This is a genomic window from Pontibacillus chungwhensis BH030062, assembly GCF_000770675.1.
GTDB lineage: Bacteria > Bacillota > Bacilli > Bacillales > BH030062 > Pontibacillus > Pontibacillus chungwhensis.
The window spans coordinates 1-41,340 of sequence record NZ_AVBG01000022.1 but is presented as its reverse complement, the minus strand read 5'-3'; the positions used below and the strand labels follow the sequence as shown (position 1 = coordinate 41,340).

At 39.8% G+C, this 41,340-nt stretch carries 43 protein-coding genes, 1 riboswitch and 2 other annotated features; of the genes, 14 read left to right on the top strand and 29 right to left on the bottom strand.

Annotated elements, in window-relative coordinates; all coding sequences use genetic code 11:
• Nucleotides 1–433 precede the first annotated feature (433 nt).
• From N780_RS18400 to N780_RS18370, 6 genes are all read right to left on the bottom strand, one after another.
• A complete protein-coding gene (locus tag N780_RS18400; RefSeq protein ID WP_036787572.1) occupies nt 434–772 on the bottom strand; it encodes a rhodanese-like domain-containing protein in 339 nt (112 codons plus the stop codon).
• Nucleotides 773–794: 22 nt separating this feature from the next.
• Complete coding sequence (locus N780_RS18395; protein WP_036787569.1) at nt 795–1,100, bottom strand: rhodanese-like domain-containing protein; 306 nt, start codon at nt 1,098–1,100, stop codon at nt 795–797.
• Between the two features lie 171 nt (nt 1,101–1,271).
• Nucleotides 1,272–3,689 carry a leucine--tRNA ligase gene (gene leuS / locus N780_RS18390; RefSeq protein WP_036787567.1) on the bottom strand — a complete coding sequence of 806 codons (2,418 nt, stop codon included), beginning with the start codon at nt 3,687–3,689 and terminating at the stop codon, nt 1,272–1,274.
• A 70-nt stretch (nt 3,690–3,759) separates the two neighbouring features.
• Nucleotides 3,760–3,976: a binding site (T-box leader), on the bottom strand.
• Between the two features lie 67 nt (nt 3,977–4,043).
• A complete protein-coding gene (locus N780_RS18380) occupies nt 4,044–4,994 on the bottom strand; it encodes an ABC transporter permease (RefSeq protein WP_036787562.1) in 951 nt (316 codons plus the stop codon).
• Nucleotides 4,987–5,901 carry an ABC transporter ATP-binding protein gene (locus N780_RS18375; protein WP_036787559.1) on the bottom strand — a complete coding sequence of 305 codons (915 nt, stop codon included), beginning with the start codon at nt 5,899–5,901 and terminating at the stop codon, nt 4,987–4,989. The genes N780_RS18380 and N780_RS18375 overlap by 8 nt, the downstream gene beginning before the upstream one ends.
• A 219-nt stretch (nt 5,902–6,120) precedes the next feature.
• Nucleotides 6,121–6,408 (bottom strand): DUF2524 family protein, encoded by a 288-nt coding sequence (locus N780_RS18370; RefSeq protein WP_036787558.1) that lies wholly within the window; start codon nt 6,406–6,408, stop codon nt 6,121–6,123.
• Nucleotides 6,409–6,545: 137 nt separating this feature from the next.
• Between N780_RS18370 and mnmM the strand changes: the two genes are divergently transcribed.
• On the top strand, nt 6,546–7,106 hold the full coding sequence (gene mnmM, locus N780_RS18365; protein ID WP_036787555.1) for a tRNA 5-(aminomethyl)-2-thiouridylate-methyltransferase MnmM: 561 nt from the start codon (nt 6,546–6,548) through the stop codon (nt 7,104–7,106).
• Between the two features lie 94 nt (nt 7,107–7,200).
• Here the strand turns inward: mnmM and tbcS are convergent, their stop codons facing one another.
• On the bottom strand, nt 7,201–8,271 hold the full coding sequence (gene tbcS, locus N780_RS18360) for a tetraprenyl-beta-curcumene synthase (protein ID WP_500038791.1): 1,071 nt from the start codon (nt 8,269–8,271) through the stop codon (nt 7,201–7,203).
• A 31-nt stretch (nt 8,272–8,302) separates the two neighbouring features.
• The gene (locus tag N780_RS18355; RefSeq protein ID WP_036787554.1) at nt 8,303–9,079 is read right to left on the bottom strand and encodes an alpha/beta hydrolase; all 777 of its coding nucleotides are present in this window, start codon (nt 9,077–9,079) and stop codon (nt 8,303–8,305) included.
• Nucleotides 9,080–9,155: 76 nt separating this feature from the next.
• On the opposite strand from N780_RS18355, the gene N780_RS18350 reads away from it, so the two are divergent.
• Entirely contained in the window at nt 9,156–9,683 is a 528-nt protein-coding gene (locus N780_RS18350) for a gamma carbonic anhydrase (RefSeq protein WP_036787552.1), read from the top strand.
• A 47-nt stretch (nt 9,684–9,730) separates the two neighbouring features.
• Complete coding sequence (locus N780_RS18345; protein WP_036787550.1) at nt 9,731–10,612, top strand: C39 family peptidase; 882 nt, start codon at nt 9,731–9,733, stop codon at nt 10,610–10,612.
• Here N780_RS18345 and asnB read toward each other — a convergent pair.
• A complete protein-coding gene (gene asnB, locus N780_RS18340; protein WP_036787548.1) occupies nt 10,605–12,512 on the bottom strand; it encodes an asparagine synthase (glutamine-hydrolyzing) in 1,908 nt (635 codons plus the stop codon). The genes N780_RS18345 and asnB overlap by 8 nt on opposite strands.
• A 325-nt stretch (nt 12,513–12,837) precedes the next feature.
• Nucleotides 12,838–14,037, bottom strand: a complete 1,200-nt coding sequence (gene metK, locus N780_RS18335; RefSeq protein ID WP_036787546.1) for a methionine adenosyltransferase — start codon at nt 14,035–14,037, stop codon at nt 12,838–12,840.
• A gap of 312 nt (nt 14,038–14,349) precedes the next feature.
• A riboswitch (SAM riboswitch) is annotated at nt 14,350–14,459 on the bottom strand.
• Nucleotides 14,460–14,973: 514 nt separating this feature from the next.
• Here metK and pckA point away from each other — a divergent pair.
• Nucleotides 14,974–16,563 (top strand): phosphoenolpyruvate carboxykinase (ATP), encoded by a 1,590-nt coding sequence (gene pckA, locus N780_RS18330; protein ID WP_036787544.1) that lies wholly within the window; start codon nt 14,974–14,976, stop codon nt 16,561–16,563.
• Nucleotides 16,564–16,622: 59 nt separating this feature from the next.
• On the opposite strand, the gene N780_RS18325 is transcribed toward pckA, so the two are convergent.
• The gene (locus N780_RS18325) at nt 16,623–17,399 is read right to left on the bottom strand and encodes an alpha/beta hydrolase family protein (RefSeq protein WP_036787543.1); all 777 of its coding nucleotides are present in this window, start codon (nt 17,397–17,399) and stop codon (nt 16,623–16,625) included.
• A gap of 92 nt (nt 17,400–17,491) precedes the next feature.
• Here N780_RS18325 and N780_RS18320 point away from each other — a divergent pair, with 92 nt between their 5' ends.
• Genes N780_RS18320 through N780_RS18310 form a run of 3 tightly spaced genes read left to right on the top strand, consistent with a single transcriptional unit; the run spans nt 17,492 to nt 20,054 of the window.
• Nucleotides 17,492–18,481: an ABC transporter substrate-binding protein gene (locus N780_RS18320; RefSeq protein ID WP_036787541.1), complete on the top strand. Its 990-nt coding sequence runs from the start codon at nt 17,492–17,494 to the stop codon at nt 18,479–18,481.
• A gap of 15 nt (nt 18,482–18,496) precedes the next feature.
• Nucleotides 18,497–19,270: an ABC transporter ATP-binding protein gene (locus N780_RS18315; RefSeq protein ID WP_036787539.1), complete on the top strand. Its 774-nt coding sequence runs from the start codon at nt 18,497–18,499 to the stop codon at nt 19,268–19,270.
• Between the two features lie 55 nt (nt 19,271–19,325).
• Nucleotides 19,326–20,054, top strand: coding sequence for an ABC transporter permease (locus N780_RS18310; protein WP_084599756.1), 729 nt, complete (start codon nt 19,326–19,328; stop codon nt 20,052–20,054).
• A gap of 43 nt (nt 20,055–20,097) precedes the next feature.
• On the opposite strand, the gene ytkD is transcribed toward N780_RS18310, so the two are convergent.
• Nucleotides 20,098–20,574 (bottom strand): RNA deprotection pyrophosphohydrolase, encoded by a 477-nt coding sequence (gene ytkD, locus N780_RS18305; RefSeq protein WP_036787535.1) that lies wholly within the window; start codon nt 20,572–20,574, stop codon nt 20,098–20,100.
• A gap of 38 nt (nt 20,575–20,612) precedes the next feature.
• Nucleotides 20,613–21,203 (bottom strand): hypothetical protein, encoded by a 591-nt coding sequence (locus N780_RS19360; protein WP_052115165.1) that lies wholly within the window; start codon nt 21,201–21,203, stop codon nt 20,613–20,615.
• Between the two features lie 104 nt (nt 21,204–21,307).
• Between N780_RS19360 and N780_RS18295 the strand changes: the two genes are divergently transcribed.
• Nucleotides 21,308–22,144: a DUF6612 family protein gene (locus N780_RS18295; RefSeq protein ID WP_036787533.1), complete on the top strand. Its 837-nt coding sequence runs from the start codon at nt 21,308–21,310 to the stop codon at nt 22,142–22,144.
• A 43-nt stretch (nt 22,145–22,187) separates the two neighbouring features.
• Here the strand turns inward: N780_RS18295 and N780_RS18290 are convergent, their stop codons facing one another.
• Nucleotides 22,188–22,547, bottom strand: a complete 360-nt coding sequence (locus N780_RS18290) for a hypothetical protein (protein WP_036787531.1) — start codon at nt 22,545–22,547, stop codon at nt 22,188–22,190.
• Between the two features lie 125 nt (nt 22,548–22,672).
• Here N780_RS18290 and N780_RS18285 point away from each other — a divergent pair, with 125 nt between their 5' ends.
• Entirely contained in the window at nt 22,673–22,930 is a 258-nt protein-coding gene (locus tag N780_RS18285; protein WP_036787529.1) for a DUF6154 family protein, read from the top strand.
• A gap of 362 nt (nt 22,931–23,292) precedes the next feature.
• Here N780_RS18285 and N780_RS18280 read toward each other — a convergent pair whose 3' ends face one another.
• The 4 genes from N780_RS18280 to N780_RS18265 are packed head-to-tail and all read right to left on the bottom strand — an operon-like array spanning nt 23,293 to nt 26,921.
• The gene (locus N780_RS18280; protein WP_036787527.1) at nt 23,293–24,039 is read right to left on the bottom strand and encodes a hypothetical protein; all 747 of its coding nucleotides are present in this window, start codon (nt 24,037–24,039) and stop codon (nt 23,293–23,295) included.
• Nucleotides 24,020–24,850, bottom strand: a complete 831-nt coding sequence (locus N780_RS18275; RefSeq protein ID WP_036787525.1) for an ABC transporter ATP-binding protein — start codon at nt 24,848–24,850, stop codon at nt 24,020–24,022. Before N780_RS18275 ends, N780_RS18280 begins: the two co-directional genes overlap by 20 nt.
• 14 nt (nt 24,851–24,864) lie before the next feature.
• A complete protein-coding gene (locus N780_RS18270) occupies nt 24,865–25,920 on the bottom strand; it encodes a FecCD family ABC transporter permease (RefSeq protein ID WP_036787523.1) in 1,056 nt (351 codons plus the stop codon).
• On the bottom strand, nt 25,917–26,921 hold the full coding sequence (locus N780_RS18265) for a FecCD family ABC transporter permease (RefSeq protein ID WP_036787521.1): 1,005 nt from the start codon (nt 26,919–26,921) through the stop codon (nt 25,917–25,919). The genes N780_RS18270 and N780_RS18265 overlap by 4 nt, the downstream gene beginning before the upstream one ends.
• Nucleotides 26,922–27,099: 178 nt before the next feature.
• Between N780_RS18265 and N780_RS18260 the strand changes: the two genes are divergently transcribed.
• The gene (locus N780_RS18260) at nt 27,100–28,068 is read left to right on the top strand and encodes an ABC transporter substrate-binding protein (RefSeq protein ID WP_036787519.1); all 969 of its coding nucleotides are present in this window, start codon (nt 27,100–27,102) and stop codon (nt 28,066–28,068) included.
• 169 nt (nt 28,069–28,237) lie between these two features.
• Nucleotides 28,238–28,909, top strand: a complete 672-nt coding sequence (locus tag N780_RS18255; protein WP_052115164.1) for a serine/threonine protein kinase — start codon at nt 28,238–28,240, stop codon at nt 28,907–28,909.
• 137 nt (nt 28,910–29,046) lie between these two features.
• Here the strand turns inward: N780_RS18255 and N780_RS18250 are convergent, their stop codons facing one another.
• Nucleotides 29,047–29,673 (bottom strand): YpjP family protein, encoded by a 627-nt coding sequence (locus N780_RS18250; RefSeq protein ID WP_036787517.1) that lies wholly within the window; start codon nt 29,671–29,673, stop codon nt 29,047–29,049.
• A gap of 124 nt (nt 29,674–29,797) precedes the next feature.
• A complete protein-coding gene (fosB, locus tag N780_RS18245; RefSeq protein ID WP_036787515.1) occupies nt 29,798–30,220 on the bottom strand; it encodes a metallothiol transferase FosB in 423 nt (140 codons plus the stop codon).
• A 132-nt stretch (nt 30,221–30,352) separates the two neighbouring features.
• Here fosB and N780_RS18240 point away from each other — a divergent pair, with 132 nt between their 5' ends.
• Nucleotides 30,353–30,829, top strand: coding sequence for a hypothetical protein (locus N780_RS18240; RefSeq protein ID WP_036787513.1), 477 nt, complete (start codon nt 30,353–30,355; stop codon nt 30,827–30,829).
• Nucleotides 30,830–30,922: 93 nt separating this feature from the next.
• Here N780_RS18240 and fabI read toward each other — a convergent pair whose 3' ends face one another.
• From fabI to N780_RS18210, 6 genes are all read right to left on the bottom strand, one after another.
• Nucleotides 30,923–31,702, bottom strand: coding sequence for an enoyl-ACP reductase FabI (gene fabI, locus N780_RS18235; RefSeq protein ID WP_036787511.1), 780 nt, complete (start codon nt 31,700–31,702; stop codon nt 30,923–30,925).
• A 1-nt stretch (nt 31,703) separates the two neighbouring features.
• On the bottom strand, nt 31,704–31,898 hold the full coding sequence (locus tag N780_RS18230) for a hypothetical protein (RefSeq protein WP_036787509.1): 195 nt from the start codon (nt 31,896–31,898) through the stop codon (nt 31,704–31,706).
• A gap of 119 nt (nt 31,899–32,017) precedes the next feature.
• Nucleotides 32,018–32,497, bottom strand: coding sequence for a HEAT repeat domain-containing protein (locus tag N780_RS18225; protein ID WP_036787507.1), 480 nt, complete (start codon nt 32,495–32,497; stop codon nt 32,018–32,020).
• Between the two features lie 298 nt (nt 32,498–32,795).
• Nucleotides 32,796–33,440 carry a peroxiredoxin-like family protein gene (locus tag N780_RS18220; RefSeq protein WP_036787503.1) on the bottom strand — a complete coding sequence of 215 codons (645 nt, stop codon included), beginning with the start codon at nt 33,438–33,440 and terminating at the stop codon, nt 32,796–32,798.
• 87 nt (nt 33,441–33,527) lie between these two features.
• A complete protein-coding gene (locus N780_RS18215) occupies nt 33,528–34,400 on the bottom strand; it encodes an EamA family transporter (protein ID WP_036787575.1) in 873 nt (290 codons plus the stop codon).
• Nucleotides 34,401–34,473: 73 nt separating this feature from the next.
• Nucleotides 34,474–35,589: an NAD(P)/FAD-dependent oxidoreductase gene (locus tag N780_RS18210; RefSeq protein WP_036787501.1), complete on the bottom strand. Its 1,116-nt coding sequence runs from the start codon at nt 35,587–35,589 to the stop codon at nt 34,474–34,476.
• Nucleotides 35,590–35,905: 316 nt separating this feature from the next.
• Nucleotides 35,906–36,114 (top strand) — a binding site (T-box leader).
• 58 nt (nt 36,115–36,172) lie between these two features.
• Between N780_RS18210 and N780_RS18205 the strand changes: the two genes are divergently transcribed.
• Together N780_RS18205 and glnA are read left to right on the top strand one after the other, a co-directional pair.
• The gene (locus N780_RS18205) at nt 36,173–37,513 is read left to right on the top strand and encodes a sodium-dependent transporter (protein ID WP_036787497.1); all 1,341 of its coding nucleotides are present in this window, start codon (nt 36,173–36,175) and stop codon (nt 37,511–37,513) included.
• A 208-nt stretch (nt 37,514–37,721) separates the two neighbouring features.
• Nucleotides 37,722–39,032 (top strand): type I glutamate--ammonia ligase, encoded by a 1,311-nt coding sequence (gene glnA / locus N780_RS18200; protein ID WP_036787493.1) that lies wholly within the window; start codon nt 37,722–37,724, stop codon nt 39,030–39,032.
• Nucleotides 39,033–39,373: 341 nt separating this feature from the next.
• Here glnA and N780_RS18195 read toward each other — a convergent pair whose 3' ends face one another.
• The 3 genes from N780_RS18195 to N780_RS20120 all read right to left on the bottom strand — a co-directional run.
• On the bottom strand, nt 39,374–40,000 hold the full coding sequence (locus N780_RS18195) for an FMN-dependent NADH-azoreductase (protein ID WP_036787490.1): 627 nt from the start codon (nt 39,998–40,000) through the stop codon (nt 39,374–39,376).
• A gap of 274 nt (nt 40,001–40,274) precedes the next feature.
• A complete protein-coding gene (locus N780_RS20125) occupies nt 40,275–40,418 on the bottom strand; it encodes a hypothetical protein (RefSeq protein WP_198135888.1) in 144 nt (47 codons plus the stop codon).
• A 208-nt stretch (nt 40,419–40,626) separates the two neighbouring features.
• Nucleotides 40,627–41,340: Ig-like domain-containing protein (locus N780_RS20120; protein WP_036787487.1), on the bottom strand; the 714-nt coding region annotated here is incomplete at its 5' end.

The window sequence follows — 41,340 nt, the reverse complement described above, 5'->3', positions numbered from 1 at the left end:
AGACATTGACGTTACATGTTGTTTCGTTCAGTTTTCAAAGATCAAATGTAACTTGTCCTCTTGTCGAGGAAAGTAATTATATGTTATCACATGTCTTAACATGGAGTCAATGAAAAATTAACATTTCCTTAATATTTCTTTAACTCGATGATGACTTTGCTGTGCGTTATCGCGACAGCAAAAACAATATTACAGCATTAAACGAAAAAGGTCAATGAAATCATAGTATTTTTTTAAATTTATTTTAGATATGACTAAACTTAGCTATAATCCAATCAATAACATAGGTTTTAAAACTTTATCATAACACGAACCGACTCTAGTAATGCTAGGGTTATGAAGAATCCTGCTATGTATACGACAATAACGATCTATCATTCTACAAAATATGAAAGGGTCGCTATCTACTCAAAAAGATAGCGACCCTTTTATCTTACATAGGTTGAATATAATAGACAGATTGATGTTTCTTCTTTCTAATCATTTTAGCAGCCATCCTAACTCCCCTAAGATCGTCACTAATAAGCACGATCTCTTTTGTGCATTCGAATTGTTCCTTCAATGCTCTCGGCAGGTAGGATAGTGGAATGTTTTCCGCTTCCGGATACGGACTACGATGCGCTGACACATAGTCCCTTACATCAATTACACAATAGTCATCGGAAACCGACTGCTGATCGATTTTCTTCATATAAAGGAGGGGTGAAATAAACTGCTTCGTAATAAATAAAGCTAATAAAATGAATAATGCAATAAGACCTAAAGTTTCCATGCTGTAACCCCCTTGCAATTTATCATATAACTTCTCCGTTCCAACCGAGCATTCCTCCGGCTAAATTTGTAACCGTAAAACCATGCTGAGCTAAAAACAAACAAGCATTCATACTTCTAATTCCAGCCCGGCACACAATAATATATTCTTCATCTTTACGAAAGTAATCTAGTGAATCAGGAATTTGTTGAAGAGGAATATGCTTAGCAGAAGGAATGATACCTTGTGTAACTTCCTCATTTTCGCGTACATCTATTATCAGTGGTTGACCATTTTTATTTAACATTTTTTCTAATTCCATCGCTGTAATTTCTTGCACTTCGTACACGGCTAGCTCCCCCTTTTAACTTATGCACTGCCTTATTTTATATCATTTTTTCTTGAAGTCAAGAGATACGTTTATGGGTATTTAATCCGATCAGAATACTGTGTTTTAGCCCTTTTCTTCGTAATATGATAAAAAAAGAGACTGCTTTTTTAAAGCAGCCTCTTTTTGCACTTAGTTTGCAACAATATTTACAAGTTTACCAGGAACGGCAATTACTTTGCGTACGGTTTTACCTTCAATCCATTCTTGAATTGTTTCATCTTCCATCGCAAGTTTTTCAAGTTCTTCTTTAGAAGCATCTTTTGGCGCACTTACTTTAGAACGAACTTTACCCATAACTTGAAGGACAATTTCGACTTCGTCATCAATTAGCTTCGCTTCGTCGTGAACTGGCCAAGCTTCGTAACTAATTGTATCTTCATGACCTAGTATACTCCATAATTCTTCAGCTAGGTGTGGCGCCACTGGCGAGAGTAGCTTCGCAAACCCTTCTGCATATTGTGCAGGAATTTCATTAGCTTTATATGCATCATTTATGAAGACCATCATTTGTGAAATAGCTGTATTGAAGCGAAGCGCTTCAAAGTTTTCCGTTACTTTCTTAACAGTCTCATGGTAACTACGTTCAAGATCTGTACTTTGACTACCTTTTTTAACTTTTTCTGAGAGACTGCCCTCTTCTGTAGCAAAAAGGCGGTATACACGATCTAAGAATCGACGTGCTCCATCTAAACCATTTGTAGACCAAGCTACTGATGCTTCTAAAGGCCCCATGAACATTTCGTAGAGACGTAATGTGTCTGCTCCGTGTGTCTCGACGATATCATCTGGGTTCACAACATTTCCTTTCGACTTACTCATTTTCTCGTTGTTTTCTCCCAGGATCATACCTTGGTTGAACAAACGTTGGAACGGTTCTTTAGTCGGCACCACGCCAATGTCGTAAAGGAATTTATGCCAGAAGCGAGCATATAGAAGGTGAAGTACAGCATGTTCCGCTCCCCCAATATACATATCAACCGGTAGCCATTCTTTCAGTTTTTCCGGATCAGCTAATTGCTCGCTATTGTCCGGATCAATGTAACGAAGGAAATACCAGCAGCTACCTGCCCATTGTGGCATTGTATTCGTTTCACGACGGCCCTTCATGCCTGTCTCTGGATCTACCACGTTTACCCAATCTTCAATGTTAGCAAGCGGAGATTCGCCAGTGCCTGAAGGCTTAATGTTTTCTGTCTTCGGAAGTTCAAGAGGAAGATTTTCGACTTTTTCAGCTGTTACAGAACCATCTTCCCAATGAATAACCGGAATTGGTTCTCCCCAATAACGCTGACGGCTGAACAGCCAGTCGCGCAGACGGTAAGACGTTTTCTTCTCACCCTTACCTTCTTCTTCAAGCCATTCAATTGCTTTTTGAATGCCTTCTTTTTTATCAAGACCATTTAGGAAGTCAGAATTAATATGTTTCCCATCTTCTGTATACGCTTCTTTTTCAACGTCTCCACCCTCTAGAACTGCGCGAATTGGAAGGTCAAACGTTTTGGCAAATTCATAATCACGTTCATCGTGAGCTGGAACAGCCATGATTGCACCTGAGCCGTAAGACATTAGAACATAGTCCGCTACCCATATCTGGATGCGTTCCCCATTTACAGGGTTGATTGCATATGCTCCTGAGAAAACGCCTGATTTTTCTTTCGCAAGATCCGTTCGCTCTAAATCACTCTTCTTCGTCACTTCATTTATATAAGCTTGCACCGCTTCTTTTTGTTCAGCAGATACAATTCGTTCAACAAATGGGTGTTCAGGAGCTAGCACAGCATACGTTGCGCCGAACAACGTATCTGGACGGGTCGTAAATACAGTGAACGTTTCATCGTGTCCATCTACTTCAAAGTGAACATCTGCTCCTTCAGATTTACCAATCCAGTTACGCTGCATATCTTTAATACTCTCAGGCCAGTCCAGGTCTTCAAGGTCTTCTAATAAACGATCAGCGTAAGCCGTAATTTTAAGCATCCACTGTTTCATCGGTTTACGAACAACTGGGTGACCACCTCGCTCACTGACGCCGTCTACAACCTCTTCATTCGCAAGAACTGTACCAAGTGCAGGACACCAGTTAACAGCCACTTCGTCTACATAGGCTAATCCATTCTCATACAGTTTCGTGAAGATCCACTGTGTCCACTTATAATAGTTTGGATCTGTCGTATTTACTTCACGATCCCAATCGTAAGAAAATCCAAGTGCTTGAATTTGACGACGGAAGTTATCGATATTTTGCTGAGTGAAGACAGCTGGATCATTCCCTGTATCAAGTGCATATTGCTCAGCTGGAAGACCAAATGCATCCCAGCCCATTGGATGAAGAACTTCATAACCTTGCATGCGCTTCATACGAGAAACGATGTCTGTTGCAGTCATTCCCTCAGGGTGTCCAACGTGAAGACCGGCTCCTGATGGATAAGGGAACATATCTAGCGCATAAAATTTTTCTTTATCACTACTGCTGTCAGCTTTAAAGACTTTGTCACCAACCCAGTAATCTTGCCATTTCTTTTCGATCGATTTGTGATCGTATGCCATTCCTTTGACCTCCTAGAACTTGTACTGAATAATGTGATCTAAGTATAAAAAATAAACCCCTCGCCCCAAACTCTGGGACGAGAGGTTTTGAATACCCGTGGTACCACCCAAATTAACGCCAATTGACGCTCACTCGAATCCTTAACGCGGAGAACGGCGAACCTTACTCTTACGTTCAGGTGCGCAACATCAAAGGTGAGTTCATAAAGGCCAAGGATAGCTTTCACCAGCCGCTACCTCTCTTCTTACTTGACATCTTTATTACTAGTCCTTGTCACAGTTATTCAGACCGTTAGTATATGATAGTAAATTGTAAGCAATTCTTTTAACAATGTCAAGAAGACGACTCCCTAATTAAACAGCTATGTCGCGTTTCTTAAAGGAAGTGTACATAAGTGCATGAAAGATGACCAAATACATAAGTATGACCATTAACGAAAATAAAGGCGTTACATCGACAAACGGTTGACTAAGATGCATCGAAAACTCAACGTGTGAAAACAAAATATACTTAGCCCATTCATATTTTCTCAACATCATCATTACAGGTAACGTAGCGAAAGAGAAGAACATTGTAATCCCAATTGCCAATCCGCTTGAACGAAATAGTGCTCCTATTACAAATGCAATCGTCCCCATTACAACAACGTTTACCATGGCATAAAGATAACTTTGTAAGATCCAAAAAATTGCCGGCCACTCTGAAACTGACTCCCCATTCCAAGTCAAATGGGTGTAGGAATCATACGGGAAGTATATGAGTGATGCAACAAGTGAGGAAACAAGTAAAAGCAAAGCAATCGCAACAGAGAAGAGAAGTACCGTTACATATTTACTGTAGAGCAGTTTTGTCCGCGTGGCGGGTCGAATAGCCAGTAATTTAATTGTACCTTTTTGAAATTCATGAGCTAAAATACCTGACGCCACAATAATGACAAATAAAACGATTAAAGAAAAGAAGTTAGCGGAAGTATTCATAACATGCCAGAAACTCCCCACCTCAGCAGGCGCTAACCCTTCATCTAGACGATATTGGGCAAGTTCAATTTGCTCAACAGCATACTTATAATCAAGAGACGAAGGATCAGCTTCTGATTTTTGAGCTTCGTAAGTGTTTATTTGTTGCTGTAGTCGTTGTTCAGTAGTGTTAGGCCCAACAGATTCTTCCCGATGGCTGTAATCCCATTTCAAAACTCCAAAAATACTAAACACAGCAATGATAAGAATAATAGACATAATCCATGTACTCTTTCTTTGCATTAGTTTCATCCATTCATTACGAATTAAATTAACAAAATTAACCAACTTGCTCACCTCCTGTTACTTTCAGGAATTCATCTTCTAATGTTGATTTCGTGTTTGCAATTCCATAAACGAGGACCCCTTGTTCCACTAGCACTTTATTATACTCTGGTACTTCATCTTGAGATATTGATAGGGAAATAGATTGCTCATTTGCTTCAATCTCCACTCCTTCAAACGCTTGCTCCAAAACATCTTTTGCTTGAATAGGTTGTTTCACAGTAAACGTCCACTTCGTTTTCTCTGTTTCTTCTTTAACAGTACGAATATCAATCAATTTTCCTTTTTGAATGATTCCAACTCGATCACACATCAATTCGATTTCAGATAAAAGGTGACTTGAAACGAGAATACTCACCCCTTCTTCTTGAGCAATCTTACGTAAGTATGTACGAAACTCCCGAATACCTGCAGGGTCTAATCCATTGGTAGGCTCGTCCAAAATAAGAAATTTTGGTTTATGTAAAAGTGCTTGTGCTAAGCCCAGACGTTGTCTCATCCCGAGAGAATATGTTTTTACCTTTTCACCAATACGAGAAGTTAACCCAACTTGATCTATTACCTCTTGAATGCGTTCTTTCGTAATTCCTTTGTGCATTCTAGAGAAATGGATTAAGTTCTTATATCCAGACATGTAATCATACAATTCTGGGTTCTCAACGATTGCCCCCACTTGACTGATTGTTTTCTCATAGTTCTCAAGTAAAGAAGTTCCTCCAATGATTACATTTCCCGCAGTAGGTTTCATAAGACCTACCATCATTCGAATTGTTGTTGTTTTACCCGCTCCATTCGGTCCAAGGAAGCCAAAGACCTCTCCTTCATATAAGTCCAGGTCTAAGTCATGAATGATCGTTTTGCTCTTAATGTCTTTTCTCAACCCTTTAAGTTGTACAACTGATTTGGCCATGTGTTATTACCCCCTTATAATTTTCCATCTGCCCCTATGCACACACTAAAATTCGTACCTCTATTGCCAATAATGCCAGAAGCTAAAATAGAATCGTTCGTACTTCATTTGTTATACGTTACTAACCAGATTTAGTTCCAAGGTTCTTAGATTTTTTTACATTTTTTTCTTGACGAGAACACAAAGAGACCCTGCGTCTCTATACGCAGGGTACTTCACTTATCGCTGCTTATATTCCCCTAGATCTTCGTGATCCAAAATCATGTCGTTTAAAACTTGTGTCACTTGCAAATGTAAACGGTGAAGCTCATCTTTCTGTTGATGGTTGGCGCTATGCATAAGCTTTTGAATTTCAGTTTCTGCTTCTTCTAAACCAAGTTGAGCCTGACTATACTCATCATTTGGCTGGTAACCGACTTGGTTCGCCTGTTCTAATTGTTCTCTGGCAGCTTCCATCTTTCTTTTTGCCACTTCTACCATGTTTTCTACGGATTCACGTGTCGCCATGATTATCACCTCATTCCTATAATGTGCATCAGACCTATTCCTATGCATTTTCAATTCACTTTTGCTATTTGTATAGACATGCTACAATGCATCATAGGAAAATGCTTCGAAACACATCTTAAGAAGGAGATCTTACTATGTTGTACCGTATCTTAGATTATGCACATCATTTGTTAGAACAATCCATCGCCCCAGGCGAAACAGCCCTTGATGGTACAGCCGGAAACGGCCATGACACTGTCTTTTTAAGTAAGCTCGTTGGAGACAAAGGAAATGTCCTTTCCTTTGACATTCAGGAACAAGCGATTGAATCCACGCATGACAGGCTTGTTGAACATAATATTCATAATGTTAACCTTATAATGGATAACCATGCTCACTTCAAAAAGTATATAGATGAAGATGCCGTTTTAGGTGGGGCTATCTTTAACCTTGGATACCTTCCAGGCAGCGACAAAACGATTGTTACTGAAGCAGCCTCAACACTTGAAGCCGTTCATGGAATTCTCGACAGACTCAAGAAAAAAGGCCTTTTAATACTTGTTGTATATCACGGTCATGAAGGTGGCCAAGAAGAAAAGGAAGCTCTACTCAAATCCCTTTCAAAGCTAGACCAAAAACAATACAACGTTCTTCGTTACGGATTTTTGAATCAAGTCAATACACCTCCATTTATTCTCGCAATCGAAAAGAAGTAACACATTAACGCATAAAAGCGTGCCAGACACCCTTTATCAAACTAAAGGGTGTCTGGCACGCTTTATTATAAGAAAGCAAAATAAAGCCCGTCCTCTACGCGAGGGCGGGTTTTATTTTGTGATACAGTTTCGAGTTCATGTAAAAGAATTTTGCTTTTGTGCCGCTTACGCTTAATAGTTCTTTCACTATCGGACGGGCTCCTTGAAGCTTTTGAACTTTTGAATCAGCTAAGTAAAGCCCAACAAGCCCTTTTTGTACCATGTGATGAAAAGAAGCATGAGGAAGCGAATTAACATGTAACTTGGTTTGATCAATAAAGTACAGGAAACGTTCTTTCATATGATCTTCATGATCATAATATGTACAGAAATTTAAGTCCCCCGCTTCGAGATCTTCCTGCTGATCAATATAGTAATCCAACAATATATGGAGTCCCTGCATATATGGGAAATACCCATTATACACCTGCAACGCCACTTCCTTAGTCAAATGTTCTCCGTGAGCGTAGGAAACAAGGCAAAAGATCCCAAGTGTTGAACCAGAGCAAGCAGAAAACTCATACCAGCTAAGGTCTTTCCAACGCTCCTGATGGCTATCAAACCAACTCTTTAAACGAGGTAAACGTTCTTCCGTTTTCACATGCTTATGAACTTGCAAATCACAATACAGAGCCGCTAATTCATATACATAATCCTTGACTTGTGAATAAGTAGAAAGTTGCCCGAGTAAGTTCTGACATGTTTTCACTAGGTCTTCTAGGTACCCTCCATCATCCTTCTCTTCACGTTCTCTGTAATAATCGCCAATAGGATTTCCTGGTGTTAATGCATCCCTCATAGAAGTATGTAATGCTCGAAAGTCCCTGGGGTCTAAAGATGTACTCCTATCACACAAGTTATCTAAGTAATCCGAAATCGTCTGATAAGCAACTACAAATTGAATGACTTTATCCCGATTATCCCCTGCCAAAATCGCATAAATCGATCCCCCTTCACAATGGAAGGTTTTGTCTTCTATTGCATCGAGAGCTTGTCTCCGAAGCTCTTGGTTAGGAATCTGTTCTGCTCGTGCTTTCCAGTAACCTAATTCCTTGTGAACCTTAGGAAAAATATTCCGGTAAATCGTAGCCATTAAGGGAATGGCCCGTTTTGGTATGGAGCCCAAAAGAAGCAACCTCCTTTTTCATTACACTATTCTATAGATGCATCTCCAGGAATGATTTAGCATACTGAAATACATCATCTTGTTCGGGATCGTTAAAGATCTCATGATATAATCCTTCCCATTCTTTATAAAACTTTTCATGAATGTGAAGTGAATTAAACCATTTTTGTGTAGCGTCTTTATTTACTATTTTATCATCTCCAGCTTGCATCACAAGCGTCGGCACATTTTGATACTTGTCGATATTTCGAAAAGCTAGTTCAATCCCCTTCTCAAATTCTTTGTACCAGCGTACAGAAACTTTCTTTAACATTAAACGATCGCCGTGATCCCTCTGTAGCACACTTGTATTCCTTGTGACGTGCTCAGGGTTTAAATTGCCTTTTAGCTGCAATTTAGGTGCCACAATGTTTAACCCCTTAGCAACCACCTGAAGAGGCTTAGGAGGAGGGTTTTGAATCCCTAATCCCGGTGAGGAGAGTACTACAGCTTTAATAGGTAGCTCCTGCTCCTCAAGTAATCGAATAGCAGCAAGACCTCCCATACTGTGGGCAAGTAAAAAAATAGGTAAGTTCGTTTTTTGAGCTTCTTCCACCCAATTGCTAATCTCCTCTAAGTATTCTTCAAAACGGTCAATATGCCCTTTAACCCCCTCGTATTCTCCGTGAGCAGGAAGATCGCCATATATAACTTCATATCCTTCTCTCACCCAACGATTCGCCAAGTCATCATATCGACCTGAATGTTCAAAAGCCCCGTGAACAATCACCACGACCCCTTTAGCACCTTTTACAGTAATATGCTTCATACAATCTTCCTCTCTCCTATAGTCTTCTCCCTTTTGTTATACTTATAATATCAACACAATCGAATGGAGGATTCAAATGATCTACCCTTACAAAGGACATATGCCGACTATTCATGACACAGCTTACATTGCAGATGACGTTATTATTACTGGAGATGTTGTAGTAGAAGAGGAAGCAAGCATATGGTTTAAAACCGTCATTCGCGGAGATGTAGACCGAGTACATATTGGGAAACGATCCAACATCCAAGATCAGAGTATGCTGCATCAAAGTCCCGGGAATCCCCTTATTATAGGAGATGATGTGACAATAGGTCATCAAGTTATGTTGCACTCAAGCATCATCCGACAAAATGCCCTTATTGGAATGGGCTCTATTATATTGGATGGAGCTGAAATCGGTGAAGGAGCATTTATTGGAGCAGGCAGTTTAGTTCCCCCTAATAAAAAAATTCCCCCAAAAACACTTGCATTGGGACGTCCGGCTAAAGTTATACGTGAATTAACCGATGAAGACGTTAGGGATATGGAACGAATAAGAAGAGAGTATGTTGAAAAAGGGCAATATTATAAAACGATAACACCCAGTCGTCCCGATCTCTAAACTTCACCAGTTGAGGAGTCTCAATTGACTAGGAGGCATATGCATTTATGTATATTGTACTTTTCTCCACCTCTGTAGTTCTGGCAGTGCTACTTTGGACGATTAGTATGAAACCAAATCTACGAAACTCGTATAAGCGATTGCTTAAGTGGTATAGCGTTCTTTTTATTACTTGTTCTTTATTTACAGGAATGATTACTGTTCAAACACATAAAACAACGCTTCAAAGCTTATGGAACGAAACATCAAACGTTAAACATGTATCCGCGAACCAAGAAAAAACAGGGAAAGAGTTTTGGAGCGCTCCATTAATCGAAGACTATCACTTAAAACAGGAAGTCCATATAGAAATTCCTACCGTTACACAATATCCAGAACTTCCAAGAGGATGTGAGGTCACTTCTTTAAGCATGCTTTTAAGCCATTATGATTACGATGTTGATAAAATGATGTTAGCTAAAAAAGTGAAAAAGTCTGAAGAGGTGTATCAAAACATTGACGGACAAATTTATTATGGTGACCCAAATGAGGGGTTTGTAGGGAATATGTACAACCTCAATGAACCCGGATACGGAGTTTATCATAAACCTATTGCTTCTCTCGCTCGTCAGTTTGCAGGGAAGCGTGTTGATGATTTCTCAGGCGGGAGCTTTTACGAAATTCTTGAGCACCTCGATAACGGCCAACCCGTTTGGATCATCACTAACACCATGTACAAACATCTGCCAGATCACCTTTTCGAAGATTGGATAACTCCAAACGGAAAACAAAAGATTACGATGAAAGAGCACTCTGTTGTAGTTACTGGTTATGATTCGGAACATATGTACTTTAATGACCCTCTTACAGGCCAACAAAAAAAAGCACCCAGAAACGACTTTAAAGAAGCCTGGGTGCAAATGGGGAAGCAAGCAATCACCATTAACTAATGGTTAGCTTGCTTTTTGTTTGGTCTTCACTAATTAATTCTTCAAAAGAAAATTTCCGCTCAACGAAAATTTGATGCCATAACATAAACATAAGAACGGTCCATATCTTCCTAGAATAGTCGCCTTTTCCTTGAACGTGATCTTCGAGCAACTGAGACACAGCTTTCTTCTCAATCAGATGATCCGTTTCACTCTCCTGGATAAGTGTCTTCGCCCATGTGTTTAATTCATCTTTTAACCAATGACGAATCGGAACTGGGAAGCCAAGTTTCTTTCGGTCTAGCACATGATCGGGAACAATTCCTCTCGAAGCTTTACGTAAAATGGATTTCGTCGTACCATCTGCGATCTTCATATCAACCGGAATTTCGCGGGCCACGTTAAAGACTTCTTTATCCAAGAATGGAACACGAAGTTCAAGAGAATGAGCCATCGTCATCTTATCAGCCTTCAGTAAGATATCTCCACGCATCCAAGTATGAATATCAACATATTGCATTTGGTTCACAGGATGGTAAGCACCTGCATGATCATAAAGTGAACGCGTTAATGATTGATAAGAAGATTTACTATGATAATCCTTAAGCAATTGTTGCTTTTCTGCTTCTTCAAACATCTTTGCATTACCGATATAACGGTCACGTAAAGGTGTAGTTCCTCGCTCTAAGAAGCTCTTACCTTTCACACCTTCTGGCATTACTTTAGCTACCCGTTGAAGCAAACTCTTAGCTACACCAGGCATAGAATCAAACATTTTTAAAGATTGAGGCTCACGATAAATATTGTAACCACCGAATAATTCATCAGACCCTTCGCCTGATAACACAACAGTAACGTGTTTGCGTGCTTCACGCGCAACAAAGTAAAGAGGTACACAAGCCGGATCTGCTAGAGGATCATCCATGTGCCACATAATTTTCGGAAGCTTCTGCACATACTCTTCTGGAGTAATGATATAGGAGTGATTTTCTACCCCCAGTTTCTCTGCTGTTTCTTTTGCTACGTCCACTTCAGAGAATCCGTCGCGTTCAAAACCAACTGAGAATGTTTTTAAGTTGGGATTAAACTCGCGTGCCATCGCTACAATGATAGAGGAATCGATCCCTCCTGATAGGAAAGATCCTACTGGTACATCACTGCGCATATGTTTGTTCACAGAATCATACATAACATCTTGTATACGTTTAATCCATTCACTCTCGCTACCAGCTACTTGTGTAAAAGTAGCATGCCAATAACGGTGAAACTTAATGGCTTGGCCTGGTTTCTTAACGAAATAATGCCCGGGTTCAACCTTAGATATTCCATCTGTTAGGGTTAGAGGTTCGGGAACATATTGATAGCTTAAATAATGTTGCAATGCTTCTGTATTAACTAGTTCATTCTCCTGAAGCAGCGTGATGCTCTTCTTCTCTGAAGCAAAATAAGTGCCATTATGTTGCTCACTATAGAATAATGGCTTAATGCCGAATGGATCACGAGCTCCGTAAAATGTTTGCTCTTCTTTATCCCATATTAAGATCGCGAACATACCGCGCAGATAAGAAAACGCTCCTTCTTGCTTATCTTTAAACAAGGCCGCAATAACCTCTGTATCTGATTCTGTTTCAAATGTATATCCTTGTTTTTGAAGGTCTTCACGAAGTTCTACATAATTGTAAATTTCTCCGTTAAACACCATCCAAATTTTTTCATCATCATAGCTAAGAGGCTGATGGCCACTTTCTATATCGATTATACTTAAACGGCGAAAGCCAAAAGATATGTAGTCATCATGATAATACCCTTCATCATCAGGGCCACGATGAGTGATAATATCGTTTCTTCGCTTAAAAGACTGTTTTTGTTCTTCATCTACTGGAGATGGAACGTCTCGAATAACACCAATAAAACCGCACATACGAAGATCCTCACTTTCATTCTCACTTTGCTAATTCAGTTTATCACAAAATGGCTATAATTGTCAGACAACCCCTCGGTATTCTTAAGGTCCCGGGCTGGTTCTCTTTACATTCGTTTCTATACTTCACAACTATTCGGTATACCCGTGAATTTATAGTCGGTAACATCTAATTTGAAATTATACCATGATTATGACAGACTCTAACATTTTATCATGTTTTCGCATAAGGAAGGGCAAGGATTACAATTCAATGAAAAAAACCATGGCAATTTAACAAAAAAGAGCACGGAGTTGCTATGCAATTCCATGCTCTTACCTATACTTATAAGTTTGCTAGTTGTTTTAATTCTTCTGCTTTATCCGTTTGCTCCCACGGGAATTCAACGTCCGTGCGGCCAAAGTGACCATAGGCAGCAGTGTCGCGATAGATCGGACGGCGCAGATCAAGCATTTTAATAATACCTGCTGGACGAAGATCAAATTTCTCACGTACAGCTTCGACTAATGCTTCTTCTGAAACTTTCCCTGTCCCAAACGTATTAATTGAAATCGAAACAGGTTGCGCAACACCAATAGCATAAGCTAGTTGAACTTCACAAGAGTCTGCTAATTCTGCAGCAACAATGTTTTTAGCTACGTAACGAGCTGCATATGCAGCAGAACGGTCAACTTTAGTAGCATCCTTACCACTGAAGGCTCCACCACCGTGACGTGCATACCCGCCATACGTATCTACTATAATTTTACGGCCTGTCAAACCAGCATCCCCTTGAGGTCCACCGATTACAAAACGACCTGTCGGATTAATGAAGTATTTTGTTTGTTCATCAAGCAGTTCTGCAGGAACAATCGGAGCAATAACTTGCTCTTTTAGATCCTTTTGAATTTGCTCTAGCGTAATTTCTGGGTGATGCTGCGTGGAAATGACAATGGTGTCAATACGAACAGGGCGGTCATGTTCGTCATACTCTACAGTAACCTGAGTTTTGCCATCAGGGCGTAGGTAAGGAACGGTTTCATCGTTACGCACGTCAGACAAACGTTTCGCCAATTTGTGAGCTAAAGAGATCGGAAGAGGCATAAGTTCAGGCGTTTCGTTATTCGCATAACCAAACATGAGGCCCTGGTCTCCTGCACCAATATTCTCAATTTCCTTATCAGTCATTTGACCTTCTCGTGCTTCAAGCGCTTCGTTCACCCCTGCTGCAATGTCTGGTGATTGTTCATCAATTGCTGTAAGTACTGCACATGTTTCTGCGTCAAAACCATATTTAGCACGTGTATAGCCGATTTCCTTTATGGTATTACGGACGATTGATTGGATATCCACGTACGTATTTGTTGAGATTTCTCCTGATACGAGAACTAACCCTGTTGTAACTGTCGTTTCACATGCTACACGAGCGTTAGGATCATTTTTTAAGATTTCATCTAGTATGGCATCAGAAATTTGGTCACAGATTTTATCAGGGTGCCCTCCTGTAACTGATTCTGATGTAAACAAGCGGCGGTTTGCAGCCATTCCCTCAAACTCCTCCTTTAAAATACTCTTATCTTTGAGACGGAACTCATCACCCAGCTATCTATTCAGAAAAAAAGTAAACCAAAGTGCGTGTAAAATCTTTTCCTACATGAATTTACACTGATCTATTCTATACACCTGGAACAGTTTCGTATATTGTAAACGAATGAAAAAAACACATGAGAAAACGTCGAAATTCGCTATATCTAGCAAATGCCGATGAATTTCAATATACCTTAGAAAGCTTTTTGAAACCTTTCGAAAGTATAAAAAATCCCTTCCCATAACGAGCAAAGGGAAAGGGTCCATTCGCTCTTATCGTTCAAGGAGGTCTTCCTTGCATCAGGTTAGCACCTTTTCATCTAAGGATGACGGTTGCTGGGTTTCATAGGGCCTGTCCCTCCACCTTCTCTGGATAAGATAGTTTCCGTTCGCGACTTATCATAACGTTTTAGCCCTTTTATGTCAACTGAATATAGAGCGTTATCATTGCTTTATTGTATGCTACACGAACCACTTTTGCACTAAGTATAAACATGGAATTCAGACAAAGGGCGTACTGCTCATAGCTGACTTTGGAATTCGAAAATATTAAATCAAGGAAAAAGGTGGGTTAACATCGAAGTAATATATTAAATAGAAGTAAAGCGCTTGTCCATTGTCCATCTCATCATTTCAATAAGTCTATTGATTATAAGATTTCACCTTTTCTTTTACATTTGCAGTCACAATTTTGCCGTAATTTCATTATAAAATAGTATGGACTAATAAAATGAATGTGTTATACTAATGACACATTGAGTCTGATCCTATTCAAAAGACGGTATCAACTAAGAACAAAAAGGATTGATCTCAACTTCGATTCGTCATTAAAAATGATTTTGTTACGTTCACTATCAAAGTCAAAAAATATTAAATAAAGGCAGGTTCTTGAGCATGAATACGGTGAATCAAGCGTCCATCATTAAAGAATTAATTACACAACCTAATGTGTTAACCAATTTATGTGTGGGAGAACTCGTTGAAAAAGTTCTTCAACGTAACGAGGGTACACTAACTGCTACAGGAGCGATCAGAGCCGAAACAGGACGTTACACCGGCCGATCCCCTCAAGATAAGTTCATCGTTAAAGATGAGGTATCAAAGGACACAGTTGATTGGGGTACCGTGAACCAACCTATATCAGAAGAAATCTTTGAAAACCTTTATCATAAAGTGGTAGATTTTCTAAAAGAAAAGGAAGAAGTATTTGTTTTTAATGGGTTTGCCGGGGCAGACGAACGCTACCGATTACCTATTCAAGTGATCAATGAATTTGCTTGGCATAACTTATTCGCCCATCAATTATTTATACGCCCTACTGAGGACGAATTCGCCGATCATGTAAGCGAATTCACAGTTATATCCGCCCCCTCCTTTAAAGCAGATCCTGCTCAAGATGGCACACGCTCTGAAGCCTTTATTATGGTGTCATTTAAACATCGCGTGATTCTTATCGGAGGAACGGAATATGCGGGGGAAATTAAAAAATCGATCTTTTCAGTTATGAACTACTTATTACCAGAGAGCGATGTTCTACCTATGCACTGTTCAGCTAACGTAGGGAAAGAAGGCGACGTAGCATTATTCTTCGGACTCTCTGGTACAGGGAAAACTACTCTGTCTGCTGATCCCGAACGTCGACTAATCGGGGATGACGAACACGGTTGGTCTAACCGCGGAGTATTCAACATTGAAGGTGGATGCTACGCAAAGTGCATAAACCTTTCTGAAGAAAACGAGCCTCAAATCTATAAAGCAATTCGATTTGGGTCTGTGCTTGAGAACGTAATCTTGCATCCTGGTACACGCGAACCGGATTACGAAGATACAACTCTAACAGAAAATACACGTGCAGCTTATCCAATCAAGAATATCCATAATATTGTTGAACCTAGTATTGCAGGTCACCCTAATACAATTATATTCTTAACAGCTGATGCTTTTGGTGTATTGCCTCCGATTAGTAAACTGACTAAAGAGCAGGCGATGTACCATTTCCTTAGCGGTTACACAAGCAAACTAGCAGGAACTGAACGCGGCGTTACTAGTCCAGAAGCAACGTTCTCTACATGCTTTGGTTCTCCATTCCTTCCAAGACATGCTTCCACGTATGCAGAAATGCTTGGGGAGAAAATAGATCAATTTAACTCTAACGTCTTCCTCGTTAATACAGGATGGACTGGTGGTGCTTATGGAGAGGGTCACCGCATGAAACTAGCTCACACCCGCGCTATGATTCATGCTGCACTTGAGGGTGAGCTTAACTCCACTGAAACAGTAGTAGATCCTATTTTCGGGTTGGAAATACCAGCTCACTGTCCCGGGGTTCCAGACGATGTGCTGATTCCGAAACGCACGTGGAAAGATGAAGCACAGTATGAAGAAAAAGCTCATGAACTAGCTACTAAATTTCATGAGAACTTTAAGAAATTCGACGGGGTCAGTGAAGAAATTCGCAATTCAGGCCCTACATTTACAAAATAACTATCGCTCCCACATCTCCAAATATATATAGCGGCTATCCCATACCGGGATAGCCGTTTCTATTTCTTTAACCAATCTGTTAATTGCTTAACGGTACGCCGATTTACTTTTGGTGGGAAATAATGATCTAAATCGTAATAAATCCAGCTCGTATGGGGTAAATCATGTTCTTGTAATTCTTTTTCTAAAAGTCTGGCATGTTCAACAGATACATTTTGATCCTTAGCTCCATGAATAATACACACAGGAGTCTCCAGATCTTTTATAGACGCAAGTGGTGTTCTGGCCGCAAACCTTTCAGGGAATTTATTAGGTCCTCCCCCAACAACACGCTTTAGCATCCTCCTTAAGTCAACACGTTCCTCATAAGTTAGGGCTACATCTGTCACTCCTCCCCAACAAACCACTTTATGAATACCAGGGACTTCAAGAGCCGTCCATAATCCCATAACTCCCCCACGAGAAAACCCAAATACATTTACTTCTTCATTCACCTTAGGATGATTAAAAAGGACTCTGGCCCCATTATGGCCATCTTTACGATCACTTAAGGCAAAATCTTCTCTACCTTCTCCTCCCATATTGCCACGATAGCATGGAGCAAAGACAACGAAACCGTAAGAAGCAAATTGAACAATCCTACCGATTCGAACTTTGCCAACACCTTTTATACCGCCGCGGAGATATAAAAACCCCGGATATTGTCCTTTCTCTTTCGGTTCTACTAAGAAACCTTTCACCCTTAACCCATCGCTCCAATACGTAACAAGAAATACATGCAACTCAGGGTGAGGAGAAGGGTATCGTTGTTTTGAAATAATCGTTCCATCTTGCATAAAAAAACTCCTTTATAGGCATTCACACAAATTTAACAGCCACATACGATAACGTATCTATTTAGATTGATCTTACAGGAGGATTATCCGAAATGAAAAAAATTCGTTTGCTTTTATATGTTTCGATAGTGGCTTTACTTACATTCCCCTTAGCCGCATGTTCTCAATCACCAACAACGATTAAGGTAGCAGAAGTGACGCGGTCTATATTCTATGCCCCGCAGTATGTGGCACTTGAAAAGGGTTTTTTTGAAGATGAAGGTCTTGATGTGGAGTTAACCACTACTTGGGGCGGGGATAAGACAATGACGACCCTTCTTTCTGATGGTGCGGACATTGCTCTTGTAGGTTCTGAAACGTCCATCTATGTTTATGCCAGAGGAGCCTCAGACCCAGTCATTAACGTTGCCCAGCTTACTCAAACAGATGGAACGTTTCTTGTTGCCAGAGAGGAGCAGCCAGAATTTAAATGGGAAGATCTAAACGGAAGCACCTTCCTTGGTCAACGTAAAGGCGGAATGCCTCAAATGGTTGGAGAATATGTGTTGAAAGAACAAGGCATTGACCCAAAAGAAGACCTAACATTAATTCAAAACGTTGATTTCGCTAACATTCCGAATGCCTTTGCTTCTGGCACAGGTGATTATGTACAGTTATTTGAGCCAACAGCAAGCATTTTCGAACGAGAAGGGAAAGGTCATATCGTAGCTTCCTTTGGGGAAGAGTCAGGGCACGTGCCTTACACAGTATTCATGACAAAGAACAGTTTCTTAGAAGAAAACCCGGAAGAAATGGAGAAGTTTACACGCGCTATCTACAAAGCTCAGCAGTGGGTTCAGGATCATTCCGCTGGAGAGATTGCTGATGTCATTCAACCCTATTTTGAAGACACGGAACTCGATTTAATTGAAACTGTGGTCGATCGCTATAAAAGCCAAGGCTCTTATGCAGAAGATCCAGTTCTCGATAAAGAAGAATGGAGCAACTTAAAACCCATCATGGAAGAAGCAGGAGAGCTCCCGGCAGACGTGGACCATAAGACGCTTGTAAATACAAAAATCGCGGAAGATGTAATGAAATAAGGAGGAGTGTATAAAATGACTTTCCTCAGCCTTAACCATATTACTCACCAATATTTTTCAAAACAAGGATTTACGAAAGCCATTGAAGACGTCTCGCTCTCCATTGAGGAAGGACAGTTCGTTTCCTTCCTCGGCCCTAGCGGCTGTGGAAAGACGACACTTTTATCCATCATAGCAGGTCTATTAACTCCAACAGAAGGTACAGTAACCATTCAACAACAACCTCGTTCCCAAACCAACATTGGATATATGCTACAACAGGATTACTTATTTCCATGGAAGACCATACAAGAGAACGTCTTGCTCGGCCCTCACATTCAAGGGAACATTACAGAAATGAAGAAAGAAAAAGCTATTCAGATTTTAGAGGAAATCGGCCTTGAAAGTGTTGTGAAATCCTACCCTAGTCAACTTTCAGGTGGGATGCGCCAAAGGGCAGCATTAGCAAGGACTCTCATGACAGACCCTAAGTTACTACTTCTTGATGAACCTTTTTCCGCTTTAGATTATCAGACCAAATTAAAACTTGAAAATCTAGTCTCTCAAATGCTGAAGCAGTACAGGAAAACCTCCCTACTTGTTACTCATGATATTGGAGAGGCAATTGCCATGAGTGATACAGTTTATGTCCTTAAAGCTCGTCCAGGTCGAATCGCGAAAACATTCCAAGTTCCTGGTCATTTACGTACACTAACACCTTTTGAAACAAGGCAGCACGCTGATTTCAATGACCTATTTCAAACCATATGGAAGGAGCTAGATCAGCTTGAAACAGAGTCCATCAACTGATGAAACGCGTTTTCAGCAGCATTTAAAGAAACTACAAAAAGAAAAGCGTTCAATAATGATATGGCAATTGATTATATTTGCTAGCTTCTTTAGCCTATGGGAAATGAGCAGTCGCCTAAGATGGATCGATCCGCTTCTTTTTAGTTCACCAACTAAAATTAGTGATTTGCTTTTAGCTAAGGCAACTGATGGCTCAATCTTTATGCATATCCGTGTCACACTCTTAGAAACAGTAGCAGGTTTTTTGCTTGGAACCGTTTTAGGTATTTTGTTAGCGGCTACTTTATGGTGGTTTCCAAAACTATCTAAAATCATTGACCCTTATCTTGTTATTTTAAATGCAATGCCTAAGGTAGCGCTCGGACCCATAATCATTGTCGCATTAGGCCCAGGCTATTTCTCTATTATCGCAATGGGAGCTATTATCTCCGTTATCATTACTACCATTGTTGTCTATTCAGCATTTCAAGGAGTCGACAGAAATTACGTTAAAGTCCTGAGAAGCTTTGGTGCGAATAGGTTCCAAATCTTTAAAGAAGCTATACTCCCAGCTTCCTTCCCTACGATTATATCGACCTTTAAAGTTAACGTGGGACTTTCATGGGTTGGAGTAATCGTTGGTGAATTCCTTGTTTCTCAAAAAGGATTAGGGTATTTGATCATTTACGGATTCCAGGTATTTGACTTTACACTCGTCCTTGCAAGCCTTATGATTATTGCGATCTTCGCTGCTATTATGTATCAACTTGTGGAAAGGTTGGAGCGGAAGTTAATAAGGGGATAAATCCGTTAAACCAGTAACGTAAAAAAACTCAGCATCTCGGAGACTAATCCAAGAGCTGAGTTTTCTTAATGTAATCTAAACTGTGAGGCAGTACCTCATCCTTCATCATAAAGCTAAATTGAGAGTTTCGCTCTAACCCTTTCGGTAACGTATCCAAGCATACAGGTCCTTTCGTTTCGAAATATGTCTCCTGTTTAGTCAGGTTCGAAATGGTTGCAAAATAAATATTCTTTATAATACAACCTCCCTTACCATCCACATGATACTGACCAATATAGGATAAAGCTTCAACTTCTCCCCCAGTCTCTTCCATGACTTCACGAACAGCCGCTTGTTCCGGAGTCTCTCCCTCTTCTACTTTCCCACCAGGAAATTCAATTCCTCGATCTTTATGCTCTGTAAGTAGCCATTTTCCATCATAACGGCTAATGACCCATACATGTTTTGGGTGTTCAGAAAAGGGATGATCGGTAAAAGAAAGCTTCACTTCATTATGGTAATAATCATAAAACGTAATCAATAACGATCAACTGCCTTTATTGCTTCATTTCCTTTTCACTATGAATGGCTTATTCCATCAATAATCCAACCTTCATTTGTATGCGTAAAGACAAATGAAACCGTGTACTTTCCATAAAGCTCACTTGTATTATGTTGAGTAACAGCTATACGCCCATCCTCTAACGTTTCAGTTGTGTAAGATTCGTTTTCTTGAAACCAAGGTGGTGTATCAGTTGGAAGGATATACAGTCCATTATTATATTCTTTATAATAAAAATCAACATATTCCTTTGCAACAGATTTATTTGCTATGGATGAGAACGACTTAATTAATTCTTTTTTGCTATCATATGCCATTACACGGGACTCTTGATTGGACTTTTGTACAAGTTGATCCATAAATTTACTAGTGACAGATGTTATAATTTCTTCTGTTAAGATCTCTTTTTCTTGTGCTTTATTGGAAGAAGATGTTAATCCGTGTTTCTTCTCTTGTTTTTGGTGGAAAGTTAATTCTGTATGACCGGTGTGATCAGATCCAGATAATTGGTCCTGCGCATTTAGCAAATCAGGCTGCTGATTTGATATCACTACAAGTAACGCTACCAAAATAATAGGAATGATTGCAATTGACTTACCTAGGTTCATATCTGTTGCCCCCTGTTTCTTATGGTGTGTTAGTAACCTATTTCCTTTTTGCAGCACGAAATAAACTCAAAATCAACTACTTTGATTCCTGGGAGGGAAAATTCATGAAAAAACATGTACAAATCTGGTCAGCCTTAATTTTTATATTGGTCATTACGATAGGATGTTCTGGTCAGTCTGAAGAAAGCGGAGCAGAAGGAGAGATTAATAAAGAGAACCAAGATCTTTCTGCGGTAGAAGTTTATGAGAAATCATTAGAAGCTACAGGGGACCTGAAAAGCTTTTCGTTATCCACAGACATTCAACAGTCGGTTCAAATGGGCGAACAAGGTGAACAAAACATAGAGATGTCTTCAGAAGGCGAGTTCACTCTTGATCCTCTTGCTTATCACTTAGTAACAGAAGCCATGGGACAAAACATTGAAATGTATTATATTCAGGATGGCCTTTATTTTAAAGATCCAAACAGCGGAAACTGGCTCAAAGGCCCGAAAGACTTAATTAACCAGTTTAGCCAGTCAGGTACAATGCAACAGAACCCAAAAAAACAACTTGAAATGCTTCAAGATTATTCAGAAAGTCTAACCATGGATGAAACAGATAATGGTTATGTTATACATTTAGAAGCTAACGAGGAAGATATGAAGCAGTTCATCGAGAGGGCTTTATCAAACGGAGGAGCTATCCCAAAAGATGCAATGGGTGAGTTCACGATTCATAACTTGGCCTTTGACCTTACAATAACTAAGGAGCAATACTATCCCAAATCATTAGATATGGAGATGGAGATCTCTATGGAACAGCAAGGTAACACAGTTTCCGTTAAACAAGAGATCAATTCAAATTACGATGAGTACAATGAGATTGAGGCAGTTCGCATCCCAGAAGATGTAAAGGAAAACGCAGAAGACATCAGCAATATGCAAGGAACCTCTCCATAACAAAGAACAAGAGGTCGCTGTTTAAGCGGCCTCTTGTTTGCTACTAGGTTAAAGGATTTCGTTCTCCATAGATCTTGTCAGAATCTTCATCGTGATCCATTCCAATAGACTTGATAAACTGCTTTGTATCTTCGTCGCCCAACTCATAAATCATTTTGTAAGCTTCACGCATGGAGTAGTCATAATCATCATTTTGTGAGTCCTCAGAATAATGGCGAAAAGGGATATGAGACCTCCAGAAAGATCGCTCATCTGCACTAAACACTTCATTAAGCACTTGGCGCAATCTGAACATTTCCTCTTCTGTTGCCTGAATAGTAAATACGTCATTATTCCCGTCACGAATTTGTGATATTTCTTGAGAACCCAGGTTAATATAAAACGTTCGCTTCTTATTTTCCATTAACTTCACCCTCCTATTCTTTACTTTTTGCACTTATTTAACGAATTATGAACAACATTTAAAAAAAGCCGCATAAGGTAATGAACAAAGATAGACTTTTGAGATTGAGGGAAAGGAAGTTGATTATGAAATTTGCTGATAGCTTATCTGAACTTTATAAGAAGTATTTCGAAACGGACGATTACTTACCTCTATTTGTACACTCTATTATTGAGCAAATGGATCACAAAGATTTACTGCAAATCGTTAAACATTGCCAAGAAGAGGAGCTCCAGGAATTCGTAGCTAGTTATATTATCGAAAGAATGAAAGCGTCTTCTACGCATCCCATCACTCCTCCTTCACCTTATTCTACTAATGACCCGCAGAGGAAAGCTCTATAATCCATCAACCTTTTGCACGTGAGGGTTCTACGCTTAAATTTTCACCTATGCGGGAGGCCTGATCAAGCCTCATGATTATACTAATAATGAAGATGCTGTTGCCCTAAGGTCAACACCAGCAAACTAATTGCTTCCCGCTCCCTAACATGATATCGGATGTTCGACACAAGCACGTCGGAAATACAACCATACCACCCTTAATGTCCCCCTTTTTTACAATGCACCAGGATCCCATAGAACTTCCTAGTCACCCATTTATGCCTCATTTTAGAAAGTTTGTTTGAGCTTAACTTTAAAGCTTCCAGGCAACTACTCCTTCTCACTATCCCCATCTATTCCTAAATCCATAAAAAATCCGCTTCTTAGTTTTTAAGAAGCGGACATACTTTGCAATAGGTATGCTCATTATTTAACTGATAGGTAAGACAACAGAACAGCCGCTTCTCCTTTCCCTTTTCTTTACGTAAAGCGAATTGAGTAATTGGGTTCTGTTTTTGTTGAAACACTTTCCCTTCGATTCCACGTATAGCCTGGTAGTCACACAAAACTGTATTGGCTTGTGCTTTCTGAACGATTTCATAAGCAAACTGTTCATAAAACCAGTATACATAAGTAGCAAAATTTTCCCACATTATCTTCATGGGTAGACTTGTTACACGGTGAACTGTAGTAAAAATCGGTAAGACCATTGTTTCGATTAATACAGTGAAATGGTGTTTTACTGACTTTTCTCTTGCGCTCTTTGGTATAGACAGACTACGATAGGATTCATTACTCCATTTCGGAAACCATTTCTTGTGGTCATCCAAGCGAATCAACTTCTTATCCTCCACTTCTACTACAGGCAACTTTGAGTAAAGAGTCATAGGAGCAAGCATACCTGTTACAAAATAATAGCCTAACCTTTTCGTAATCATAGAAGCGGTAGCTCTCTGAGAATCAGAATTTATAAATGATGACACCTGTTCGAGTATTTCCTTAAACTGATTCACGTCCCTAAAAGCATCTAGCGAAATCTCCTCAACCCGTTGTTCTCCATCATGATAAGTCGGGTGATAGTACCGAAAATAATGATCTAGTACATCAACTTCATCCAACGTTAGGTTCATTAGACATCACACTTTCCTTAATTAAACAACGACCACGCCCATAAGGAATGCACATTGGAGTTCCAAAAATCGGGTCGCTCGTAACGTTACAAGTCATACTGAACACATCTTGAACAAACTTACACGTCACGATTTCTTCTGGCTTGCCTTGAGCGTAAACAGTCTGATCTTTTAACGCCACAATGTTATGAGCATATCGGGAGGCTAAATTCAGATCATGAAGCACCATGACAACGGTTCTACCTTCTCTTTCGTTTAGCTCAAACAATAAGTCCAATATTTCAATTTGATACGTCATATCCAAGTAAGTCGTCGGTTCATCGAGCAAAATAATATCCGTATCCTGAGCAAGGGTCATCGCAATCCAAGCTCGCTGGCGTTGCCCACCAGATAACGAATCAACAGTCCTCTCTTTTAATTCTTCAAGATTAGTGTCTTGAAGGGCTTGCTCTACTGCATCTTCATCTTCTTGTGACCATTGTTTGAACCAGTTCTGATATGGATAACGACCTTGCTTAACGAGCTGCAGAACCGTCAATCCTTCTGGGGTAACAGGACTTTGAGGAAGTATGGCAAGCTGCTGTGCTACTGATTTGGTGGACATTTTGGAAATGGCCTTCCCATCCAACACCACGTTACCACTGTGAGGTTTCAATAAACGAGCCATTGAACGAAGAAGGGTAGATTTTCCACAACCATTTCCACCAACGAAGACCGTAATCTCTCCCTTTGGTATCTCTATATTTAAATCATTCAGAATTGTCTTCTCTCCATAGCCAAGCGTTACATGATCCGTTTTCAAATTATTCATGTGAACCTCTCCTTTTAAGCCCGCTTATTTGAAAATAATAAAAAGATAAAATAAGGCGCTCCAATTGTAGCTGTAAACACACCAGCAGGAATAATGTTAGGCAAGAAAAGTGTACGCCCAATCAGGTCAGCACCTATAACTAGAATGGCTCCAATAAGACCGGAAAGGGGTAACAGAGCTCCATACGAAGATCCTACAAGTCTTCTCGCTATATGCGGTGCCATTAAACCAACAAAGCCAACCCCTCCCGCGAAAGAAACCGCTATTCCAGCTAGTGCTGTACTTACTAATAAGAATAAAAAGCGATCCCGTTGCAAATGAGAACCTACGCCCGCTGCCAGTTCTTCTCCGAGCTCTTGTACGTTAATCCTTCTTGAAAGTAACAAGGATACAAACACAAGAACAAGAATAGAAGGCACAATGACCTTCACTTGTTCCCAATTTGCTCCATATACACTTCCCGTTAACCAAACATTGGCTTGCGATGCACGATAAATAGGCCCTACAATCATTAACGTGTTGGTTATGGCTTGAGTAAGGGCAGAAAGGCCAATACCAATTAATATAATTCGCATCGGTGAAACACCATTTTTATAAGCTAATAAATAAACAAATATCCCAACTAGACTCGCACCTATAAAGGCTGCAACTGGCATCCAATGAATACTGACCGTTAAAGAATCTGTCTCATCGCTAAACAACGTTAAGAATAATACAACTGCTACAGCACCACCACCTGATATTCCAATAATATCAGGAGACGCAAGAGGGTTTCGAATCATCCCCTGAAGAATAGCACCACTTAAAGCAAGGCCTATTCCGACAAACAGAGCCACTATGATTCGCGGAAGTCTCAATGTTTCAATGATTAAATTCTGTACATCCGTTCCTCCTCCAAAGAATACCGTGACCGCATCAAATGGAGGAATAAATGTTTCCCCTAATGAAGCAGACATGATAAACAATACGCATAACAACCCTAAAAATAGGCTAAAATACGTCAGAGCCCGTTTTTCGAGAAAAAAGGATATTCGATCTTTTTTGGAGCGTATCTTCACATATTTACTCATGTTGATTTCAATCCTTTTCGGGCAATATAAATAAAGAATGGAGTACCAATTATTGCCGTCATAACTCCGACTGGTACTTCTTCTGGCATAATAATATATCTAGCACTGATATCAGCTAACAGTAAGAGAATTCCACCTAATACGGCGCAATAAGGCAAGATCCACCTATGATCATACCCGACGATGTATCTAGCAAAGTGGGGTACAACAATTCCGATAAAACCTATCGGTCCTGCAATAGCTACTGCTCCACCAGATAGAAGAACAGTAAGTACTCCAGCTGAGAGCTTTATATAGGCTGTCTTCTGCCCTAGACCTTTTGCCAAGTCTTCTCCCATTGTTAATATATTCAAATGCTTACCGATTAAAAATGTACCGATCCAGCCTACAAGAATGTAAGGGGAAAGTTGTTGCAAGTAATCAAGATTTCTTCCTTGTACACTTCCAGCTAGCCAAAAGAGCACTTCGTCTAAGGCTTTTTCATTTAATACAAGAATACCTTGGGTTAATGATGAAAATAATGCCGCAATAGCTGCTCCCGCTAGTGTTAAGCGCACAGGCGTTAATCCTTCTTTTCCTATTGACCCTATTGCATATACAATAGTTGCAGCAACCGCTGCACCTGCAAATGATACCCAAGCCATCATTCCAAGGGGAAGAGATTGAAAGACAGCAATAGCCATAACCACGAAGAACGAAGCACCTGCATTCACTCCAAAGATTTGAGGAGAAGCGAGTGGGTTTCTGGTTAAAGCTTGAAGTAAAGCACCAGCTAAAGCTAGTGATCCTCCCACACATGCTGCAATAAGAACTCTTGGCAATCGCAATGAGCGAATTACGATTAAAGTGTTATTCTGCTCTTGTGTCGTAAAAGCTTTCCAAGCATCGCTGAACGAAACGTCTGTATATCCAAGAACAAGACTCAGTCCCATACAGATCACTAACAGAACAACACTTACCAAAAAACCGATTCCTTTTGTTCTATTCGACTGCAAAACCATATTCTTCCCCTACCTAACGTAACTTACATACTACTCTTACTTACAAGTGTATGGATTCTTTTAGGTGCTGTCAACGATTATGAGAATCATTGTCATTTATACTTGACTCTGTTACAAAATAAGGCTATGATCAATTTAGTTGTAAATGATAATCATACTCAATTAGGAGGACATAACGATGAACAAAAAGCATTTTATACTTAGTTTTATGTTACTATTGACGATCGGATTACTGGCTGCCTGCGGAACATCTTCAGAAGACTCATCTTCAAATGATGAAGATAATGGCGACACTAGTGACTTCGAACCTTACACAGTTGAACACGCTATGGGAGAAACAACCGTTAAAGAGAAACCTGAAAAAGTTGTAATCTTAACGAACGAAGGAACAGAAGCGCTCCTAGCTCTTGGCGTCACACCAGTTGGAGCAGTTCAATCATGGACTGGCGATCCATGGTACAAACATATTAGTGATCGCATGGAAGATGTAGAAGTAGTCGGTACCGAATCAGAAGTCAACATTGAGAAAATCATTTCTTTAGACCCTGACTTAATTATCGGAAATAAATTACGCCAAGAAAAAATTTATGACCAGTTAAATGAGGTTGCCCCAACCATCTTCTCTGAAACCCTTAAAGGAGAATGGCAGGATAACTTTAAAACATACGCCAAAGCGTTAAATATGGAAGCTAAAGGGGAAGAACTCCTAACTGAATACAATGAGCGCTTAAACAACTTTGCGGATCAGGCAGGGGATAAACTAAACCAAGAAGTTTCTGTAGTTCGCTTCCTCCCTGACCACGCTCGTATCTATCAGAAAGACTCCTTCTCAGGAGTTATTCTAGAACAGATTGGCTTTGAGCGTCCGGAATCTCAAGATGTAAACGAATTTATGGAAAAAGCTACGAAAGAACGCATCCCTGCTATGGATGGAGATATCTTATTCTACTTCACATATGAGACAGGGGATGGAGCTGCTACAGAGCTAGCTGAAGAGTGGATGAACGATCCATTATTCCAAAACCTTGAAGTCGTTCAAGAAGGAAATGTTCACGAAGTAAGTGATGCGATTTGGAATACAGCTGGTGGCTATATTGCAGCAAATGAAATGGTAGATGATTTAGAAGAAATTATAATAAATCAATAACACATGTAAACCGCCTTATGACTTGTTAGACAGACAAGCAAGGGCGGTTTTGTTTATTTGTTATTCTCCTACAGCACATGTATCCCCCTTAAAAGTCCTGCCATTAGGGAATATTGTAAGGAATGGAATCATAGATTAATCAAACACCTTAAAGAAAGGCGTTGTCGCCATGTCACAACTTGACGTACCTGCAAGGATTGACTATATACAAGTGATATCTAACCCTCATAATGAGCCCGTAACGATAAAAGATATCCCTCCAAGTTTTGAATGCGTAGGAGTTGGAACAGACGCAGCTGTTTTTCGTCACAAAGATCAACCACAACTGGCTTATAAAGTTTATGGAGAGGACAAACTTTATAAAAAGGAAAATGAAGAGAGGGTATACAAAACGCTTGGACCTTCCCCATACTTCTCTATGTATTACGGATCAGGAGATCGTTACATTGTTCTTAGCTTTGAAGAAGGATTATCTCTTTACGATTGCCTTCTACAAGGGGTGAACATCCCGCCTCAGGCAGTAGAAGATGTAGAAAGAGCCCGTAAGTTCGTCAAAGACAAGGGGTTAAACCCAAGAGATATCCATTTAAAGAATATCCTTTTACAAGACGGACGCGCCAAAGTAATAGATGTATCAGAATATGTTCATGAAGGAAATGATTACAGGTGGGAGTTGTTAAAAAGAGGATATGAAGAATACTACCCACTTATCAGAGAAAGGCCTATCCCCCTTTGGGTTTTAGAAACATGCCGTAAATGGTACAACCAAACAAAAGATAACACCTTTCAATTTGATGACTTCATGCAAAAGATTAAGAAGCTAAATCCCTTTTGGAAGTGAACGTCTCTAGTTAGATTAATTAATGAAAAAGAGCCCAGACTTTGTTTTGTCTGGGCTCCTTTTATAGTTTCTCTATCTCTATTGGCAATCAGTTGTATAAGTACTCACTCCCCATAAATCACATTTAAAGATTTATGTTAAGACATCCATTTAGGGGGAGTATTTTTATCCCAATACAAGTCAGCAATTGCACGGTGTTTCTCAAACTGGTCTTCGCTTACGTGATAATGGAAGTTGAACCAATACCCTTCCCCTGGCCGATTGTCACGTCTCACATCGAAACGGGCAAGTTCAGCATTGGTACTGCTATTATAAACATGGAAGATCTTCTCCCCATACCCCGGTGCTGGATCTAACGTAATAGCATAGTTTGAAATCTCGTGCTCTTCTACATTTCCCATCACATATCTTACTTCATTTTCAACATTATTTAGAATATCATCCATAAAAACTGGATCGATTTTTTCCACAATACGAGGGCCAAGTTTCGCAATTGTTTGTTCTTTTGCGACCTCTCCAAGGTTTGAAAGATATTGTTCAGAATCTAATTGATGAGCATCTTCCGATAAATCAGGCAAATCTAAGAAATGATCAGAATCAGTTGCATTTGTCGATGAGGCTTTTTTCTCTTCTATATTTTCTTTCGGTGAGAAGGCTTTATTCTTTTCAGTTGCATCTGCATCTAGTGTCGTAGGGGGGACATATAACCCTAACGTCACAATTGCGGTTAATATCGTAAAGGTTTTCCTAACCCAACGCTTCATAATAAGCAAACTCCCTTTTATGTACTTTCAAACTTTGTTTCCTATTATTCTATCATGATCTAGTTTATTTTCCATCAAACTTTAATCCTTACTTTTTTAACAATCTGCAAATTGAATACGCTTTCTAAATATAGAATCTCATATTCTCTTTTTCTTGTCGATAGTAAGATAACCGATCCTCTAAAGTACCAGTATGAAACTCAAATTTATGTCCGTCAGGGTCTGTAAAATAAACAGAGTTCTTGTCTAACTCTCCCCGCTGTCGCCCATCTAAAATACGAACCTCCAATGACTTCAAATGAGATACCACCTCATTGAAATCTTCTTCTGTTACCGAAAAGGCTATGTGTGTATAAGATTCCTCTATCTCAAAACGCGGAATGTTTTCTTCCTTATTCAGAGCGATCCACAAACCATTAAGATCGAAATAAGCAGTCTTCTCACCTTCAACTAAGAGAGTCGCTCCAAATACTTGTTCATAGAATTCTATAGACGTTTCTAAATTTGAAACAGAAAATGTGATATGGTTAATACCTTGTAAATTCATTTCCCCACTTCCTTCCTCTTTCTACAATTACGTTTCAATCTGCAATTCGTTTCACAAAAATAGCATGTTAAGAGGTGTTTTTAGCATATACTTCCTTCAATAATAACGTTTACCGTTAAGGAGGGAGTCGGAATGAAAAATCCTGCTTTGATCGCTGTCTTAATTGGTGCGATCGCACAAGCTTTACTAAATATGTATATCATGGTTTGGACTGTAATCGGTTTTTTATTTGCGTTTTTTATAGGCGGATCGTCTTTCTTTATATCTACTGAATATGAGTGGTTCCCTGAACCTGGAGCGAATGAATTCTTGCAATTCGTTAGTACAATGGCCATTTTATTTATGGTTTTTGCTGCTATATTCCTTGTAATCAGCTTAACCACAAATGTATTGACTTTTCTTGCAGTCCACTACATCAGGACAGACAGGCGACACTCTCGTACACTGATCTTCCTCATTATCGCTACCATCACACAAGTTGGCTTTGGGTTACTCACCCTATTTGAGCCCATTACATGCTCTTTATTCTTCATCACAGCTTTATGTTATTTAACAGGAATCCTTCTGTTGTACAAAACGAAACACTCTACAACAGAACCCACTTCATAATAGAAAGTAAAACAGAAACGTTAACCTTAACCGACACATTTTACAGAGCCAATTGAAAAAGAGGTTCCTTTTGCAGGAACCTCTTTTCAAGCTTTATCCCATAATGTGATAACCAGAATCCACATATATAATTTCTCCTGTTACTCCTCTGGAGAGATGACTCAGCAAGGAAAGGGTCATATCGCCAACTTCTTCTTGAGTGACATTCCTTCTTAGAGGAGACTCCTCTTCAATCTTGTGTAAAATATCATTGAAAGATGGCACACCTTTAGCAGCAAGGGTACGGATCGCTCCGGCGGATACAGCGTTCACTCGTATATTATACTCACCTAAGTCTGATGCTAAATATTTCACAGTTGCTTCTAGAGAGGCTTTCGCAACACCCATCACGTTATATCCCTTGACCACTCTCTCTGCACCTAAATAACTCATTGCAATTATAGAGCCTCCTTCAGTCATATAAGGTTGACTCGCTTTTGCCACAGCAATTATAGAGTACGCACTTGTATCTTGGGCAAACGCATAACCACTTCGACTTGTATCGAGGAAGTTTCCTTTTAAATCTTCTGAGTGAGCAAAAGCGATTGAATGAACAATACCGTGAATGGTTCCGATCTGCTCGCCAATACTATGAAATGCTTGATCAATACTTTCATCATTATTTATATCACACTGCACGATGTGAGTAGCTTCTAGGTGTTGATCATTAAGGATTTTAATTAATTTTTTATATGACCGGTCTTTACGGTAAGTAAAGATGACATTAGCACCAGCCTCAAAAAGTGACTTGGCTACCCCCCACGCAATGCTACGTTCGTTCGCTACACCCATTACAACAAAATTTTTGTCTTTCACTTTTAATAAGTCATTCATCTCATTTACCATCCCTATCTATTTTAGGCTTCCAAAGCTTAATCATTGAAGTAAGAACAAATCCAACCCCTAACACAATATATAAGGGTTCTCTCATTGGTCCCCCCTCACTAATGAGTGCTGATGTAATGAGTCCAATAGCAAATATAAGCATAAAAGAATGAAACCCTACCTCAAACTTCCTGTAACTGCTCACATTGTTGCCTCCCTCATGGTTTATGTATGTTCTATAATTTTCCTATACTTATAATACACTAGCAAGTCCATTGGGAAAAAAGTGAAAAAGCCCTTCTCTTTATTTAAAGAAAAGGGCTTTTATGTAATGGATGATACTTTCTTTTTGTCATAGCTCATAATTGCCCTTCGCCTGACATATTCATGAGGGTCATTAATCGCTAACTGGTGCAAGAGATTTTGAGCTTGTTCCTTATACTCACGCATTTTCCCAAGCCCATAAGCAATTTGCCACCTTGCTTCGTAATCGGGATAAGCTGGAAAGGTTAACGCTCGATAAGCAATATGCAGCAGTTGATCAGGCTTATTAATTAATTCACTTATAATGTAACCTTCTTTATGGTCTCTCGCTAGTATGTATAAAAAACTTGTAGTAACCTTTGGACTCCACTCCTCGGCCGGTAAACGCTTAATCACAGTTTTAGTTGCTTCCCATATATCATCCCAATGATCATATTCTGATTCCCAATCACCGTAAGGACCATGATCAATCGCCCATATTTTGAAACTCCGTATTTCATGTAGCAGTTCAAAAGTATATTCACTATGTACCACTCTCACCCGCTCCCTCCCATTTCTAGTACTATAGTCCTCATTACCCCTGGGGATCGGTCTGAAACCTATATTTTTACTTTTTCAGGAGACTAAAAAAAATCGTACCGTCAATAGCTAACGTCGAACGAACCCACATCGCGCGGGGCCACCTGCAGAAAGCGAGCTCTTCCCCAGCCCACTAGCACTCAATAAACGTAACAGCTCCCCACACTCATTAAAGTTTCTCAGCTTCGAGTCTTCAAGATTACTGACCTATTATAATAAGAGCCCCAGGAGATGCTCCCCCAGGGCTCTAGTCATTCACTTATAAGCTTTTAAGCTTCCCTACGACTTCAGAAGGTTCAACGCGGTCTTTATAATCAGCTTTTGTATATTCGTAAGCGATTGTTCCGTCTTGTTGGATAATATAAGTAGCAGAGACTGGAAGAGTCCAATTATCATCCCCGTTATGTTTATCTACCTCAAGACCTTTCTCTTTATAAACATCTACAAGATAGTCAGGGAGCTGGTAAACTAAATTAAATTGATCGGCCACTTGATTACCCTTATCACTTAACACATGGTATTGCAAATCATTTTTCTCTGCAGTAGTCAGAGAGTGATCAGGAGTTTCAGGGCTAATGGCAATTAATTGTGCTCCTACAGCGTGGATATCATCGATTAATTGCTGGTAAGTACGGAGTTCCATATTACAATATGGGCACCATCCTCCGCGATAGAAAGTAACAATTGTAGGTCCAGATTGAAGCTGTTCATACAGATCGACATAATCCCCTTTAGCATCTGGTAAGCTAAACCTCGGGGCCTTCTCTCCTACACTTAAGCCTTTTCCTTGGTCAGACGACTCGAGTTCATCAATAGCGTTTTGCATTTTTTCTTGAGTGTCTTGTGAAACATTAGCTTTAAATTTTTCGATATATTCATTATATTGCTCTTGCATTGTCTTCATTAAAAATCTCTCCTTTATACCGATTAGGCGAGATGCCCAACTAAAAGTATAAGGGATATCACTAGTAGACCATATCAATTTGCATTACTACCCACTTCTATTCTGGATATTAGGATAAACAATCCCGAAAATGATAATAGCAACACCGCACCATTGAATCACCGTAACATGCTCCTCGAGAATCACCATGGACAATAGCACGGCTACGGGTAACTCAGCAGACCCAAGAATGCTACCAAGCGCTGATCCAATTTTCGGCATACCATAAGCGAAGAGGATTGGAGGGATCACGACGCCAAACAGGCCCAGCAGGATTCCATATTGACCGAAAGAAGTAATAACGTTTGGATCTACACCTCTAATAAGAAAAGGGGAAAAAATCATTACAACCACTAACATACTGCCTGTAACCATATAATAACTTCTTTGAATAGGTGGCAGTTTAGGCATGACAGTAGCGTTGGTTAGTATAAACAAAGCAAATGAAACCGCCGCAAGCAAACCATATATAACTCCAAATAGATTCCCACCAAGGTCCTCCCCCTTCATCACCCCGCTTGCTAGAGTCGTTCCGAACATTAATATAAGTACACTAAAAGTTGTAACCTTATCAGGGGTACGTCTGTAGAACAAAAATTCAAATAAAATACCAATCCATACAAACTGAAAGAGTAAAATGATAGATAGGGAAGCTTCTAAAGTAACTAATGAGAGATAATAAAACACACCTACCAAGCCTGTCGGAATACCTGCAAGCATGAGTTTCACTTTATCTTTTTTCCCAATCACTTCTTTCCTTTTCGTAAAGAGAAAACTCACGAATAAAACGAACCACCCAATTAGAAATTGCCCCACAGTAACGAGTGAAGTGGTCGCACCATCTCCATATGCAAGCTTTACTATGGTTGATAACACTCCGTACGAGCATGCCCCAATAAAAACAGCTATTATGTACCGCATCCTTACTACACCTTTCTCCACAAACAGATGCACAACCTCCTTATTCATAGGGGTTGTGCACTGAATGTATGTTTTATTCCATAGCTCCTGCCACGTCATACGGGGTTAAATCAATACCTGATGGACGGCCTAATGCAAGGTTCGCCAATTCTAAACCAAGATAAGGACCACTCGTTAAACCAGAAGCTCCCAATCCATTTGCAACAAGAAGATTGTCAAACCCAGGAACATATCCGATGACAGGTAAGAAACCTGGCGTATATGGTCGAAATCCTACACGACTTTCAATAAACGTTCCGTTCTTTAAGCCAGGTGCGATTGGTAATAACTGCGAGAAGATATCATGGAGACCACCTGCTGTAACATGGTGATTAAAGTCTTCATTTTCTTCGTGTGTTGCCCCCATTACGATCCTTCCATCCTCAAAAGGCAGAACATATTTATTTGTGGGAGGCATGATAACGGGCCAATCGCTAGTATTGGTTTCTGATAAAGAGACGTGTGCAATCTGAGCCTTTTGAGAAGAAACAAGGAATTGTACACCAAGAGGCTCTAGCATCTCTTTAGACCATGCTCCACCGGTAACAATCACTTTCTCTCCAGCTAGGAAATGATCATTCACGTAGACCCCAGATACTGTTGTTCCTTCAAAGGAAAGGGTCGCATCTCCGTACAAGATCTGAGCATCATGTTTTTGTGCACCACTTATTAAAGCATTACGAAGCGCCCTTCCATCCACACGTGCTCCTCCGCTAACATAAACAGCTGCATACTCATCAGAAAGAGGAGGAAACATAGCTTTCGTCTCATCTCGAGTTAATTTCTTGATTTCTCCTATCTCTGGCGCATCCTCACGCCGCTTTTCAGCAAGCGTAACGATTTTATCAAGCTTAGCATCTTCCGTATGGAGCTTTAGCGCACCCACACGCTTATATCCTATATCTGTTTGTCCGTCTTCCTCAAGTTCCCGAACCAATTCCGGATAATACCGAGCACCATTTTTCACTAGTTGATACCACGCTTTATTTCTTCGCTGAGAAAGCCATGGACAAACCATACCAGCTGCAGCATCCGTAGCCTGGCCTGTGTCTTGACGATCGACTAATGTCACCGAGACTCCTTCCCTCGCTAAGTGATAAGCTGTGCTAGCTCCCATAATACCCGATCCAACTACTATATAAGAGTTCATATTAACACCTATTTCATCTTTACTTTGTACGCTGTCATTTTACAAGAAATTGACCTCAGACTCAATTTCCCATCAATCGACATATTTCCCGGGCAATTTCCACGAACCAAACCCTCCCAAACACCCCCTTCCAAAATTACACCTTTTTCTTCCATACACTAATTCGATTCATAAAAATATGGGGCTAAGTCTTGTCTCATTCTAAACATATTAGTAGGATTCAAAGCTCCTGAATTTTTTTCGATCGCAAAATACTTTGAACTAGTTATTGACACCCCCTCATGTTCATGATAAAAATTGAATAACTTCATATGAACGAATTGCTTCGAAGGAAAGTAAGTAACTCCTCTGTCCCTGTCTCAGAGAACCGATTAGTGGTGTGAAATCGGTACAAACAGAGAGAGCGAATTTCATTTCTGGAGCTTCTATGCGTGAGCCATGGACGGTGACGACTGTTATACGTGTAAAGTCATGAAACTCTTGTTTCATAACTAGGGTGGTACCGCGATGTAAGTCGCCCCTACATTATTGTAGGGGCGACTTTTTTGTTTTTAAGAATTATACGTTTGAGAGGAAGATGAGAATGAGTCAGCAAGAACAATGGTCATCAAAGATTGGATTTATTTTAGCAGCAGCTGGTTCTGCAATAGGACTAGGAGCTATATGGAAATTCCCATACATTGCTGGAGAAAACGGCGGTGGTGCTTTCTTTATCACCTTTATCGCTTTCACGATTTTGTTAGGATTACCATTATTGTTAGCCGAGTTTTCAATTGGCCGTACAGCTCAGAATAATGCCGTAGACTCTTATCGCTCGATTGCAAAAGGAACGAAGTGGCACTACGTAGGGATACTAGGGATGGTCACATCTTTTATTCTATTATCATTTTATAGCGTTGTTGGCGGATGGATTATTATTTACCTATTAAAGACTATAACCGGAGGTATGGCAGGACTTTCTTCAGCTCAATATGGCGAAGTATTTGGTCAAACGATTTCGAACCCTCTACTAAGTATCAGCGTCCAGTTCTTATTTATTTTAATTACTATTCTTGTTGTTTCAAGAGGGGTTCAAAAGGGAATTGAGAAAGCTAGTCGTATCATGATGCCTGCTTTATTCGTATTATTCTTAGTATTGGTTGTAAGATCGTTAACGTTAGAAGGAGCAGGTGAGGGGATTGTTTTTCTCCTTCAACCTGATTTCTCAAAAATAACATCCCAAACGGTTTTAGAAGCAATGGGACAGTCATTCTTCACACTAAGCGTAGGAGTTTCCGTAATGGTTACTTACAGCTCATATCTACCTAAGGATCAAAGTTTACCAAAGGCAGCTTCATCAATTGTAGGGATAAACATATTAATCGTTTTATTAGCTGGTTTGGCAATCTTCCCTGCTGTGTTCTCCTTCGGTCTTGAGCCAGGGTCTGGTCCCGTACTTCTATTCAACGTTCTTCCTACGGTATTCAGCCAAATGCCTTTAGGGATGGGCTTTTTCGCAGCCTTTTTACTTTTATTCTTATTCGCCGCTTTAACCTCTGCATTTTCCATGCTTGAGATTATCGTGTCTGTCTTATCAAAAGGGGATGAAAGGTTGCGTCAGAAATACGCGTGGATTATAGGTCTATCCATCTTCATTGCAGGGATTCCTTCTGCATTATCATTTGGAATTCTAGGAGAGGTAACACTATGGGACAAAACTATTTTCGATTTAGCCGATTATGCAGTTAGCAATATATTGATGCCTATGGGGGCATTGTTGATCTCTATTTTTGTTCCGTTAAAGATGAAGAAATCTGACCTCTATGAAGAATTAAAGAGAGGGAGCACATTAAAGAAAGCGGTCTTTAATGTATGGTATTCCTTAATACGTTATGTAGCACCTATTCTAATCATTGCTGTTATGATTGACGTTATAACTGGATAATATCTGAATAGTAAAAAAGATCTATTTTTTTACTTTTACGAGCGACTATAACAGGCTTCATTGTATATGATCTAACAAAAATACATCATGTAAGCTTTCCTAACATGTAACTTTGTGTTAGAATTCCTTACATGATAAATAAAAGGTTATGCATTCTTGACTTTGAATGCTAGTAATCTACTACAAACTATTAAGGCGAGGGTATTAAATGACTTTTACTAAAGAATCCATTAAGCAAGAAGTTCACGACAAAGGCGTAGAATTTATTCGACTTGAATTCACAGACATGCTTGGAGACACAAAAAACGTTGAGCTCCCTATTGAAGAGCTTGAAAGTGTTCTAGAAAACGAAGCTATGTTCGACAGTTCTTCTATTTCTGGTTTCTCTGATATTCAAGAAAGTGATATGTATCTATATCCAGACTTAAGCACGTTTAAAGTATTACCTTCAACAGTAGATGAAGATCCTGTTGCACGATTCATTTGCGACATTTATACAACGGACGGAACTCCTTTCGAAGGTGATCCACGTTATATCCTAAAACGAGCAATGAAAGAAGCTGCTGAAATGGGCTATACCGTAAACGTAGGTCCAGAACCAGAGTTCTTCTTGTTCAAACTGAATGACGAAGGTTACCCTATCAAGAAGATGAATGACCGTGGTGGTTATTTCGATGCTTCTCCAATTGACAAGGGTGATAAAGTGCGCCGTGATATCGTTCGCACACTTAAGAAATTTGGCTTTGAGATGGAAGCTTCTCACCACGAGGTAGCTATGGGACAGCACGAGATCAACTTCCGTTTTGATGACATGCTACGTGCTGCAGATAACATCCAAACATTCAAAAGCGTTGTTAAAGACGTAGCAACAAACCATGATTATCATGCGACATTTATGCCAAAGCCAATTGCTGGAGAAAACGGTTCTGGTATGCACTGTCACCTTTCTCTATTCAAAGATGGCGAGAGCGTATTCTGTGACGAAAAAGACGAAGACGGTATTTCTGTAACAATGAAGCACTTCATGGGCGGTATCTTAAAACACGCTCCTGGTATTGCTGCTATTACAAACCCGAACGTCAACTCTTATAAGCGTTTAGTTCCTGGTTACGAAGCACCTGTAAGCATTGCTTGGTCTCACTCCAACCGTAGTTGTATGATTCGCGTACCTTCAACTCGCGGTAAAGGAACTCGCTTTGAAGTTCGTAACCCAGACCCTACAGCAAACCCATACCTTGCTTTAGCGGTAACTATTCAAGCAGGACTTGAAGGAATTCGCAATAAAGTTGATCCAGGTGCAGCTGAAACACGTAACCTTTACGAGGTACATGACGACAGCGTACCAACACTTCCTACAAACCTAAAAGAAGCTTTAACAGCGCTTCGCAAAGACAAAGTTCTTATGAACGCTTTAGGTGACCATACTTCAAGCATTTACCTTGAAGAGAAAGAAGAAGAATGGACTGAGTATTCCCTACAAGTAAGTCAATGGGAAACAGACAAATATATGAACAAGTAAGTTTCAAAAGCGCAAGTGCCCGCTTAGCAACGTATAGGCTGGACTGAGCCGCAGTGAGATCAAGGAAACACGATGAGCCCCTGCGAATCGATGTTGACTGATCGACCAGAGGTGAGGGAAGCCTACTAGTTGCTGGGCACTGGAGCTAGACGAAACAAAAGCGCAAGTGGCCGATTAGCAACGTATAGGCTGGACTGAACCGCAGTGAGATCAAGGAAACACGATGAGCAGCAGCGAATCGATGTTGACTGATTGACCGGAGGTGAGGGAAGCCTACTAGTTGCTGGGCGTACGAGCAAAAAAGGAGACGATCTTAAGATCGTCTCCTTTTTTATGCTTAATTAGAATGTTTGCGCTGCGTCCTTTGCTCTAGCAATTGCATTTGCTTTGATTTCTTCTGCTTTTTCAGGCATTGCGGCTTGCCCTTCTACAAATACCCCCTCGAATGATGGCACACCAAACAATTGCATGATTACATTCAAGTAGCGGTGACCCATTTCCATTCCAGCTGCAGGACCTTCAGAATAAATCCCACCATTCGCTTGAATATGGAAAGCTTTCTTATCTGTGAGAAGACCAACAGGGCCATGCTCTGTATATTTAAATGATTTCCCAGCCACTGCTACAGAATCAATGTATGCCTTCATAACAGGTGGGAAAGAGAAGTTCCACATTGGGTTTACAAACACATATTTATCAGCATTAACAAATTGATCACTAAGTTCACCTAAACGATCTACTTTCGCTTGCTCAGCATCGCTTAGTTGATCGCCTGATTGTAATTTCCCCCAACCACTAAAGATATCTGCATCAATTTGAGGAATATCTTCCTTATAAAGATCAACATGAACAATTTCATCCTCAGGGTTTGCCTCTTTGTATGCATTAATAAATTCCTTCCCTACACTCATACTGAAAGAGGCTGCTTCATCGTGTGGATGCGCAGTAATATATAATACTTTTGCCATTTCTAATCTCACCTTTCAAATCTTTTCGTAGACATAGTTTGCACTATAACTACATCCCTAGCATTTACTTTGAATTAAAGTATCTTTATTTCGAGATTAATTATATTATTATTTTCTTATTCCAGCAAGAGATTTGCATTAGAATATATTCCTTTAGTCTTTCTTCTGCTGTTAATATTTTGTGATATATAGCACTACTTATTCAGTATCCGTTTCTATGAATTTAAAACGTAAAAAAAAGACGAAAATCAAATTGATTTTCGTCTTCTGCCCTTTATTCTGTTTCATCGACGTAATGTGTATAAGGGTTTGCTGAAATTTGTTTTATCATTTCATCAGTTAGCTCAACCTTCTGGTGTTCGACTAATTCTCCACTCACGGGCGCGCTACCGTCATAATGCAATGGTTTGCTTTCCATAAGAGCCCTCCCTTTTCTTAGAAGTAGTATATGTACAATAATATAGACAAATGAGAACCAATTCATGTGTCCTATGATTATTTTACTATATAAAACACATATGCACATCCTAATACTTACACTTTTAACATTAATTATCTTTCAAAGAATAGTATGTCATACATCCTATAGGATAGACGTTAAAAGTACTAATTCAGGAGGTTACTTTTTATTCAATTGTAAAATTCATCTGCACCGCTTGTTTTAAGCCTATTCCTTGCTCACTTGTAATATCTTTCGCAATAAATAAGGTATACGTTTCACCTGAATTGTATGATTTCTCGGGAGCCAAGGACACAGATTGACTTACTTCATCGTACGAAACTTGAACTGGAACTACTTTCATTTCCTCATCAAAGACAATGAAATTCAGCTGATCAACCGCCTGTGCTGAAAGGTCTGCGTTAAATTGTATATTCCATACTTTATCTGAATTGATGTTTTCTTTCGATCCAAAATCTTCTTTAACTTCTTCCTTTACTCTCTCTGTCACTTCTTTTTCTTTCTTCTTAAGCTTCTCTTCCATTTCATTCACAGTTTGACGCAACTCTTCTAAATCGACGTATAATTCTTTAAACTGATCCGTATAACTGTGATTTAAACCCAATCTCTTTTCTGACCATACCGATAGATGATCTATGTATCGTTCCACCGCATCTAATTTGTTATGCTGAGCTTGAAGCTTCCCACTAAAACTATCTGCTTTAGCATCATAATTTTCTAGTTCTTCTTCCTCTTCTTGCTCTTTTTCATCTGTTACTACTACTTCTTCTTCTTCCTCTTCTTCTTCATCTATTACGGGTTCTTCCTGCTCTTCCTCTTCATCTGTTACAAGTTCTTCCTGCTCTTCCTCTTCATCTGTTACAGGTTCTTCCTGCTCTTC

Excerpts from the sequence above, each read along its gene's own strand:
- N780_RS18400 (WP_036787572.1), bottom strand. The coding sequence starts at position 772 with ATGGAAACTTTAGGTCTTATTGCATTATTCATTTTATTAGCTTTATTT.
- leuS (WP_036787567.1), bottom strand. The coding sequence starts at position 3,689 with ATGGCATACGATCACAAATCGATCGAAAAGAAATGGCAAGATTACTGG.
- N780_RS18375 (WP_036787559.1), bottom strand. The coding sequence starts at position 5,901 with ATGGCCAAATCAGTTGTACAACTTAAAGGGTTGAGAAAAGACATTAAG.
- N780_RS18370 (WP_036787558.1), bottom strand. The coding sequence starts at position 6,408 with ATGGCGACACGTGAATCCGTAGAAAACATGGTAGAAGTGGCAAAAAGA.
- mnmM (WP_036787555.1), top strand. The coding sequence starts at position 6,546 with ATGTTGTACCGTATCTTAGATTATGCACATCATTTGTTAGAACAATCC.
- N780_RS18355 (WP_036787554.1), bottom strand. The coding sequence starts at position 9,079 with ATGAAGCATATTACTGTAAAAGGTGCTAAAGGGGTCGTGGTGATTGTT.
- N780_RS18350 (WP_036787552.1), top strand. The coding sequence starts at position 9,156 with ATGATCTACCCTTACAAAGGACATATGCCGACTATTCATGACACAGCT.
- N780_RS18345 (WP_036787550.1), top strand. The coding sequence starts at position 9,731 with ATGTATATTGTACTTTTCTCCACCTCTGTAGTTCTGGCAGTGCTACTT.
- asnB (WP_036787548.1), bottom strand. The coding sequence starts at position 12,512 with ATGTGCGGTTTTATTGGTGTTATTCGAGACGTTCCATCTCCAGTAGAT.
- metK (WP_036787546.1), bottom strand. The coding sequence starts at position 14,037 with ATGGCTGCAAACCGCCGCTTGTTTACATCAGAATCAGTTACAGGAGGG.
- pckA (WP_036787544.1), top strand. The coding sequence starts at position 14,974 with ATGAATACGGTGAATCAAGCGTCCATCATTAAAGAATTAATTACACAA.
- N780_RS18325 (WP_036787543.1), bottom strand. The coding sequence starts at position 17,399 with ATGCAAGATGGAACGATTATTTCAAAACAACGATACCCTTCTCCTCAC.
- N780_RS18320 (WP_036787541.1), top strand. The coding sequence starts at position 17,492 with ATGAAAAAAATTCGTTTGCTTTTATATGTTTCGATAGTGGCTTTACTT.
- N780_RS18315 (WP_036787539.1), top strand. The coding sequence starts at position 18,497 with ATGACTTTCCTCAGCCTTAACCATATTACTCACCAATATTTTTCAAAA.
- N780_RS18310 (WP_084599756.1), top strand. The coding sequence starts at position 19,326 with ATGATATGGCAATTGATTATATTTGCTAGCTTCTTTAGCCTATGGGAA.
- N780_RS19360 (WP_052115165.1), bottom strand. The coding sequence starts at position 21,203 with ATGAACCTAGGTAAGTCAATTGCAATCATTCCTATTATTTTGGTAGCG.
- N780_RS18295 (WP_036787533.1), top strand. The coding sequence starts at position 21,308 with ATGAAAAAACATGTACAAATCTGGTCAGCCTTAATTTTTATATTGGTC.
- N780_RS18290 (WP_036787531.1), bottom strand. The coding sequence starts at position 22,547 with ATGGAAAATAAGAAGCGAACGTTTTATATTAACCTGGGTTCTCAAGAA.
- N780_RS18285 (WP_036787529.1), top strand. The coding sequence starts at position 22,673 with ATGAAATTTGCTGATAGCTTATCTGAACTTTATAAGAAGTATTTCGAA.
- N780_RS18280 (WP_036787527.1), bottom strand. The coding sequence starts at position 24,039 with ATGAACCTAACGTTGGATGAAGTTGATGTACTAGATCATTATTTTCGG.
- N780_RS18275 (WP_036787525.1), bottom strand. The coding sequence starts at position 24,850 with ATGAATAATTTGAAAACGGATCATGTAACGCTTGGCTATGGAGAGAAG.
- N780_RS18270 (WP_036787523.1), bottom strand. The coding sequence starts at position 25,920 with ATGAGTAAATATGTGAAGATACGCTCCAAAAAAGATCGAATATCCTTT.
- N780_RS18265 (WP_036787521.1), bottom strand. The coding sequence starts at position 26,921 with ATGGTTTTGCAGTCGAATAGAACAAAAGGAATCGGTTTTTTGGTAAGT.
- N780_RS18260 (WP_036787519.1), top strand. The coding sequence starts at position 27,100 with ATGAACAAAAAGCATTTTATACTTAGTTTTATGTTACTATTGACGATC.
- N780_RS18255 (WP_052115164.1), top strand. The coding sequence starts at position 28,238 with ATGTCACAACTTGACGTACCTGCAAGGATTGACTATATACAAGTGATA.
- N780_RS18250 (WP_036787517.1), bottom strand. The coding sequence starts at position 29,673 with ATGAAGCGTTGGGTTAGGAAAACCTTTACGATATTAACCGCAATTGTG.
- fosB (WP_036787515.1), bottom strand. The coding sequence starts at position 30,220 with ATGAATTTACAAGGTATTAACCATATCACATTTTCTGTTTCAAATTTA.
- N780_RS18240 (WP_036787513.1), top strand. The coding sequence starts at position 30,353 with ATGAAAAATCCTGCTTTGATCGCTGTCTTAATTGGTGCGATCGCACAA.
- fabI (WP_036787511.1), bottom strand. The coding sequence starts at position 31,702 with ATGAATGACTTATTAAAAGTGAAAGACAAAAATTTTGTTGTAATGGGT.
- N780_RS18220 (WP_036787503.1), bottom strand. The coding sequence starts at position 33,440 with ATGAAGACAATGCAAGAGCAATATAATGAATATATCGAAAAATTTAAA.
- N780_RS18215 (WP_036787575.1), bottom strand. The coding sequence starts at position 34,400 with ATGCGGTACATAATAGCTGTTTTTATTGGGGCATGCTCGTACGGAGTG.
- N780_RS18210 (WP_036787501.1), bottom strand. The coding sequence starts at position 35,589 with ATGAACTCTTATATAGTAGTTGGATCGGGTATTATGGGAGCTAGCACA.
- N780_RS18205 (WP_036787497.1), top strand. The coding sequence starts at position 36,173 with ATGAGTCAGCAAGAACAATGGTCATCAAAGATTGGATTTATTTTAGCA.
- glnA (WP_036787493.1), top strand. The coding sequence starts at position 37,722 with ATGACTTTTACTAAAGAATCCATTAAGCAAGAAGTTCACGACAAAGGC.
- N780_RS18195 (WP_036787490.1), bottom strand. The coding sequence starts at position 40,000 with ATGGCAAAAGTATTATATATTACTGCGCATCCACACGATGAAGCAGCC.
- N780_RS20125 (WP_198135888.1), bottom strand. The coding sequence starts at position 40,418 with ATGGAAAGCAAACCATTGCATTATGACGGTAGCGCGCCCGTGAGTGGA.